Here is a 57671-nt window from a genome sequence, read left to right as displayed (position 1 = left end):
ACGCACGGCCACCCGGACCACGTGGTCCCCGAGCAGCTGGCCAGGGCCGTGGCCGGCACGGAGGCGCACGTGTGGGCGCCACGGGATCTGACGGGGCCGCTGGCGGAGGCGGGACTCGACGCCGGACACGTGCACACGGCCGTGCCCGGGGAGACGTTCGAGGCCGCCGGCTTCCGGGTGGAGGTGCTCGGCGGGGAGCACGCGGTGATCCACGCCGAGGTCCCGCGCCCGGTCAACGTGTCCTACCTCGTGGACGGGGCCGTGCTGCACCCCGGCGACTCGTTCACGGTGCCGGACGCCGACGTCGAGGTGCTCCTCCTGCCCGCCGCGGCGCCGTGGTTGCGCATCGCGGACGTGGTGGACCAGATGCGGGCCATCGCGGCGACGCACACCCGCCCCATCCACGACGGCATCCTCAGCGAGGACGGCAAGGGCGTGGTGGACGGGGTGCTCTCGGGGCTCGCCGAGGGCGTGACCGACTACCGGCGTCTGGCCCCCGGGGAAGCCTGGACGTTCTGAGGCGCGGGGAGGCGGCCCCGGGCGGCCGACCCGGGGCCGGTCACCAGCTGAGGGTGATCTCCAGCTCGGCGTCGCCGTCGTCCTCGACCTCGAGCTCCACCTCGAGGCCCACGCGGTCCGGGACGGTGACGACGACGTCGCGGCCGCCGTGCTCGATCCGCACCTTGTTCTGCCGGGAGAGCTGGTCGGCGAGGTCGCGCAGGCGTGCGGCGGCCTGCTCGCGGCTGAGGGTCTGCTGCTGCTCGTGCTCGAAGAGGTCCTTGCCCATGGCACCGACGGTAGTCGGTGGTCGGGGTGCGCGCGACGGACGGGCCCCGGCGCGGCCGACGCCGGGGCCCGTGCGGGTCAGCGGGACGCGGCCGGGGCGAGGGCGGGATCGTCGTCGCGGTGGATCTCGAAGCCGGGTGCCCGGTAGGTGGGCTCCCGGCGCTTGAGGGCGCGGATGACGAGCAGGGTCACCGGCACGATGAGGATCTCCACGAGAGTCTTGTACGCGAAGCCGGTCACCGTGTAGTTCGCCAGTTCCAGCAGCGAGATGGTGCCGGCGTAGGCGATGGTGCAGAAGATCAGGGTGTCGAAGAACTGGCCGACCACGGTCGAGAGGATGAGCCGGAACGCCACGTGCCGTTCCCTCATGCGCTCCTTGAGGCGGACCACGATGGACGCGTTGAGCAGGGAGCCCACGAGGAACGCGACGAAGCCGGCCACGGTGATCCGCAGCATGGGCGCGAGGGCCTGGTCCCACACCTCGAAGCCCTCGACGGGCGTGGTCCAGGAGACCACTGTGTAGGTGAGGGCGGCGAGCACGAGCATCGCGAAGCCGAGGACGATGGCGCGGCGGGCCCGGCGCCAGCCGTACACCTCGGCGAGGATGTCGCCGACGATGTACGCGAACGGGAACAGGAAGGCGCCGCCGTCGAAGATGAGGGGGCCGCCGTCGTAGAAGAGGTCCGAGATGACCGGGACGGTGGGGCCGTAGAAGAGCTTGGCCGCGGTGACGCCGGAGAGGATCAGGAGGGCGATGAAGACGCCCACGAAGATGTCGTAGTAGCTCGCGGGCACCCGGGCGTAGGCCGGAGTGCCCTGCCCAGAGGCGGGTCGGTCGGGGGACGGGGTGTCGATGGTGGTGTTCACCGGACCATCCAACACCACGCACGACGACGGTGGGCGCGGTGGGCGGGTCCGGCGGCGGGGGTTCGGGGCAGGCCATCCCCGTCCCTCCGTGGGCAGAAACGCCCTCTCTTCTGCCCACGGGGCCCGAAGTCCTGCGGTTTGTGCCCCAGGAGCCCCCGGGTCGCCGGTTTCTGCCCACGGTGCCGGCGCCGGCGGCCACCCTGGGCAGACGAAAGGGCCCGGGAGTCTCACGACTCCCGGGCCCTTCTTCGGTGGAGGCAAGGGGACTCGAACCCCTAACCCCCTGCTTGCAAAGCAGGTGCGCTACCAATTGCGCCATGCCCCCGTGAGGACCGGTCAGTCCTCCGGTGCCGGCTCGACGCCGTCGGCGTCCTCCGGCAGGTCGTCCGTGGCCGTGGCCCAGACGTCCTTCCCCGCACTGTTCTCCCGCCAGAGACGCGCCCCATAGGCGGCTGCCGCGGCGCTGACCACGAGGGCCACGCGTGCCAGTCGACCCATGGGAAGACCTCCGGAGACGAACGGAGCCCCAGCGGACCGGGGCTCTGTGTGGTGGGAGTGGGCGTACCAAGACTTGAACTTGGGACCTCTTCGTTATCAGCGAAGCGCTCTAACCGCCTGAGCTATACGCCCTCACCGTCGCTCACGGCTGACGCCGTTCACAACAGGAGATGACTGTACAGGAACGCCGACGCCCCGCGCAAATCCGCGCGGGGCGTCGTCGAGGGTCTGCTCAGTCGTCCGTCAGCGTGACGCCGAGGCCGCCCACGAGGCTCGCGCAGAGGTTGTAGAGCAGCGCGGCCACGGTGGCCAGGGCGGTCAGCAGGATGACGTTGACCACGGCCAGCACGGTGGCCAGCGAGGTCACGGTGCTCAGCGGGGCCAGGGACGCCACGGTGTAGCGCCCGGCCTCGGAGCCGAGCACGGTGCCGATCACGTCGTTGACCCTGTCGAAGATCCCGAGGACGTCGGACAGCGAGTACAGCGCCACCGCCGCCACCACCGTGAGGATGCCCAGCGCCACCGAGAGCAGGAACGCCAGCTTCAGCACGGACCACGGGTCCACCCGGGTCAGCACCAGGCGGGCGCGGCGCACCTTGGCCTTCGGGACGGCGCGGACCAGGTCCTCCTGCGAGGACCCGCTGGCCTTGCGCACCGGGCGGCCGGACCGCGGCTCGGCGGCCTTCCCGGTGCTCCGTCCCTGGCCGGGACGCGACGACGCGGACGTGCTCACTGCTCTCCTCCGTCTGCACCCTCACCGGCGTCCTGCGTCAGGGCGTCCTCCGGTGCGGCTACGGGGTCGGTCGGGTCGATGTCTGCGTCCAAGGGTACATCCGGCCCCGCCTCGGCCTCGGCGTCCGCCTTCGCCTCCATCTCCTGCTCATTGTTCAGGGTGACGGCGACGATCCGGTCCCGCTTGTCCGGCTTGGCGAAGATCACGCCCATCGTGTCGCGGCCCTTGGCCGGCACGCCGGCGACGGCGGAGCGCACCACCTTGCCCGAGGCCATCACCACGAGGACCTCCTGGTCCTCGCGCACCACGAGACCGCCGGCGAGCTCGCCGCGGTCGTCCACGAGCTTGGCGACCTTGATGCCGAGGCCGCCGCGGTTCTGCAGGCGGTACTCGTCCACGTGGGTGCGCTTGGCGAAGCCGCCGTCCGTGACGGTGAAGACGTAGCCGTCCTCCTCCACCACGTCCATCGTCAGCAGGGAGTCGTCGTCGCGGAACTTCATGCCAGTCACGCCCGAGGTCGCACGGCCCATGGGACGCAGCGCCTCGTCCGTGGCGGTGAACCGCAGGGACTGGCCCTTGCGCGAGATCAGGATGAGGTCGTCGTCGGGCGAGACCACGCGGGCCGAGACCAGCTCGTCCCCCTCACGCAGCTTGATGGCGATCAGGCCGGCGGTGCGGTTCGTGTCGTAGTCCAGCAGCGGCGTCTTCTTCACGAGGCCGCCGCGCGTGGCGAGCACGAGGTACGGGGCCCGGCCGTAGTCCACGAGCGGCTGGATCTGGGCGATCCGCTCGTCCGGCTGGAACGCGAGCAGGTTGGCCACGTGCTGGCCCTTCGCGTCGCGGCCGGCCTCGAGCAGCTCGTACGTCTTGATGCGGTACACGCGGCCGAAGTTCGTGAAGAACAGCAGCCAGTGGTGCGTGGACACGGTCAGGAAGTGCTCGACGACGTCGTCGCCGCGCAGCGTCGCCCCGCGCACGCCCTTGCCGCCGCGCGCCTGGGACCGGTACTGGTCGATCCGGGTGCGCTTGACATAGCCGCCGCGGGTGATGGAGACGACCATCTCCTCCTCGGGGATCAGGTCCTCGATGGACATGTCCCCGTCGAAGCCGGCCATGATCTCGGTGCGGCGGTCGTCGCCGTGCTTGGCCACGATCTCGGCGAGCTCCTCGGAGATCACCTCGCGCTGACGCTGCGGGGACTCCAGGATCCGGTTGTACTCGGCGATCTTCGCCATGAGGTCGTCGTACTCGTCCTGGATCTTCTGGGACTCCAGGGCGGCGAGCTGGCGCAGCTGCATCTGCAGGATGGCCTGGGCCTGGACGTCGTCGATGTCCAGGAGCTCCTTGAGGGCCTCGCGGGCCACGTCCGCCGAGGCCGAGCGGCGGATGGTCGCGATGACCTCGTCCAGCATGTCCAGGGCCTTGAGCAGGCCGCGCAGGATGTGCGCGCGCTCCTCGGCCTTGCGCTTGCGGAACGCGGTGCGGCGCACGATCACGTCGATCTGGTGCTTCACCCAGTGGTGCACGAAGCCGTCCAGGGACAGGGTGCGCGGCACGCCGTCCACGAGCGCGAGCATGTTGGCCGAGAAGTTCGACTGCAGCTCGGTGTGCTTGTAGAGGTTGTTCAGCACCACCTTGGCGACGGCGTCTCGCTTGAGCACGATCACCAGGCGCTGGCCGGTGCGGCCGGAGGTCTCGTCGCGCATGTCCGCGATGCCGTTGATCTTGCCGTCCCGCACCATCTCCGCGATCTTCGCGGCGAGGTTGTCGGGGTTGGTCATGTAGGGCAGCTCGGTGACCACGAGGCACGTGCGGCCCTGGATCTCCTCCACGTTGACCACGGCGCGCATGGTGATGGGGCCGCGGCCGGTCCGGTAGACCTCCTCGATGCCCTTGCGGCCCAGGATCTGGGCGCCCGTGGGGAAGTCGGGGCCGTGCACGCGGGCCAGGAGCGCCTCGAGCAGCTCCTCGCGGGTGGCCTCGGGGTGCTCGAGGTACCACTGCACGCCCGCGGCCACCTCGCGCATGTTGTGCGGCGGGATGTTCGTGGCCATGCCGACGGCGATGCCCGAGGAGCCGTTGACCAGCAGGTTCGGGTACCGGGCGGGCAGGACGACGGGCTCCTGCTGCTTGCCGTCGTAGTTGTCCTGCATGTCGACGGTGTCCTCGTCGATGTCCCGGACCATCTCCATGGCCAGCGGGGCCATCTTGGTCTCGGTGTAGCGCTGGGCGGCCGCGCCGTCGTTGCCCGGGGAGCCGAAGTTGCCCTGGCCGAGCGCCAGCGGGTAGCGCTGGACCCAGTCCTGGATGAGGCGCACGAGGGCGTCGTAGATCGCGGTGTCGCCGTGCGGGTGGTAGTTGCCCATCACGTCGCCCACCACGCGGGCGGACTTGTTGAACGCGCGGTCCGGGCGGTAGCCGCCGTCGTACATCGCGTAGAGCACGCGACGGTGCACGGGCTTGAGGCCGTCGCGCACGTCCGGCAGCGCGCGGCCGACGATCACGGCCATCGCGTAGTCCAGGTACGAGCGCTTCATCTCCGACTCGAGGTCGACGGGCTCGACCTTGTCGGCGGCGCCCTCGGGGAGCACGTAGTGCTCCACCTCGATGTCCAGGCCGGTCTGCGGGGTCGGGGCGCCCTCGACGGGCTCGTCCGGGGTCTGGGGGGTGGTCTCGTCGCTCACGCGGGTCCTCTCGTGCTCCCCGCGACGGCGAGGAGGGTGGTCGGCTCAGGCAGGTCTGCGGGTCCGGCTCAGACGTCCAGGAAGCGGATGTCCTTGGCGTTCTGCTGGATGAAGGTGCGGCGGGACTCCACGTCCTCGCCCATGAGCATGGAGAAGACGGCGTCCGCGGCGGCGGCGTCCTCCATGGTCACCTGCAGCAGGGTGCGGTGCTCCGGGTCCATGGTGGTGTCCCACAGCTCCTGGTAGTTCATCTCGCCCAGGCCCTTGTAGCGCTGCACCCCGTTGTCCTTGGGGTAGCGCCAGCCCTTGGCCAGGCCGGCCTCGACGGCGGCGTCGCGCTCCTCGTCCGAGAACACGTAGTCGTGCGGGGCGTTGGACCACTTGATGCGGTACAGCGGCGGCTGCGCGAGGAACACGTGGCCGGCCTCGATGAGCGGGCGCATGTACCGGAACAGGACGGTCAGCAGCAGCGTGGTGATGTGCTGGCCGTCCACGTCCGCATCCGCCATGAGCACGATCTTGTGGTACCGCAGCTTGGAGATGTCGAACTCCTCGCCGATGTTGGTGCCGAACGCCGTGATCATCGACTGGATCTCGGCGTTGCCGAGGGCCTTGTCCAGGCGGGCGCGCTCCACGTTCAGGATCTTGCCGCGCAGCGGCAGGATGGCCTGCGTCTCCGGGTTGCGGCCCTGCTTGGCCGAGCCGCCGGCGGAGTCGCCCTCCACGATGTACACCTCGCAGCGCTCGGGGTCCTTCGAGGAGCAGTCGGCCAGCTTGCCGGGCATGCCGAAGGACTCCAGCGGGGACTTGCGGCGCGCGTTGTCCCGGGCCTTGCGGGCGGCCAGGCGGGCGTGCGAGGCCATGATGGCCTTGCGGATGATCTCCTTGGCCGGGCCCGGATTGCGCTCGAACCAGTCGCCGAGGTGGTCCGTGACCGCCTTGGACACGAACCCGCGGGCCTCGGAGTTGCCGAGCTTGGTCTTGGTCTGGCCCTCGAACTGCGGCTCGGAGAGCTTCACGGAGATCACGGCGGTCAGGCCCTCGCGGATGTCCTCGCCCGTGAGGTTGTCCTCCTTGGGCTTGAGGATCTCCTTCTCCCGCGCGTAGCGGTTGACCAGGGAGGTCAGCGCGGCGCGGAAGCCCTCCTCGTGGGTGCCGCCCTCGTGGGTGTTGATCGTGTTCGCGTAGGTGTGCACGGACTCCGAGTAGGCGGAGGTCCACTGCATGGCCACCTCGACGGCCATGGAGCGGCCGTCCGAGACGTCCTCGGCCTCGAAGGCGATGACGTCGTCGTGGACGTACTCGACCTTCTTGGCGGAGTTGAGGTGCTGGACGTAGTCGAGCAGGCCGTTCTCGTACAGGTAGGTGACGGAGCGGCGCTGGGGCTCCTGCTCCGCCTCCTCCGCCAGGCCGTTCTCCGCGACGTCCTCACCGGCGGCGCCCTCGCCCGCGATCTCGTCGTCGACGACCTCGTTGGACTCCTGGACGCGCTCGTCCGTGAGGGTGATGCGCAGGCCCCTGTTGAGGAAGGCCATCTGCTGGAAGCGGGCACGCAGGGTCTCGTAGTCGAACTCGATCGAGTCGAAGATCTCCGGGTCCGGGTAGAACGTCTGCACGGTGCCCGTGGCGTCCGTGGCCTCCCCCTTCACCAGCTCGCCCTGGGGCACGCCGCCGTCCGCGAAGGACATGCGCCACACGTGCCCCTGACGGCGGACCTCGGTGTCCACGCGGCGGGAGAGCGCGTTGACCACGGAGATGCCCACGCCGTGCAGGCCGCCCGAGACGGCGTAGCCGCCGCCGCCGAACTTGCCGCCGGCGTGCAGGATCGTCATGACGACCTCGACGGTCGGCCTCCCCTCGGTGGGGTGCAGGTCCACGGGGATGCCGCGGCCGTCGTCCGCCACGCGCACGCCGCCGTCGGCCTGCAGCGTGACGTCGATGCCGGTGGCGTAGCCGGCCAGCGCCTCGTCCACGGAGTTGTCCACGACCTCGTACACGAGGTGATGCAGGCCCCGCGGGCCGGTGGAGCCGATGTACATGCCGGGGCGCTTGCGGACGGCCTCGAGACCCTCGAGCACGGTGATGGCGCTGGCGCCGTACTCACCGGGCACCTTCCGGTCCTTCACGGGGGTCTCGGGCTGCCCGACGGCGTCCGGCACGGCCTCCGGGTTCGGCGCGGCCGACGCGGCGGTCGGCTCCTCCGCGGGGTTCTCGGGCATGGCGTCAACCACGGGTGGCTCACTTCCTCGGACGTCGGCGGCTGGGTCGACCCGCGCGCAGGCGCGCGACGCCGCCCGGACAGGACCGGCACGCGACACGCTCCCGCAGATCCACGGGGGCGGGGGACGGACGACGGCCGGCCCCCTCTCACTGGTCCCAGTGTACCGCCTGACACCCCGAGGGCCCGCATCGACGGGGGTCCGCCGCGGGAGAACACCCGCTCAGCGGCCAGGGACACGGCTCAGGACGCGCGCAGGAGACCGCCTATGCCTCCCGGGCCGTCACCGACCCTGTGACCGCGCCAGAGCGGCGCCCATGGCCTCGCCGCGTCCGGGACCTCGTCGGGCGGCGCGGGGTGGCCGCGGACTCAGCCGTAGGTGTCGCGCGGCCCGCGGCCGCCGCGCACGGTGCGCGGCCCCTTGCGCCAGCTCGGGGCCTGGGGCCCCACCACGTCGATGCGGGTCACGACGCCGGGCCCGAGCGCCTCGTCGAAGCGCTGCAGGAGCACGGGGCTCATCAGGCGCAGCTGCGTGGCCCACGCGGTGGAGCTCGTCCGGACCCGCACCACGGAGTCCTCGAAGCTCTCCGGGCGGCAGTGCAGCGCGATCTCCGGCCCCACCAGCTCGGCCCAGCGGGTGAGCACGGACCCGACCGCCACGGGGGTGGACCAGCCGCGGTCGCGGATGAGCCGGCCGAACACGGTGGACACCGTGGCCGGGTCCCGGTCCGCACCCCCGAACGGGCGCCGACGGTCCGGCCGCTCCCGGCCGGCCGACGTCGTGCCCGCCATGGCCCCGGCCAGGCCCGCGCCCGTCCCCCGCGCCCGCAGCGGCGCCTCGCCCCGCTCCCGGGCGGCCTCGCGGACCCGGCGCAGCTGCACGAGCGCCAGGTCCGGCCGGTCCGGCTCGAACGGGGCGGGGGTCTCAGCCATCGGCCCCGCCCTCGCGCCGGGGCTCGCGGATGTCGCCCTCCACGGGGGCCGCGGCGGCCACGGCCTCGGAGCCCTCCGCGTCCTGGCGGATGAGCACGCGGTGGGCCGTGAGCTCCTTGGGGACGTCCTCGAGCGCGGCGGCCGTGACGATCACCTGCTCGGCCCGGTGCACGAGCGCGGCGAGGCGGCGGCGACGGGCGGCGTCGAGCTCCGCGAACACGTCGTCCAGGATCAGGACGGGGCGGGCGTCGGGGTCCGGGTCGTCGGCCACGAGCACGTCGTAGGCCGCCATGCGCAGGGCGAGCGCCAGCGACCACGTCTCCCCGTGGGAGGCGTAGCCGCGCGCGGGCGCCGGGCCCAGGAAGAGGGCGAGCTCGTCTCGGTGCGGACCCACCAGGGTGAGCGCCCGCGCCCGCTCCTCCTCCCGCTGGGACTCGAGCGTCCGGCGCATGTCCACGGCCAGGTCCGCCACGGCCGGGACCTCCGCGTGGGTGCCGCGGGCCAGCGGGACGGTGGACTCGTAGGCGTAGGCCGCCGCCTTGGAGCCGTTGGTCAGCGCCGCGTACATCTCCTGGAGGGGGCGGGCCAGCAGGCGCAGCACGTGCAGGCGGCCGTGCAGCAGGCGGGCGCCGGCGGCGCAGAGGTGCTCGTCCCAGACGGCGAGGGTCGCGTCCTCCTCGGGGCCCCAGCGGCGAGAGCCGCGGCCCGCCTTGAGCAGGGCGTTGCGCTGGCGCAGCACGCGTTCGTAGTCGGCGGCGGCCTCACCGAGCGCCGGACGCAGCTGCACCATGAGCTGGTCGAGGAGACGACGGCGGCCACCGGGCTCCCCCGTCACGAGGCCCAGGTCCTCCGGGGCGAAGACCACGGTGCGCAGGATCCCGAGGCCCTCCTTCGCCCGAACGGGGGCGCCGCGGTTGATGGCCACCCGGTTGGACCGGCCCGGCAGGATCTCCAGCTCGAGGGCGACGGCGCGCGATCCGCGGTGCACGCGCCCGGCGATCCGGGCCCGGTCCCGGCCGAAGCGCACGAGCTGCGCGTCCGAGCTGACCCGATGGGACTGCTGGGCGCCGAGGTAGCCGATCGCCTCCACGAGGTTGGTCTTGCCCACCCCGTTGGCCCCGAGCAGCACCGTGGACCCCGGCGTCAGCTCCAGGTCGGCCCAGCGGTAGGACCGGAAGTCCGCGACGGTGAGGTGGGAGAGGTACACGGGAGCGTCCGGCCCCCTGCGTCAGGCGATGCGCACCGGCATCACGAGGTAGCGGTAGTCGGAGACGACGCCGTCCTCCTGGTTCACGCCGGTGAGCAGGGCGGGCTTGGGCGCGGACGTGAACGCGAAGCGCACCTGCGGCTGGTCCACCACGGCCAGGCCCTCGGAGAGGTAGGACGGGTTGAACGCCACGGTGATGTCCTCGCCCTCGAGCGTGCACGGCACGGACTCGTTGGCGCTCGCGTCGTCGCCGGTGCCGGCGTCCAGGGTGACCTGGCCGTCCGTGAACACCATGCGCAGGGCGGTGTTGCGCTCGGCGACGAGGGCCACGCGGCGGGACGCCTCGACCAGGGCGGCGGTGTCCACCACGGCCTGGATGGGGCTGGACTCGGGGAAGAGCGAGCGGATCTTGGGGTACTCGCCGTCCACGAGCACGGAGGTGGTGCGGCGGCCGCCGGAGGCGAAGCCCACGAGGTCGGCGGTCTGGCCGAGCAGGATCTCCAGGTCGCCACCGGAGCCGAGGGACTTGGCGACCTCGGTGAGCGTGCGCGCCTTGATGAGCAGCGACGTCGAGAGGGACGGGTCCGCCGGGGTCCAGCGGATCTCCTTCATGGCCAGCCGGTAGCGGTCCGTGGCCAGGAAGGTCATGGTGTCGCCCTCGATCTCCACCTTCACGGCGGTGAGGATCGGCAGGGTGTCGTCCTTGGAGGCGGCGACGGTGACCTGGGCGACGGCGTGGGCGAACGCGGCGCCGTCCACGGTGCCCGCGGGGGCCGGCAGCTCGGGCAGGGCCGGGTAGTCGCCCACGGGCATCGTGGCCAGGGCGAAGCGGGAGGAGCGGCAGGTGACGAGCACCTTGCCGCCGTCGAGCTCCACCGTGACCTGGGCCTGCGGCAGGGAGCGGACGATGTCGTTCAGCAGGCGGCCGGAGACGAGCACCTGGCCCGCGGTCTCGACGTCGGCCTCGATCTCCAGGCGCGCGGAGGTCTCGTAGTCGAAGCTCGCGATGGACACGACGCCGGCCTCGGCCGTGATCAGCAGGCCCGAGAGCACCGGCACCGGCGGGCGCGGGGACAGGGAGCGGGCGGCCCAGGAGACGGCGTCGGTGAGGATGTCGCGTTCGACGGTGAACTTCACGAGCTGCACTGCCTCTCTGGGGGTGATGACGGGGGTTGCGGGCCCGGGGGGAACGGCGACACGCGGGCCTCAGCATAGGCGGTCCGCGCGGCGGGTGTCAGGTCGGAAGCGAATGACAAGCGTGTGATTCCAAGGATTCCGACCGCACGGGCGCAGCCCGGGCTCTCGAGGCGCTCAGCTCGGTGTGGGGTGGCGGAGATGATGTTGCTTGGCGGAATCTCTGAAGGGGGATCAGAAGTAGTGGTAGCGGGTGTGGATCCTGTGGAGAACGCCGTTCTGCCGCGCCACCATGCGGATCCGGTTGGGGGAACCGTGTGGACACCCGCTCGTTCGGGGTGTGCATCCGGTGTGGACAAGCCCCGGAGGCCCTCCCCCCGCTCTGCACAGGCTCGTCCGGAGTTGTCCAGACTCATCCCCGGATCCACCCCCCCAGTTGTCCACATTCCTGTCCACAGGGCACGTCCACACCCGTCGAAACCCGCGAGATCATGCGGTTTTCGGCTGTGGAGACCTGTGGATACATGTGGGCAACCGAATGACATCCGTGTGATTCACCAGCCTGTGCGCCGTCGTCGTCCCCAGGGGTGTGGACGCGGCGTGAGCGGCCTGATTCCGCCATCCACAGGGGCGGAGGTTGTCCACAGCACCGGGGGTTCTCCACAGAGTTGTCCACACCGGTGGACAATGTGGAAGAAGACTCGAGTCCCGGTCGAAGGTTCGAACCGGGACTCGAGGGGGCAGTGGGTGGCTCAGGCGCCGCGCTGTTTCCGCTTGATCTCGTTGGTGAGCTCGGTGACCTGGTTGTAGATCGTCCGCCGCTCGGCCATCAGCTCGCGGATCTTGCGGTCCGCGTGGATGACGGTGGTGTGGTCGCGGCCGCCCAGGACCTGACCGATCTTGGGCAGCGACATCTCGGTCAGCTCGCGCAGCAGGTACATGGCGATCTGCCGCGCCGTCACCAGCGTGCGGGTGCGGGACTTGCTGGTCAGCTCCTCGAGGGTGAGATTGAAGTACTCCCCCGTGGCGTGCAGGATCAGCTCCGGCGTGATCTCGTGCGCCGTCTCGTCCGTGATCAGGTCCTTGAGCACATGCTCGGCCAGCTCGATGTCCACGGTCTGCCGGTTGAGCGAGGCGAACGCGGTCACGCGGATCAGCGCGCCCTCGAGCTCGCGGATGTTCGTGGAGATGCGCGAGGCGATGTACTCCAGCGCCTCCGGCGGGGCCACGAGACCCTCAGCCTCCGCCTTCTTCCGGAGGATCGCGATGCGCGTCTCGAGGTCCGGCGGCTGGATGTCCGTGATCAGCCCCCACTCGAAGCGGGAGCGCAGCCGGTCCTCGAACCCGGAGAGCTGCTTGGGCGGCAGGTCCGAGGTGATGACCACCTGCTTGTTGTTGTTGTAGAGCGTGTTGAAGGTGTGGAAGAACTCCTCGACCGTCGCCTCCTTGTCCGCCAGGAACTGGATGTCGTCGATCAGCAGGATGTCCACGTTGCGGTAGACCTGCTTGAACGAGGCGCCCTCGTCGTGGCGGATGGAGTTGATGAAGTCGTTGGTGAACTCCTCCGAGTTCACGTACCGCACCCGCAGGCCCGGGTAGAGGCGACGGGCGTAGTGCCCGATCGCGTGCAGCAGGTGCGTCTTGCCCAGGCCGGACTCGCCGTAGATGAACAGCGGGTTGTACGCCTTCGCCGGCGCCTCGGCCACCGCGTTCGCGGCGGCGTGCGCGAACCGGTTGGACGAGCCGATCACGAACGTCTCGAAGTGGTAGCGGTCGTTGAGGCGGCTGGTCTCCGCGGACGTCGACGGCGGCGCGGGGGTCGGCTTGCCGTTCCCGCTCGGGGCCGCGGTCGCAGCGGGCGCGACGTCGGCCGGCGGCTCGATGCGGAAGCCCGGCAGCTCCTCGGCGACGGCGCGGCGGGAGGTGGCGGCGGTCGCAGCCGGGGGCAGCTCGACGTCCGGCACCGCGGCGGCGGCCGGTCCGCCCGCGAGGGAGGAGCGGCGGGCCTCGGACGAGGGGGTCCGCGGCGGCTGCAGGTTCGCGTCGATCGAGATGGCCAGCAGGATCTCCTCGCGGAACTCCTTGGTCAGGGCGTCCGTAAGGGCGTCGGCCACCTGGGTGCCCTGGAGCGTCTCGCGGGTGGTCTCGTTCGGCACGGCCAGCAGGAGCGTGTTGCCGATGAGGCCCTGCGGCTGGGCCAGGTAGACGAAGCCCATGAGGCGGGCGCTGACCCGCGCGTCGTCCTCGAGGGAGCCCACGACGGAGCGCCACGAGCTGAGCACGGCCTGGTCTGCCACCACGGAGGCTTCCTTTCCTGGGGCAGACGTCCCCGAGGACGGGGGCGGCTGCGCGAGACGGACGACGGTGCTCGGAGTCTAACGGTTGTCCACAGGGTTGTGCACAGACGGTGGACAACCCCTATCATCCTGTGGACGACCGTCCCGGGCGCCCACGGGCGTCCGGGATCCGCGCGCACCCGTTTGACCCCTGCGTACCCCGGCCACTAGAGTTGTCTGGTCCCCCGGGTGTCGGTTGATCGTGCCCGCCGGGGATTTCATGTCAGAGCCTCACCGGTCCTTCCCCCTGGTCCACCTGCTCAGGTCGACGGTCGAAGGCACACAACACGTCGTGGAGAGATCACAGTGACCAAGCGCACGTTCCAGCCCAACAACCGCCGTCGTGCCCGCAAGCACGGCTTCCGTGCCCGCATGCGCACCCGCGCCGGCCGCGCCATCCTGTCCGCTCGCCGCGGCAAGAACCGCGCCGAGCTGTCCGCCTGAGGACCTCGGTCCAGGGACGGCGCGCCCCGTGCTGCCCCGTGACCGTCGCGTCCGCACGCCCGCGGAGTTCCGTCACCTCGGTCGCACCGGCACCCGCGCGGGTCGGCGCACCGTCGTGGTGAGCGTCGCCACGGACCCCGATCAGACCCGGTCCACGTCGCCGAGCGCCCCTCGGCCGCGGGCCGGGTTCGTCGTGTCCAAGGCCGTGGGGAACGCGGTGACCCGCAACCGGGTGAAGCGGCGGCTGCGCGCCGTCGTCGCGGATCAGATGCGTCTGCCCCCGCTGCGCGACCTGCCGGTTCTGGTGCAGGTCCGCGCGCTGCCGGCCGCCGCCGAGGCGGACTACGCGCTGCTGCGCCGCGAGACCGTCGGCGCGCTCGGCAAGGCCCTGAAGCCGCACCTGCCCGCCGCCTCGGAGCACGCGTAGATGACCGTCACGCCCTCGCCCTTCGTCGTGCTCGAGCCCTCCCGTGAGTGGGGGCCGCTGCGCGCGCTGCCGTCCGCCCTGCTGGCGGGCCTGCTCACGGTCTATCGGGCCGTGGTCTCCCCGCTGTACGGACCCGTGTGCCGGTTCTTCCCCAGCTGCTCCGCCTACGGGCTGGAGGCCGTGCACGTGCACGGCGCGGTGAAGGGGTCGTGGCTCGCCGCGCGGCGCATCGGCCGGTGCCATCCCTGGAACGACGGCGGCGTGGACCCGGTCCCGCCCGGGCACCGACGCTGGCCGCCGGGCCGGCAGCCGCGCATCCTCGCCCTGAACCACCCTCCCATCCCACCTGATCTCCCGCAGGAGGATTGACCCCCATGTTCGAAGCCATCCTCTCCCCGTTCCGCTGGCTGATGTCCTGGCTGCTCGGGGCGTTCCACAGCATCCTGGAGTTCGCGGGCCTGCCCGTGGACTCCGGCTGGACGTGGGCCCTGTCCATCCTCCTGCTGGTGGTGCTCATCCGCACCCTGCTGATCCCGCTGTTCGTCAAGCAGATCAAGGCGCAGCGCGCCATGCAGGCCATCCAGCCCGAGCTGCAGAAGCTGCAGGCCAAGTACAAGGGCAAGAAGGACCAGCTCTCCCGCCAGGCCATGGCCATGGAGCAGCAGGCGCTCATGAAGGAGCACAAGGCGAACCCGTTCGCCGCCTGCCTGCCGCTGCTGATCCAGATGCCGTTCTTCTTCGCGCTGTACCAGGTGCTGATCGGCGCCCGCGGCGCGGCCGAGCGCGGCGAGGCCATGGACGCCCTGTCCGCGGACCAGATCCGCTCCTTCGAGGGCTCCACGATCTTCGGCGCCCGCATGTCGGACACCTTCATGAACTCGCTCGGCGCGCCGGGCAGCACGCCCGTGATCGTCACGGCGATCGTGCTGATCCTGCTGATGTCGGGCTCGATGTTCTTCATGCAGAAGATGCTCATGACGAAGAACATGACGCAGCAGGCCCTCTCCGGCCCGATGATGCAGACGCAGCAGATCATGCTCTACGCCATGCCCCTGATCTTCGGCATCGGCGGCATCAACTTCCCCATCGGCGTGCTCCTGTACTGGACCTACTCCAACTTCTGGGCCGTCGGCCAGCAGTGGTGGATCATCCGCAACAACCCGACCCCGGGCTCCCTCGCCGAGAAGGAGCTCAACGAGCGCCGCGCCGCCAAGGGCCTGCCCCCCGTGGGCCAGAAGGTGTCGAACGCCGAGGCCACGCCCTCGTCCGCGCACACCCAGGCGGGCCGCGGCGGTGCCGTGCTGAACGGTGAGGTCGTCCGCCAGTCGGGTCAGCGCGTCCAGCCCCAGCGCAAGAACCGCAGGAGGAAGTGAGCATGTCCGCCGAGAACGTGACCCCGGCCCCCGAGGCCGAGGACGCCGTCGTCGAGACCCCCGCGGGCCAGGGCTCTCGCGTCGCGGAGCAGGACGATGCCGCCGTCTCGGAGGCGGTGCGCCGCCTCGAGCAGGAGGGCGACGTCGCCGCGGACTACGTCGAGGAGCTGCTCGACATCGCGGACCTGGACGGGGACATCGACATCGAGGTCCGCGACGGGCGCACGTACGTGTCCGTCGTCTCCGAGGACCACGACGAGCGCCTGGACGGCCTCGTCGGCCCCGACGGCCGCACCCTGGAGGCCCTGCAGGAGCTCGTCCGGCTGGCCGTGCTCGCCGCCACGGGGCACCGCTCCCGGCTGATCCTGGACGTCTGCGGGCACCGGGAGCGCCGAAACGTCGCCCTGCGCACCGCCGCCCAGGCGGCCGTCGAGCGCGTCCGCGCCGGCGAGGGACCCGTGCACCTCGAGCCCATGGGCGCGTACGAGCGCAAGATCGTCCACGACGTCGTCGCGGACGCCGGCCTGACCTCCGAGTCGGAGGGCGAGGGCGCCCGCCGGCACGTGGTCATCTCCGCCGATGACTGAGCGGGGCTCGGCCTACGAGCGGCGCCCCGGGCTGGATCCGCGGGACCGGGGCGACCGTCCCGCACCCGTGGGACAGCCGGCACCGCCGCTGACCGATGCGCTGCGGCCGGCCGCCGTCGAGCTGTTCGGCGAGGCCCTCCCCCGGGCCGAGGCGTACGTGGCCCACCTGGCGGACACCGGCATCGAGTGGGGCCTGATCGGTCCGCGCGAGGCGCCCCGTCTCTGGGAGCGCCACGTCCTGAACTGCGCCGTGGTCGAGGAGCTCCTCCCGCAGGGTGCGCTCGTGGCCGACGTCGGCTCCGGTGCGGGCCTGCCCGGCCTGTGCCTCGCGCTCGCGCGCCCCGACTGCCAGTTCCTGCTCATCGAGCCGCTCGAGCGGCGCGTGGAGTGGCTGGACATGGTGGTCGCCGACCTCGGCCTGGAGAACGTGGACGTGATCCGCGGCCGCGCCGAGCAGGTCTCCGGGAACCTCGACGTCGACGTCGTGACCGCCCGCGCCGTGTCCGCGCTGAAGACCCTCGTGCCGCTGACCATGCCGATGCTGCAGGGCGCCGGGGAGCTGCTGGCCATCAAGGGCCGCTCCGCGGCCGACGAGATCGCCGCCGCCCGCAAGGTCCTGCGCAAGTATGGTGGTGCCGAGCCCGAGATCCTCACGGTGGGCGAGGGCCTGCTGCCCGAGACCACCACCGTCGTGCGCGTCAGCGCGCGTCCCCGCTGACCCCTCCCCCACCGGGACGGGCCGGGCGGCAGCAGATCCGCACACCCGCGACCCAGGAGGTAGAGCCGCATGGCGCAGGAGCAGGAGAGCCGGGGTGGGGCCTGGAGGGCCCTGCGCCAGAAGTGGACCGGCCGGACCGCCGAGAAGGGCGGCGCCGACGTCGAGGAGCCCGCGCGGCTCCAGCGTCGCCGTCTGACGCGCCCCGACCGCACCCGCGTGTTCACGACGTCCAATCAGAAGGGCGGCGTCGGCAAGACGACGACGACGGTCAACCTGGCCGCGGCCCTCGCCCGCGCGGGCATGCGGGTGATGGTGGTCGACATCGACCCGCAGGGCAATGCGTCCACCGCGCTGAACATCCCCCACACCGGAGACGTGGCCTCCGTGTACGACGTGCTCCTGGGCGAGATGGAGATCCAGGACGTCGTGCAGGACGCCCCGGACGTAGATGGCCTTCAGGTGGTGCCCGCGACCATCGACCTGGCCGGTGCCGAGATCGAGCTGGTCTCCCTGGTGGCCCGCGAACAGCGACTGTCGCGGGCGCTCGAGGCGTACACCGCCTGGCGCGAGGAGGTCGGGCAGGAGCGGCTGGACTACGTGTTCATCGACTGCCCGCCGTCCCTGGGCCTGCTGACGGTCAACGCGTTCGTGGCGGCCGAGGAGGTGCTCATCCCGATCCAGGCCGAGTACTACGCCCTCGAGGGCCTCTCGCAGCTGCTCAAGAACGTGCAGATGATCCAGAAACACCTGAACCCGCGCCTCCAGGTGAGCACCATCCTGCTGACGATGTTCGACGCGCGGACCAACCTCGCCGTGCAGGTGGCGGAGGAGGTCCGGACGCACTTCCCGGAGCAGCTGCTGAACACCGCGATCCCCCGCAACGTCCGCATCTCCGAGGCCCCCAGCTATCAGCAGACGGTGCTGACCTACGACCCGACCTCGGCCGGCGCCGTGGCGTACCGGGAGGCGGCCGCGGAGATCGCCGGCCGCGGTGCGCCGACGGCCCTGAAGGGCTGACGCCCAGGCGGCCGCTGCGGTGGTCGCCGGGTGGCGCTGCTGACGACGACGAAGCCCGCCGGAGGGAGCGATCCCCCGGCGGGCTTCGTCGTGAGTGAGCGTGGCCCGGAAGATGGGGGGGGGAGGGGGAAGACAAGCGGAAGCGCTGGGCATATCGGAAGTTCGTGTTTCACGTGAAACGACCTTCTCTGAGGGTGCGAGCGTGGTGCCGCCGCGGCGGGACGATGGGGAGGGGTGCCCGTGGTAGACCGCTTCCGTCTGACGCGCTCCCCTCTCCTCCCCTGGCCCGGCCCCTCCGCCGCCGGCCAGGCGCACCTGTCGCGAGGCCTGGGTGCAGCCGCGGGCGGCGACGCACGAACTCACGGGGTGAACGGCATGGCGGAGGGGCGGCGACGGCGGCTGTGAGGGCCGGCGGTGCACGCTGCGTTGAAGTGCTCCGCGAGGGCTGCGCGACGTGTGGGGAACGTCCTGGCCGCCGGGCGCGGCCGTGCAGGGTATGGTCCGTCCCTCCTCCTTCACCCGGGTGCGCTGCAGCCCCGAGAATGCAGCCGTCGAGCAGGCCGCGTGCCGTGGCTGGGTGCCCCCTCTCCCCCACGGTCAAACCTCCTCGCGTTCGGGGACGTGCAGGGAATCGGGGGCCAGAGCGGAGCACGAGTCAGAGTGCCGTCGCGAGGGTGCGCGGCCGGTCTGCCAGTCAGCGTGTGCGAGAGGGGACGTAAGCGGCGAGGGGGTCTGCTGTGATTCGCCTGAGTTGGAGGGGCCGATTGGCGGCGCCTGAAGGACAGTTCTGCTGTGCATTCCTGTGTGCGGAGAAAGAGATCCTCGAGTGAGGAAGAGCGGTCGTGTGCCCCCAATGTATACAGAGGCAAGTGGTTGCGCTGGCCAACACGCGTCTTGACGTGGTCACCAGCGAACGTCGATGTTGATATGTGGACAACATCTGTGGACAGGGGACGTCTAGGGTGTGCGGCCGTAGATGCCTCTGCGGTGCTGATGAGCCCTGCTCAGTCTCCTGTGACGTCTGACGGCTGGGTACGGGGACGGTGTGTGAATGGTGACTGCGGTGGAGACCCTCGGGGAGCCCGCGGCGGCTCCGTGCGGGATGGGGCGGGCCGTGTGGTTCTGTCGCTTGCAGCGACGTGGGAACCAGGGCGTCGAGTAATCGGCCGGTCGCCGGGGGTTTCACGTGAAACACGGTGGTTCCGCGCTCACCTAGCGTCGATCCCTGACCGCAGCTGTCCGCGGATGGAGGCATTGAAGACCCAGTTTCCACACGAGGCGGTCCTGCGACTTTGATGGGCGGCCTCAGCTGACAGGACGAATGGATTCGGTAGGTCGGGTGGAGCGCCCGCCTCGTCACTGTACTGCCGCCCGTGACATCGGCGACCACATCGAGCAATACCGTCAATGGCGGAAGTGGGTGCACGCTGCCCCGGCACCGAACCCGCGACCCGGCGTTCCCTCCCAGCACGTTTCACGTGAAACCGAACGACCGGTGATCGGGGCTCACTAGATCGAGCCAGTATCACCAGCGACGTGGCAAGTGTGAACCTCTCAAGATATAGAGGGCCCTGCGCACGCCGGCCTCGGGATGCGACCCGCTGGTGGGCAGGCTTCCATGGCATGAGCGCGCGGTCGAATCTTCGAACGATACGTTTCACGTGAAACGAGCTCCGGGACAAAGGGCCGTGCCGCGAGGTCACCACCTCGGGCGATCCAAGGAGCACACGTTCCGTGCCGGGAGCGAGCTGACCGAGAATGAAGCAGGAATGTGGCACTGACTCGCGGGTGAGCGAGCACGTGGCCCACCCGAACTCATGTCGTACTTGGATGACAGATTCGTCCGTGTTTCACGTGAAACGCGGATGGTGAAGCAGCGTTCAATTCGTCAGCTGCGCGGGTGCGAGGAAGCACTGACGGCGAAGCGACGAGTAGCCGAGCTCATCCGTTCGGTGATTCGAGTGTTCACATCGCACCGCGGGGGAGTGGGACGAGTGCTTCGCTGCTGGTCCGCCATTGCGCACCCGATGAGGCACATCATCATGCGGGTAACCAGCAATCTGAGTAACGTCCGCACGGAGGGCTGATCGGCCGGGGAGCACATGGAAAACAAACCGAACAACCGTGATTCGGGTATCACCCGCTCGTCGACGCGGGCTCGCGTTTCATGTGAAACGAGTGAACCTCGAGAGGGAACACGAGGAGGTCTTGAGGATTGCAGCGGCACCCTTCCGAAGCGCCCCCACTCGGAGTGTTCCACGTGAAACACTCACGCCCGCAGCAGCTGCCGCCGGCGCGCCCACATCCTGCCATCCGGGCCCAATACGGACGTCTCACCCCAGAACCGAGGCCAGAACCTCGCCGCGCCCCTTGCACGTGTCAGGCCCTCGCGCGCCCCCCGGCGGTCAGGGCCAGAGCACCTTGAGAAGTGTCTTCCCGCCGCCCGGGACCATCGAGACCAGGCCGCTCACCTACACTGATCGCAGACCCACTCACTGCAGGAGGACCCGTTGAAGACGAGCCGTCGAGGAGGCCTGGGGCGAGGCCTCGGCGCCCTGATCCAGAGCACTGTAGAAGCCCCGGAAGAGAACGCCGAGGCCTCCTCCCCGAAGGACTCTGCGGTGCCGGTGAAGAGCGGCCCGAAGACTGCTGCGGCAGCGGAGGCCACCACGACATCGACGCGGAGCACCGCGACGACCGAGACGCCAGGGGAGTCCAACGAGCCCGCCCCGTCGGCCTCGCAGCGGAAGACCGCGGGCCGAACGACACAGGCCGGGAAATCAACGGCTGCGACTGGCCGGAACACCACGTCCGCCACGAAGGCAGGGCCCACCTCGTCGAAGCGTGCCTCGCGACCCGCGCAGCGTCCCGTCGACGTGTTCTTCTCCGCAGACTCCGAGGAGGCACCTGCGGCGCGGCCGACCAAGGGGCGCCCGGCCATGCCGACGGTGAAGGCGCCCAGCAAGCGTGCCGCCTCCGCGACGTCGTCGAGGAAGGAACCGGTGGACACAACCACTGACTCCGCCACGACTGAGGGGACCGTGTCCGCGGACATCGCGGTCCTGCGGGAGATCCCGGTGGGGGACATCCATCCCAACCCCCGGCAGCCGCGTGAGGTGTTCGACGAGGACCACATGGCGGAACTGGTCACCTCGATCCGCGAAGTCGGCATCCTGCAGCCGATCGTCGTGCGCGAGGTGGACGGTCCCACCCCCTACGAGCTGATCATGGGCGAGCGCCGGTGGCGCGCCACCCAGAAGGCGGGTCTGGACACCATCCCGGCGATCGTCCGCCAGACCCCGGACCAGGACCTCCTGCGGGACGCCCTGCTGGAGAACCTGCACCGCTCCCAGCTGAACCCGCTCGAAGAGGCCGCCGCCTACCAGCAGCTCATGGAGGACTTCGCCTGCACGCAGGAGGAGCTCTCCCAGCGCATCGGCCGCTCCCGTCCGCAGATCTCCAACACGCTGCGGCTGCTCAAGCTGCCGCCCCTCGTGCAGCGTCGCGTGGCCGCCGGCACGCTCTCGGCCGGCCATGCGCGTGCGCTGCTCGGTCTCACGGACCCGTCGGACATGGAGCGTCTGGCGCAGCGGATCCAGTCGGAGGGCTTGTCCGTCCGGGCCACGGAGGAGGCGGTCGCGCAGCTGCAGGGCGGGCTCCGGCCGGGCCGCACGCCGCGGCGCAGCACGGACGACGCCCGCCACGAGCGCCTGGACCACTACGCCACCGCGCTCACCAGCCGCCTGGACACCGCCGTAAAGATCACCCTCGGCGCGCGCAAGGGCCGCATTGCCATCGACTTCACCACCGTGGAGGACCTGAACCGCATCATGGACCTCATTCAGGACGGCGAGGACGGCAAGGGGAAGGGCAAGAAGTCCTGATCCGGACCTCCCGCGGACGGCGTCCACGGGCACCCGCCGCTTGTCCTGAAGATCGACGCGCGACGGCCCCGCCACCCTCTCGGGTGGCGGGGCCGTCGTGGTGAGTGGGGGAGGGGCTCAGCCGAGCAGGGCCGAGAACTCCTTCTCCAGCGCGGCCTTGGGCTTGGCGCCCACGGACTCGACGACCTTCTCGCCGTTCTGGAAGCCCACGACGAGCGGGATGGAGGTGACGCCGTAGCGCGCGGCGATGGCCGGGTTCTCGTCCACGTTGAGCTTGGCGATCACGGCCTTGCCCTCGTGCTCCACGGCCATGTCCTCCAGGACGGGCCCGAGCATGCGGCACGGGCCGCACCACTCGGCCCAGAAGTCCACGAGGACGGGCAGCTCGGACTGGAGGACCTTCTGGTCGAAGTCGGCGTCGGTGACGGTGATGGTGCTCATGGCAGCCTCCTGGGGGTTGTTCTGTGTCTGACGGGGGTGGACAGGGGTGTTATCGACATGACTCATGACGCTCGGTCAGGGGTGATGAGTCAGTGGCTCATGCCGGAACCGCGTCCGACTCCGGGCCGGCCGGCGCGGCCTCCTCCACGTCGGCCACGGTCGCGAGGTAGTGCTCCACGTCCTGGGCGGCCACGCAGCCCGAGCCGGCGGCGGTGATGGCCTGGCGGTAGGTGTGGTCCGTGACGTCGCCGGCGGCGAAGACGCCCGGCTGGGAGGTCCGCGAGGACGGATGGTCGATGCGGATCGTGCCGTGCTCCGTGAGCTCCACCTGGCCCTGCACCAGGTCCGTGCGCGGGTCCTGGCCGATGGCCACGAACAGGCCGGTCACGTCCAGCGTGGACGCCTCGCCGGTGCGGGTGTCCCGCAGGCGGAGGGTGTTGACCTTGTCGTCACCCGTCACCTCCGTGACCTCGGTGTTCCAGCGGAACTCGATCTTCTCGTTCTCCATGGCCCGGTGGGCCATCACCTTGGAGGCGCGCAGCTCGTCCTTGCGGACCAGCACGGTCACCTTGGACGCGAACTTCGTGAGGAACAGGGCCTCCTCCATGGCGGAGTCGCCGCCGCCCACGACCGCGATCTCCTGCTCGCGGAAGAAGAAGCCGTCGCACGTGGCGCACCAGCTGACGCCGTGGCCGGAGAGGCGCTCCTCGCCGGGAACGCCGAGCTTCCGGTAGGCGGAGCCGGTCGTGAGGATGACCGCGTGGGTGCGCAGCTGGGTGCCGTCGCCGAGCGTGAGCACCTTGGGGTTCGACGTCAGGTCGGCCTGCACGACGTCGTCGTAGACCACCTCCGTGTTGAACCGGCGGGCCTGGGCCTCGAGGTTCGCCATCAGCTCGGGCCCCTGCACACCCTCCGGGAAGCCCGGGAAGTTCTCCACCTCGGTGGTGTTCATCAGCTCGCCGCCCGCGGTCACCGCCCCGGCCACGAGGACGGGGGAGAGGTCGGCGCGGGCGGTGTAGATCGCCGCGGTGTATCCGGCGGGGCCGGATCCGACGATCACGACGTTGTGGACGCTCTGGTCCTGGGCGGTGGGGGCCACGGGTTCCTCCAGTGGATCGGGGTGGTGGGCGCTCCTCCAGGACAACGGCGGAGCCACGGGCGGGTATTCCGCGGTGTCGGGCCGCGGTGCGACGACGTCCGGCGACGGCGGCCGGAAGGTCCGGCGCGCCGTCGCCCGGGCGCGGGGTCAGCGGACGGCGATCTCGCCGAGGCGCAGGCCGAACGGGAGGTCCGACGTCGTGCCCTCCAGCTGGGGCAGCGAGGTGAGGCTGACGATCACGTACTCGGCCTCGGCCTCGGCGCCCTCGAAGGGCACGGGGATGGAGACGGTGTCCTGGTCGAAGGTGCCGTTGCCGATCTCCTTGGCGTTCGCGCCCTCGGGGGAGTCGGCGATGTAGGCGAACCAGGCGCCACCGGTGGCCCCCGTGCTCTGCAGGGTCACCTCGTTCACCTCGGTGCGCTCCTCGAGCTGGACCACGAGGTTCATGCTCTCCACATAGCCGCCGAAGTTCGGCCGTGCGTAGGCGAAGGTGCGCCACACGGTGGTGGGGTCGCCGTCGATGAGGTTGCTCAGGTCCGCGTCGTGCTCGGCCTCGTGCTCCGGCAGGTCCGGCACCGAGCGCAGAGCCTGGACGGGCTGCGGGGCGGCCGCGGCGCTCTCGCTGGTCGGGGTGGGGGAGGGGCTGGTGCTCTCCGACGGCGACGGGGTGTCCGATGCGGACTCGGACGACGCAGACTCAGACTCGGACGACGCGGCCGCGGCCTGCGGGGCCGGCCCGCCGCGCAGGTTCTGGGCCAGCAGCACCCCGCCCACGACGAGTGCGGCCAGCAGGCCGAGCACGAGGAGCAGGGCCAGCGGACCGCCGCCGCGCGTGCGGCCGTTGCCGTCGCCCGGGTCGGCCACCGTGGCGCCGTCGTCGCCCCCGGTGGTGGCCGGGGCAGCTTCAGCATTCGGAGCCGCGGCGGCGGCCGTCGCACCGGCGGCCGTCGTTGCGGCCCCGGCCCCGGCAGCCACCGGCGCGGCCGTGCCGCGGGACTCCTCGTGGACGGGCGGCGCGGACTCGGCCACGATCGCTCGGCGGGGGACGGGGCGCTGGCGCCGCACGGGGATCGCCTCGGTGTCCGGGGCGACCGGCTCCGGCGCGTCGGTCTTCTCGGCCGCCACGGGCTCGACGGGCTCGACGGGCGGCGTGGCCCCGTCGGCATCGGCGTCGGTGGTCTGCGCGGCGGCGGCCCCCGCCGCGACAACCGGGAGTGCGGCGGTGCCCGCCTGGGCCTCGCGCTTCTCAGCTTCGCGCTCCGCGGCCTCGCGTTCCTGGGCCGCGCGCTTCTCAGCCTCGCGCCGCTCGGCCTCCCGGGCCCGCTCCTCCTCGGCACGACGGCGGGCCTCGGCCCGGCGCTCGAGCTCGCGGCGCTCGGCCTCCTCCCGCTCCGCGGCCAGCCGGGCCTGCTCGGCCTCTCGCTCGCGCGCGGCCCGATCCTCAGCCTCCTGCTCCGCCTGGCGACGGGCGCGCTCGGCCTCGGCGCGGCGCTCCTCCTCGGCACGCTCCTCCGCCTCCCGGCGCTCGCGTTCTGCGCGCTCGGCGGCCTCCTTGCGCTCCCGCTCGGCCCGCTCCGCGGCCTCCCGTTCGGCGCGGGCCCTCTCCTCGGCCTCCTTGCGCTCCCGCTCGGCCCGCTCGGCGGCCTCCCGCTCGGCCCGCTCGCGCTCCTCCTGCTGCTTCCGGGTGGCGGCGTCCGCCGCGGCCAGGGCCGACGCCCCGGCGGCCGCCTTCGCCGCGGTGCCGTCGGAGGGACGGACCCGCTCGGCGAGGCGCTCGGAGAGGCGGTTCAGGAACCCGGGACGACGCTGGGCCTCGTCCTCGTCCGCGCGGAGCCGGCGGTCGAGGTCGGTGTAGTACGCCTCGTCGTCGTCGTAGGCGTGGGGGTCTCCGGTCCGCGACTCGCCGAACAGCTCGGAGCCGAGGCTGTCCGTCTGGAACGGCTCCACGTACAGCTCCTGCGGGTACGCCAGACCCAGCAGGACGTCCGGGTCGGGGTCCCCGCCGGCGATCAGGTACGTGCGGCCCTCGGACAGCCCCAGGTCGAGCACCTGCACGTCGTCGGTGCGCTCGCCCGTGGCCAGCTCCCGCGCGGACGAGGCCACCTGCGTGGCGTTCTCACGTGAGGCCACGAGCACGGTGACGCGGCGGTTGAGCACCTGGTCCGTGCCCAGGAACACCATGTCCTGGTCCGCGGACGTCACCACGTGCTGGGTGATGCGATAGCGGCCGCCCAGGACGGCGCCGACGGCGATGGGCTGGGGCACGGGCTCTTCTCCTGACGACGGGGTCGGAATCCGATGATACGTGGCGTGGCCGTCGCGGCCAGAGATCAGCCGACGCGCAGCAGACGACCCAGCGCCGGCACGCGGGCGACGAGCGGCCGGAGGGCGTCGTCCAGCTCGGGGAACCGCATGGCCCGCAGCACCATCAGGTACACCGGACCCATCGCCACGGCGGCCACCGCGCACGTGAGCAGCGCCGTCCCGATGGAGTTCCACGCGAACCCGCCGGTGTACCCGCCCAGCAGCCACACGACGACGACGCCCGCGGCCGCCGCGGCCAGCGCGGCCAGGCCGGTCTGGACGTGGGCACGCAGCACGGATGCGAGGCCGTAGTCCCCGAACCGGCGCACGGTGAGCACATGGGTCAGGACGAACTGGTACACGTACGAGACGGACGAGGCGACCGCGACCCACAGGGCCATGGACCACAGCGGCAGCAGCATCGCGCCCGCCCACGAGAGCAGCAGCATCAGGAGCGAGCCGCTGACCTGGACCACCATCGGCACCTTGGCGTCCTCGGCGGCGTAGAACACGCGCAGCAGGTAGAAGGAGCCCGAGCGGAACGGGATGGACAGCGCCAGCGCGAGCAGGACCGAGCCCACCGCGACGCCGGCCACCATCGCCGTCTCGGCCGTCGAGCCGAAGACGCGGCCCAGGGGGCCCGCCAGGACCACCACGCCGGCGAGGCAGAACATCAGCGGCACGGTGAACGCGCGCAGACCCTGCGCCGTCGTGCGCCGCACCGCGGACATGTCCTGGCGGCCCATGGCGCGGGCCAGCCGGTTGAAGAGCACGGTGGCCAGGGAGAGCACGAACACCGAATGGGGCAGCACGGCCATCAGCATCGCCATGTTGTACGCGGCCACACCGGGGATGGCCGCCTGCGCCATCTCGGCGCTCCAGGTCTCCGTGCCGGGGATGCGCAGCTCGCCGCGGTCGCGGGCCTCCGTGGCGGAGGTGACGTACCGCTGGCACAGCAGGAGCACCACGTTCGTGGCGACCATCGTGACCAGGGTGTACCCGGCGATCCGGCCGGTGTCCCGCAGGCCGATGCCCTTCCAGCCGAACCTCGGGCGCAGGCCCAGGCCGAGCCCGCGCAGCGGCAGGAAGAGGATCACGGCCTGCAGCACGACGCCCAGGGTGTGGCCGCCGGCCAGCACGACCGTCTGTGCGCTCGTCCACCCGGCGAGGTCGTCCCCGGCCCGGTACGCCCCGAACATGCCCAGGTACAGCACGATCGCGCCGATCGCGACGACGTTGTTCAGCACCGGCGCCCACATGTAGGCGCCGAAGCGCCCGTTGGCGTTGAGCACCTGCCCCACCAACGCGTACATGCCGTAGAAGAACACCTGGGGCAGACACCACAGGGCGAACACGGTGGCCATCTCGAGCTTCTCCGGCGACCAGCCGCGGGTCAGGGCCGTCATGAGCGGGGCCGCCGCCAGCATGACCACCACCGTGCCGGCGAGCATCACGAGCGTGCCGAGCGTCATCAGGCGGGAGGTGTAGTCCGCGCCCCGGTCGGCGTCGCGGGCGTGCTTGATTAGCTGCGGCACGAGCACGACGTTGAACACGCCGCCCACCAGGAGCAGGTAGATCACGTTCGGCAGGGAGTTGGCGATCTCGAAGATGTCGGCCATGTCCGTGGACAGGCCGATCGCCACCGTCACCAGCGTCGCACGGACAAGGCCCAGCACGCGGGAGAGGAGCGTGCCGGAGGCCATGATCGCGGTGGACCGGCCGGCGCGGCGCTCGCCCTCGGGGGTCTCGTCCGCGGGGTCCACGGCGGCCGGATCCGTGGCGGGGGCGGGGTCCGTCGTCGTCGGCTCCTCGTCGGCGACGCCGGCGTGGGCGGGGTCCTGCGCTCGGCGCGGGGCGGGTCTGCTGCTCAAGGGTCACCCAATCGTGGTCGGAAGGCCCCGTGCCGGGGGCGGTGGATCAGGGGCGGGGGCCCCGGGCACCGCCCGGGGGGAAGTGCTGGTCGACCACCTGGCGGGCCAGGTCGACGATCCGGCGCTCGTTGGCGAAGGAGAGGCGGCGCGCGACGTCCTCGAGGCGCACCCACGCGACGTCCACGGCCTCGTGGTCCGGGTCGTTCTCCGTGGTCAGCTCGCCGCCCGTGGCGCGCAGCAGGAAGTGGTGCACGGTCTTGTGGACGCGGTGCCGGGCGACTGTGAACCAGTAGTCGATCGCGCCGAGCGGCTCGAGGATGTGGCCGGCGATCCCGGTCTCCTCCTCCACCTCGCGCACGGCCGCCTGCCGGTGGTCCTCCTCGCCCTCGGGATGGCCCTTGGGCAGGCACCACTCGAGCCGGCCACCGCGGTTGTAGCGGGCGATCACGGCCACCTCGAGGCCGCCGTCATGCTCGCGGACGATGACGCCGCCGGCGGAGACCTCCTCCACCGTGGGCAGGGAGGCGGCTGCGGCGGAACGGGGTCCCGCGGGGGCCGGGGTGACGGGGCGCAGAGGCGGCTGCGGCCGGCGACGCCACGCCCCCAGCGCGGAGGGCAGGGGGGCGCCCCGGTGCGCGGAGGGATCGGGGCGGGTCATGCCGTCAACTCTAGCCCGGCCCGCGCGGGCCCGTGCCGGGACCGTCTGGCACCCTTGTAGGCATCATGGATCTGACCACCGCCACCCACGCGCTGCCCCCCGGCTTCCCCGCGGACGCCACCCTGCCCGCCGTCGTCGTGGAGCTGGGGCGGAGGTTCGAGGCCGCCGGCCACGAGCTCTCCCTGGTGGGCGGCCCGGTCCGCGACCTCTTCCTGGGGCGGACATCGCCGGACCTGGACTTCACCACGGACGCCGACCCGGACGCGTCCGAGGCCGTGGGCGCCGGCTGGGCGGACGCCACGTGGGACGTGGGGCGGCGGTTCGGGACCATCGGCTTCCGCAAGGCCGGCTGGCAGCTCGAGGTGACCACCTACCGGGCCGAGCAGTACGACCCGGCCAGCCGCAAGCCGCAGGTGGCCTTCGGCGACAGCCTCGAGGACGACCTGCTGCGCCGCGACTTCACCGTCAACGCCATGGCCCTGCGCCTGCCCGCCCTCGAGCTCGTGGACCCCTTCGGCGGCATGCGGGACCTGCACGCCGGCGTGCTGCGCACCCCCGGCACCCCCGAGGACTCCTTCTCCGACGATCCGCTGCGCATGATGCGCGCCGCCCGGTTCGCCTCCCAGCTCGGCTTCGCCGTGGCCCCCGAGGTGGAGCAGGCCATGACCGCGATGGCCGAGCGGATCACGATCATCTCCGCCGAACGCGTCCGCGAGGAGCTCGTCAAGCTCGTGTGCGGGGCGCACCCGCGCGCCGGCCTCGACCTGCTCGTGCGCACCGGCCTGGCCGACCACGTCCTGCCCGAGCTGCCCGCCCTGCAGCTCGAGTCGGACGAGCACCACCGCCACAAGGACGTCTACGCCCACTCCCTGACCGTGCTGGAGCAGGCCATGGAGCTGGAGGGTGAGTACGCGCCGTCGACCCCCGACCCCGTGCTGCGTCTGGCGGCGCTGCTCCACGACGTCGGCAAGCCGGCCACGCGCCGCTTCGAGAAGGGCGGGGCCGTCACCTTCCGGCACCACGAGACCGTGGGGGCCAAGCTCGTCCGCAAGCGGCTGCGTGCCCTGAAGTTCGACAACGACACGATCAAGGCGGTGGCTCGCCTGGTGGAGCTGCACATGCGGTTCTACGGCTACGGCGACGCCGGCTGGACCGACTCCGCCGTCCGCCGGTACGCCCACGACGCCGGCGATCTGCTGCCCCGCCTGCACGCGCTGACCCGCTCGGACGTGACCACCCGCAACCGGCGCAAGGCCGAGCGGCTGGCCCACGCGTACGACGACCTCGAGCGGCGCATCGCCGAGATCGCCGAGGCCGAGGAGCTCGCCGCCGTGCGGCCGGATCTGGACGGGCAGCAGATCATGGCGCTGCTGGGGATCCGCCCGGGCCCGGTGGTGGGGCGGGCGTACAACCACCTGCTCGAGTGGCGCCTCGACGAGGGCCCGCACGAGCAGGCCGAGGCCGAGGCGGAGCTGCGGCGCTGGTGGGCCGAGCAGCCGGAGGCCCAGCAGGACTGAGGCGGCGCGGCGGACCTTCCACCCGTCGTCGGGCCGGGACCACACTGGCCGCATGGCTGAGAAGAAGACCGAGAAGAACGGCGCCCCCATGGGCCCCGGCACCTCCAGCATCAAGGACCCCGAGGTCTACGAGGCGCTGCGCCGCGAGGGCGCGAGCGAGGAGAAGGCCGCGCGGATCGCCAACGCGTCCGCCCGGGACGGCCGGGACGAGGTCGCCGAGCGCGGCGGCGAGGCCGGCTCCTACGAGGACTGGACCAAGGACGAGCTCGCGAAGCGGGCCCGCGAGCTCGACATCGAGGGCCGCTCCACCATGACCAAGGACGAGCTCATCGAGGCGCTGCGGAACCACTGACCGGCGCCCGCCCCCCGCTTCCGGGGCGGAAACCGGTGCTTTGGGAGCGGAATACCGCCGGAAACCGCCCCCAACCCGGTGGGGTGGGTGGGGATAGCCGGAGGCTTTGGCCCATCCAGGTCCGGATGGGATGATCGACCGCTGTGAGTTCCGACCAGCGCACCGCGTCCGCGCCCCGCCATGCCCTGCCGCCCCAGGACGGCGTGCCCGCCGTCAAGGTCGGCACGCGGGTCAGTCGCGGCCCCGGACGGGTCACCGCCCTCGACGGGCTGCGGGGGATCGCGGTGCTCGCCGTGCTCGTCTTCCACGCCTGGCCCACCTTCCTGCGCGGCGGGTTCGTGGGCGTGGACATGTTCTTCGTGCTCTCCGGCTTCCTCATCACCACCGGCCTGGTCCGTGGTGTGGACGCAGGCCGGGGCGTGGCGCTGGGCACCTTCTGGATGAAGCGCGTCCGGCGACTCATCCCGGCCATGCTGATGGCGCTCGTGGGCACCACCGCGCTCGCGTGGCTGGCGGTGGACGAGTTCCCCGCGGGCCTGGGCCGCCAATGGTTCGGCGCCCTGACCTACACCAGCAACTGGGTGATGATCCTCGAGGGCGGGGACTACTTCAACCGCGCCTCGCCGCCCCTGTTCGAGCACCTGTGGTCCCTGGCGATCGAGGAGCAGTTCTACATCCTCTGGCCCCTGCTCCTCTGGGGGCTGCTCCTGCTCACCTGGCCGCCGCGCAGCACGGTGAACTCGGGGCGGGTGGCGGACCGACGCCGCATCCTCGCGGTCGCGGTCGCGGCCGTGGCCTCCGCGGCGTGGATGGCCTGGGGCTCGTGGCACGGGTTCGAGCAGGCCCGCCTCTACTTCGGCACGGACACCCACGCCTTCGGCCTGCTGTTCGGCGCGTGCGTGGCGATCGGTCTGGCCCACGTGCCCCGGCCCGAGCACGGCGGCCCCGAGCCGCGGACCTCGGCCACGCGGGTGGCCGTCGCGTGGGGCGCCGTCGCGGTGCTCGCGGCGGGCTTCGCCCTGGTCGACGGCGGCCACGCGAGCACGTACCGCGGGGTGCTGGCGGGCCTGTCCGCCGTCGTCGCGTTCATCGTCTGGCACGTCGTGCAGGGCGACCGGCGCGACTCGCTCTCTCGCGCGCTGGGCAACAGGTTCCTGCGCTGGTGGGGGCGCCGCTCCTACGCCGCGTACCTGTGGCACTGGCCGCTGCTCGTGATCATGCGCGTGATGGTGCCCGTGGACGCCCCCGGGTGGGTCGAGCCCGTGGCCGCCGGCGCGATCCTGCTGCTGACCGCCCTGATCGCCGACCTGAGCACCCGGCTGATCGAGGAGCCCATCCTCCACGAGGGGTTCACGGGCGCCTTCGGCCGCTGGGGCGCGTCCATGCGGCGGGCGCTCGCGGGCGGGGCCGGGTCGATCGGCCGGCTCGCGGCCGCCGCCACGGCGCTGGGGCTCGTGGCCGTCCCCACGGCGGCCGTGGCCGCCGTGGTGCACTCGCCCGCGCAGACCCAGCTCGAGCAGGACATCGCCCAGGCGGAGGAGTCCCTCAAGGCCGCCGAGGCGGCGCAGCAGGCGGCCCGCGAGTCCCGCGCGGCGGAGCAGTCGAAGCGGGCCGAGGCGTCGGCCTCGGCCTCGCCCGGCTCGGCCGCCCCCGGGGACGCGGAGGGCTCCGCCGGCGCGACGTCCTCGCCCGGATCGTCCGCCGAGCCGTCCGGGCTCGGGCTCGGCGACCCGGCCGTCACGCGCCCCACGTACTCCAAGGAGCAGCTCACCGCGGCCCTGCCGCCGTCCGAGCTCGGCACGGACGTCACCCTGATCGGCGACTCCGTCTCGCTCTCGGCCGCGCCCACGCTCCTGGAGCAGCTGCCGGGGATGCTGCTGGAGGCGGAGGTGGGCTACCAGATCTGGGACGCCGCGGACGAGATCGAGAAGCTCAAGGCGGACGGCCAGCTGAGCGACGTCGTCGTGGTGGCCCTGGGCGCCAACGGCACCACCCACCGGGGCGACTGGGAGAAGATCCTGGCGGCCGTCGGCGAGGACCGGCTGCTCGTGCTCGTGGTGCCGCACGGCCCGATGGACTGGATCGCGGACGTGCAGGTGCAGATGGAGGCGCAGGCCAAGGCCCACCCGGACCGGATCGTCCTGGCGGACTGGGACACCGCGGCGAAGCAGCACGTCACGGACTTCTCCGCCGACGGCGTGCACCCCCGCGCCGACGGCCAGGCCATGTACGCCCAGCTCGTCCGGCTCACCATCGAGGACCGGCTCGGCGCGCGGCGCTGAGCGCGGTGGCCGGGGCGGCACGCGCCCCCACGACGACGCCGGCCCGTCACCTCCACGGGGAAGGTGACGGGCCGGCGTCGTGCGCGGTCCGCGGGGACCGGGCAGGTCAGCGCTCGATGTCGCCGCGGATGAAGGCCTCCACGAGCTCGTGCGCCGCGTCGTCGTTGTGCTGCACGGGCGGGGACTTCATGAAGTAGGACGAGGCCGAGAGGATCGGGCCGCCGATGCCGCGGTCCAGGGCGATCTTCGCGGCGCGCACGGCGTCGATGATCACGCCGGCCGAGTTGGGGGAGTCCCACACCTCGAGCTTGTACTCGAGCGAGACGGGGGCGTCGCCGAAGTTGCGGCCCTCGAGACGCACGAACGCCCACTTGCGGTCGTCGAGCCAGGCCACGTAGTCGGACGGGCCGATGTGCACGTCCTTCTCGCCCAGCTGCGCGGAGGTGTTGGAGGTGACGGCCTGCGTCTTGGAGATCTTCTTGGACTCCAGGCGCTCGCGCTCGAGCATGTTCTTGAAGTCCATGTTGCCGCCCACGTTGAGCTGGTAGGTGCGGTCCAGGGTGACGCCGCGATCCTGGAACAGCTTGGCCATCACGCGGTGGGTGATGGTGGCGCCGATCTGGGACTTGATGTCGTCGCCCACGATCGGCACACCCGCGGCGGTGAACTTCTCGGCCCACTCCGGGGTGCCGGCGATGAACACGGGCAGGGCGTTCACGAACGCGACGCCGGCGTCGATCGCGGCCTGGGCGTAGTGCTCGGTGGCCCGCTGCGAGCCGACGGGCAGGTAGCAGACCAGCACGTCCACCTCCGCGTCGCGGAGGGCCTGGGCCACGTCCACGGGCTCGGCCTCCGACTCCTCGATGGTCTCGGCGTAGTACTTGCCGAGGCCGTCCAGGGTGGGGCCGCGCTGGACGGTGACGTCCGCGTGGGGCACGTCCGCGATCTTGATGGTGTTGTTCTCGGAGGCGGTGATGGCCTCGGACAGGTCCAGGCCGACCTTCTTCGCGTCCACGTCGAACGCGGCCACGAACTCGAGGTCGGACACGTGGTAGTCGCCGAACTGCACGTGCATCAGGCCCGGGACCGTGTCCGTGGCCTTCGCCTCGCGGTAGTACTCCACACCCTGGATGAGGGATGTTGCGCAGTTGCCCACGCCGGCGATGGCGACGCGGATGGGGTTGGTGGCCACGGTCTGGTTCTCTCCTCGACTGTCCGGAACGGGTGCGGGCACGCGGAGCGCGCGCAGGGGGCCCACACCGTTCGGCGGGGCGCTCACCCGGGGATCAACCCCGCCAGTCTACGACCGACGACGGCGGCCCCGCCCGTCCGGTGTCCGGGCGGCTTCCTAGGATGGGGGCATGAGACCGGCCCCCGCGCATGCCGCGACCCCCAGCGAGCCGCCTACTCACGCCGCGGACGGCGCCCCGTGCGACGCCGTGGCCGACCCGGGTGCCCCCGCCGGGCGTTCCGCTGACAGCGCACCGTCCGGGACCCTGCCCGCCCCCGGCGAGCGCGGCGGCCGCTTCCAGCTCGCCGGCGGCCTCGCGGCGAACGGCCCCGGACGGGGGACCGGCTCCTGGGCCGGGCCCGCGGCGCTGACGGGGCTGCTGGTGGCTCTGGCCGCCGTCGTGACCGTGCTGCAGAAGTCGCCGTGCCTGCTGCACGGCTGGGGCGCCCCGGACGTCTACTACGCGGGCTGCTACTCGGACTGGGCCGCGCTCTACGGCGGGCGCGGGTTCGCGGCGGACCCCTGGGCGCCGTTCCGGGCGGGCTCCACGTTCGAGTACCCCGTGCTGATGTCCGTCGTGGGCTCGGTGGCGGCCTGGATCACGCAGGCGCTGCCGTTCTCGCCGGAGCAGGGCACGGTGGTGTTCTGGCTCGTGAACCTCGGATTCGTGGTGGTGCTGTGGGCCGTTGTCGCGGTGCTGACCGTCCGGATGGCGGGGCGCCGGTGGACGGACGGGCTCATGGTGGCCGTGGCCCCGGGGATCGTGCTGGCCGGCACCATCAACTGGGACCTGTGGGCCGTGGCCCTGCTGGCGTGCGGCATGTACGCGTGGTCGCGCGGCCGGTCCCTGACGGCGGGGGTGCTGTTCGGCCTCGGCGCGGCCATGAAGCTGTATCCGCTGCTGATCCTGGGGCCGCTGCTGATCCTGGCGGTGCGCTCGCGGCGGTGGCGGCCGTTCCTGCTCGCGGCCGGGGGCACGGTGGCGGCGTGGGCGGCGGTCAACGTGCCGCTCATGGCGGTGAACTTCCAGGCGTGGTCCGTGTTCTTCACCTTCTCCGGCGAGCGCGGGCCGGGCCTGTCCAGCGTGTGGCACGCGTGGGACGTGACCGCCGCGCAGGCCGGGTGGGCGTTCGTGCCGGAGGACTCCCTGACCCTGCTGGCCTACGGCACCTTCGCGGTGTGCTGCCTCGGGATCTTCGTGCTCGGCGTGCGGGTGCGGCACACCCCACGGCTGGCCCAGCTGACGTTCCTGGTGGTGGCGGCGTTCGTGCTCACCAACAAGGTGTACTCACCGCAGTTCGTGGTCTGGCTGATCCCGCTCCTGGCGCTCGCCCTGCCGCGCTGGCGGGACTTCTGGGTGTGGCAGACGGTGGAGGCGCTGCACTTCTTCGCCGTGTGGATGTACCTGGCCAAGGGGGTGGCCGAGACCCCGCCGCAGCACTCCATGGACGACTCCGTCTACGTGGCCGCGATCCTCGCCCACATGCTCGCGGTGCTGTGGCTGTGCGGGCGCGTCGTGTGGGAGATGCTGCACCCGGCAGAAGACCTCGTGAAGCGCGACCACGGCGGCCACCCGGACACCGACCCGCTCGCCGGCGCGTACGCCGGCCCGGCCCGGGGGCGCTCAGACCGGCCGGCCGCGGTTCAGGCGTAGTCCCAGCGGTGGATCGGGCAGTCCGGGGACGACGGCGCCGCGGTCGTCCCCGCCTCGGCGGCGCCGTCCTCGCGGGGCGGCGGCGGACAGACGCACTGCGCCCCGGAGGCGGCCGTGGCCGCCTTCATCTGCTCGCGCCAGATCACGTGGGGGTCGGTGGCCGGGTCCGCGGCCGCGCCGGGGTGCGCCGGACGCGCGGCGCCGTCGTCGTGTGCGTCGTGGGCGGGGGCGCGGGCCGCGTCCCCGTCCCGGGTGAAGCCCAGCCGCACGATGGTCCAGCCGCCCACGGTCCACGCCACCAGGAGGAAGACCCCCACGGCGACGGCGATCATGATGTCCACGGCGGGCTCCTCCTGCGCTGACGGGGCGGGCGATGCGGCGGGCCCGCTTGCGGGCCAGGGTAGTCGGACGGGGCGGTGGGGCGCGGTACGGTCGGGGCATGACCCCCGTGACCCGTGACACCGCCGCCGAGCTGCCCGCCCACCTGCGGGACCTGGCCGAGTTCGTGACCGCCTCGCCCTCCAGCTACCACGCCGCGGAGGAGGTCGCACGCCGCCTGGAGGCCGTCGGCTTCACCCGTCTGGATGAGACGGCCGACTTCCCGGCGGCCCCGGGCGGCTACGTGGTGGTGCGCGACGGCGCGGCGGTGGCCTGGATCGTGCCGACGGGTGTGGACGCGCTGGGCCGGGACGAGGGCGCTGAGGCGCGCTCGGCCGGGCCGGACGAGGCGGGGCCGAGCGCCGGCGTCGTGCCGGTGTTCCGCGTCCTCGGCGTGCACACGGACTCGCCGGGGTTCAAGCTCAAGCCGAACCCGGCCACCGTGACGGCCGACGGCTGGGTGCAGGCCGGCGTCGAGGTGTACGGCGGCCCGCTGCTGAACTCGTGGCTGGACCGCGAGCTGCGCTTCGCCGGGCGTCTCGCCCTCGACGACGGCACGCAGGTGCTCGCCGCGACCGGGCCCGTGGGGCGCATCCCGCAGCTGGCCATCCACCTGGACCGCGAGGTCAACGAGGGGCTGACGCTGAAGCGGCAGCGGCACACGAACCCCGTCGTGGGGGCGCTCGCCCCGCGCGGCGAGGGCGCCGGCGAGGCGGAGGCCGACGGTCTGGCCGCCCGCGTGCCCGGTGACGTGCTGACCGCGCTCGCGGCCGCCGCCGGCGTGGACCCGGCCGCGGTGCGCGGGCACGACGTCGTGGTGGCCGACGCCCAGGCGCCCGGACTCTTCGGGCTGGCGGGCGAGTTCTTCGCGTCGGGTCGGCTGGACAACCTGAGCTCGGTGCACGCGGGCCTCGTGGCGCTCGAGGAGCTGGCGCGCGAGCACGGCGGCGCCGAGGGGGCGATCGCGTACGAGGGGACCGTCGCGGGCGGGGTGGCCGGTGAGGCGGCCGGCGCCCCGGTGATCCCGCTGCTCGCCGCGTTCGACCACGAGGAGCTGGGGTCGGCGTCGCGGTCCGGGGCGGCCGGGCCGCTGCTCGAGGAGGTCATGGGGCGCGTGCTCGAGGCGCTCGGCGTGGCCGGGCAGGGCCGGGCGCGGGCGATCGCGGGGTCCTGGCTGCTGTCCGCGGACGCCGGCCACCTGGTGCACCCGAACTACGCCGAGCGGCATGACCCCGTGAACCACCCGCGCGTGAACCACGGCCCGCTGCTGAAGATCAACGCCAACCAGCGCTACGCCACCGACGCCGGGGGTGAGGCCGCGTTCGCCCGCTGGTGCGGCGTGGCGGGGGTGCCGTTCCAGGAGTTCGTCTCCCACAACGACGTCCCCTGCGGCTCCACCATCGGCCCGATCTCGGCGACCCGCCTGGGCATCCGGACCGTGGACGTGGGCCTGGGCCTGCTGTCCATGCACTCGGCGCGCGAGATGTGCGGCGTGCGGGACGTGGAGCACCTGACGGCGGCCGTGCGGGAGTTCTTCCGCGGGGTGTGAGGCTGCGCGTGGGGGCGCGAGCCAGAGATTTCTGCTCCTGGATGGCCGCGAGCCAGAGATTTCGGTCGTAGAAGCGGCCGGAAAACGACTGAATTATCTGGCTCGCGGGCTCGACGCGCGGGAGGCGCCCGCGCGGGTGGACGCGACGCCAGGGCCGCGCCAGTGCCCCTCCCTCGAACTGCTAGGATGGATCAGGTTGTCTGCGTGCCGCCGAAGAGCGCGGAGCATCACACGGACGACGAGCACAGAACCTCCTGCCGCGGAGAGACCGCGGCCGCAAGCCCAGAGGAGGTGGGTTCGCATGCGTGCTTATGAGCTGATGGTGCTGATCGACCCTGAGGTCGACGAGCGCACCGTGGAGCCGACCCTGAAGAAGTACCTCGAGGTCGTCACGAACGCCGGCGGCACCGTCGACAACATCGACGTGTGGGGTCGCCGCAAGACCGCCTACGAGATCCAGAAGAAGTCCGAGGCCATCTACGTGGTCGTCAACTTCCAGTCGGAGCCGGCCGCCACCCAGGAGCTGGACCGTCTGCTGAACCTCAACGAGACGATCCTGCGCACCAAGATCATCCGTCCGGAGGAGCAGAAGATCACCGCTGAGTGATCCTCGTACCGTGTCCGGAGGGTCTGAGAGCATCGGATCAGTCCCCGACGCCCCCACCGGAACCCCGCTGAGCAGTCCCGGATCCCCGGATCCGGTCACTGACCGGCAGAACCCCCGAAGACAGGAGTGACCATGGCAGGCGAGACCGTCATCACCGTGGTCGGCAACCTCACCGCCGACCCGGAGCTGCGCTTCACCCCGAACGGCGCGGCCGTCGCGAACTTCACCGTCGCGTCCACGCCCCGCACGTTCGACCGCCAGACCAACGAGTGGAAGGACGGCGAAGCGCTGTTCCTGCGCTGCTCGGTCTGGCGCGAGGCCGCGGAGAACGTGGCGGAGTCGCTGACCAAGGGCATGCGCGTGATCGTGCAGGGCCGCCTCAGGGCGCGCTCCTACGACGACCGGGACGGCAACCGTCGCACCAGCTGGGAGCTGGACGTGGACGAGGTCGGCCCGGCGCTGCGGTTCGCCACGGCCAAGGTCACCCGCGCCCAGCGCGGCGGTGGCGGCGGCGGTGGCTTCGGCGGCGGTCAGCAGGGGGGCGGCTTCGGCGGCGCCCCGGCCGGCGGCGGCTTCGGGGGGAACAGCGACGGCGGCTTCGGCGGCGCCCAGCAGGGCGGCGGCTGGGGCGGCCAGCAGCAGGGCGGCGGCCAGGCCGCACCGCAGGACCCCTGGTCCGGCGGCGGTGGCGGCGGATGGGACACCCCGTCCTCCAACGAGCCCCCGTTCTGATCCTGCATTGACCGGGCGCGGCCCCCACGGCCGCGACGGACACGGACCACCACGGACCTCTCCGTCCGGGCGCGCGTCGCCCGGAGGGCCGCCCCCGGGCGGCCCATCCCACCCGCGACCCGGCACCGCCAGGCCGCACTGCACACGGCCCCGTGCCCCGCACGGGACGCCGCGTGATCCCATCCCGCAGAACCGTTCTGCGGGCTCCAGAGAACTCTGAAGGAGCACCACGATGGCGAAGGCTGAACTCCGCAAGCCCAAACCGAAGTCCAACCCGCTCAAGGCCGCCAAGATCACCGAGATCGACTACAAGGACGTGGCCCTGCTGCGCAAGTTCATCTCCGACCGCGGGAAGATCCGTGCCCGTCGCGTGACCGGCGTGACCGTCCAGGAGCAGCGCAAGATCGCCCAGGCCGTCAAGAACGCCCGCGAGGTGGCCCTGCTGCCCTACGCCGGCGCCGGCCGCGGCTGATCGAGCGAGCGAAGGAAGGAACACCCAGATGGCAAAGCTCATCCTGACCCAGGAAGTGGCCGGTCTCGGCACCTCCGGTGACGTGGTCGAGGTCAAGAACGGGTACGCCCGCAACTACCTGCTCCCGCGCGGTTTCGCCACCGTGTGGACCAAGGGCGGGGAGAAGCAGGTCGAGTCCCTGCAGAAGGCCCGCGCGGCCCGCGCCGTGGCGAACCTGGAGGACGCGCAGGCCCAGGCCGCGCAGCTCCAGTCCGCCACCGTGAAGCTCGAGCGCACCGCCGGTGCGGAGGGTCGCCTGTTCGGCGCCGTCCAGACCGCCGACGTCGCCGAGGCGATCGAGGCCGCCGGCCTCGGCTCCGTGGACAAGCGCTCGATCACCCTGCCGGCGCACATCAAGTCCGTGGGCAACCACGAGGCCCAGGTCCGCCTGCACGAGGACGTCATCGCGACCGTCCAGCTCCAGGTCGTGGCCGCCAAGGCCAAGAAGTGATCATCCGCTTCTGAGCCCGTCGCGCCCGCGACGCTCACCCGAGGCCCCGGTCCGCTCTTCACGAGCGGGCCGGGGCCTCGTGCCGTGGGGGAACATGGAGATCATGCCCTCCGCCCCACCGCCCTCCGACCCCGCCGGCTCGACGGCGGCCCCGCGCCCGCCCCTGTGGACGCGCCCGTTCATCCTCGTCAGCGCCACCTACCTGTTCGTGGCGATGATCTTCTACACGCTCATGACCGCGATGGCGCTCTACGCCGTCACGTCCTTCGGCGCGTCGGACGCGGAGGCCGGCGTCGTGGTGGGGGCGTTCGTGCTGGGCGCGGTCCTCACCCGCATGACGACGACGCCCGCCACCTTCGCGTGGGGGCGGCGGCGGGTCCTGCTCGTCGCCTTGGCCTGCTACGTCCTCACGACGGCGGCGTACCTCTGGGCGGACTCCCTGGCCACGCTGACCGCGGTCCGGCTGCTCAACGGCATGTGCTTCGGCGCGGCCGGCACCGTGCTGGCCACGGCCGTGCAGCGGATCGTCCCGCCCGTGCGCCGCTCCGAGGGCACCGGCTGGTTCTCCACGTCCATGACGCTCGCGGGCGCCGTCGGGCCGATGGTGGCCCTGCAGCTGAGCACCACCCTCGGCTACGACGCCCTGTTCTGGGCGTGCATCGGCTTCACGGGCATGGCCCTGCTGATCGCCCTGTTCCTGCGCGTGCCCGAGCCGCCGCTGACGGGCCGGTTCCGGCTGCACCGGGCGGACGTGTTCTCCGCGGAGGTGGCGCCGGCGGCGGGCGTGGCCCTGGCCTCCGGGTTCATGTACGGCGGCATCCTCGCGTTCATGGCCACGTTCGCGCAGCAGCAGGGCTACCCGGCGATGGTGCCGAGCCTGTTCTTCCTGCTCTTCGCCGCGGGCACCATCGTGGGCCGCGCCGTCCTGGGCGTGCTGCACGACCGGCACGGGGACAACGCCGTCGTCTACCCGATCCTCGCGGGGATGGCGGTCTCCTACGCGGTGCTGGCGCTGTGGCGGGAGCCGGCGGGCATGCTCGTGGCCGGCGCCCTGCTGGGGCTGACCTACGGGCCCGTGGTGAGCGTGTTCCAGACCATCGCGATCAAGGTGGTCCGGCCCACCGAGATCGGCGTCGCCACGGGCACGTTCTTCCTGCTCCTGGACCTCGGCACCGGCCTCGGCCCCATGGTGCTCGGCGCGGTGGTGGCCGCCGTCGGGATCCCGGTGATGTACCTGCTCTCCGGCGGGGTCGGGGTGGCGCTGCTGCTCTACTACCGGCTCGTGCACGGCGGCCGGGCCATCGCCCGCCGCCCGTCCCCGGCCTGAGCCGGGCGGCTCCGACGCGCGGACGGCGCCCCGCCGCTGCTCATGCGTCCCATCCCCCGATGTGCACGAGGGCGTCGCCGCGGTGCACCAGGGGTGCCTCGGTGCGGCCGATGACCACGCCGGTCAGCTCGGCCTTCACGTGCGCGAGGCGGCGGCCGAACGAGTTGTAGAGCGCGCCGATCCGGTCCCCGGCGCTCACGCGTTCGCCGAGGGAGACGTCCAGGTGCACGAGGCCGTCCGCGCGGGCGCGCACCCACGTGGACTGCCACACCAGGTACGGGGAGTCCTGCTCGCCGTCGACGACGTCGGGGTGCACGGCGGCGGTGTCCTCGCCGGTGGCGTCGGTCGCCTCGGGCACGTCCGTGGTCCGCTCCTCGGGGACCTCGCCGGGCAGCGGACCGGGGGCGTCGACGACGGCGTCCGGCCCGGGCTCGGTGAGCCCGACGTCCGCGGGATCCACCATGTCCAGCGCCGCGAGCACGCGCAGGACCCCGTCCACGCCGGGGGCGATCGCGTACTCGTCGAACCGCCAGGCCTCACCGGCCTCGTAGAGCAGCACACGCGCGCCGGTCTCGCGGGCCGCGGCGCGCAGGGAGCCGTCCCGCAGGCGGGCGTGGAAGAGCACGGGCGCGCCGAACGCCTCGGCGAGCGCGCGGGTCTGGGGGTCCTCCAGGTCGCAGCGGATCTGCGGCAGGTTGGAGCGGCGGTCCGCACCGGTGTGCAGGTCGATGCCCACGGTGCAGCGGCCGATCACCTCGGTCATCATCAGGTGCGCGATGCGCGAGGCCAGCGAGCCCCGGGCAGAGCCGGGGAAGGAGCGGTTCAGGTCGCGGCGGTCCGGCAGGTAGCGGTCCCCGGCCATCACGCCGAGCACGTTGACGATGGGCACGGCCAGCAGGGTGCCGCGCAGGTTTTTGGGCTGCAGCCGCTCCAGGACGCGGCGGACGATCTCGATGCCGGCCACCTCGTCCCCGTGGATCGCGGCGGAGACCCACACGGTGGGCCCGTCCTCGCGGCCGTGCAGCACATGCACGGGCAGGGTGACGTCCGCGCCGGTGACGAGCTGGGAGATCGGCAGGGACAGCTCGTGGCGGCGGCCTGCCGGGATCTCGACCCCGCCGAACGCGAAGGGGGCGCGGGCGGGGCGACGGCTCACGCGCGTCCCCGGTTCCGGCGGCGCACGCCGCGCGGCGGCTGCCCGCCCACGTACGAGGCGGCGGGGTCCACGAGGAGGCCGCCGGCGGCCAGCGCGGTGCGGCCCACGAGCATGCGGAAGCCCATCTCGTCCCGATGGGTCAGGGTCACCTCCGCCTCGATCGTGCGGCCGGCCAGGGTCAGCGGCATCACGACGACGACGCGCTCCTGCGCCTCGCCGTTCGAGGAGCGGACCGTGCGCAGATCGGCCACCGGCAGCTCGGCCGTCCGCGCGTCCGCGGCCGAGGTCTGCCACGGGTGCACCTCGAACCGGACCCAGGCGGCGCCGTCGCGGGTGAACCGCTCGATGCCGAAGGCGTGGAGCGCCGAGGTGCGGGCGCCGGTGTCGATCTTGGCCTTGATCCAGGGGGTGTGGGCGGCGGGCAGGCCGACCCATTCGCGCCAGCCGACCAGCCCCGGGCGAGCGGCGCCGTCGTCGGTGGGGGGCGCGCCGTGGGGGGCCGGGGCCGTGTGCTTAGATTCAGACACGCCCCTCATCCTCCCAGGAAAGCGGTCATGAAGCTCGCCATCCTCTCCCGTTCCCTGCGCGCCTACTCGACGCAGCGCCTCAAGACCGCGGCGCTCGAGCGCGGCCACCAGGTGAAGGTCCTGGACACCCTGCGCTTCGGCATCGACCTCAGCTCGGACGAGCCCGATCTGATGTTCCGCGGCCGCCCCCTCTCCGGCTATGACGCCGTGCTGCCGCGCATCGGCAACTCGGTGACCTACTTCGGCACCGCCGTGGTGCGCCAGTTCGAGCAGATGGACGTCTACACGCCCAACACGGCCGCCGGGATCATGAACTCGCGGGACAAGCTGCGGGCCACCCAGATCCTCTCCCGCCACGAGATCGATATGCCCGCCACCGTGTTCGTGCGCAACCGCGGCGAGGTCTCCACGGCGATCGACATGGTGGGCGGGGCGCCCGTGGTGATCAAGCTGCTCGAGGGCACCCAGGGCATCGGCGTGATCCTGGCGCCGACCAAGAAGGTGGCCGAGGCGATCATCGAGACGCTGCACGGCACCAACCAGCAGGTGCTCATCCAGCGGTTCGTGGAGGAGTCCAAGGGCACGGACATCCGCGCCCTCGTGGTGGGGGACCGCGTGGTGGCCGCGATGCGCCGCCGGGCCCAGGGGGACGAGTTCCGCTCCAACGTGCACCGCGGCGGCACCGTGGAGCGCGTCGAGCTCTCGCCCGAGTACGCGGAGACCGCCGTGCGGGCGGCGCACATCATGGGCCTGCGGGTGGCCGGCGTGGACATGCTCGAGGGCGAGCACGGCCCGCTGGTCATGGAGGTGAACTCCTCCCCGGGGCTGCAGGGCATCGAGGCCGCCACGGACCTGGACGTGGCCGGCGCGATCATCGACTACGTGGCGGACCAGGCCGGCTTCCCGGACATCGATGTGCGCCAGCGCCTGGCCGTGTCCACCGGGTACGGGGTCGGTGAGATCACCGTGCACGCCGGCTCCGGCTGGGTGGGCCAGTCCATCGAGGACTCCGGGCTCCTCGCGAAGGACCTGCAGGTGCTCACCCTGCACCGCGGCACCTCCGTGTTCCCCAACCCCGCGGACACCAAGGTACTCGAGGAGGGCGACCGGCTGCTCTGCTTCGGCAAGACCGAGAACATGCGCGCCCTCATCCCCGCCCGCGCCCGCCGCCCCAAGCGCGTGCGGAAGCTGCCCGCCACCCCGATCCTCGCCTCCGTCGCCGAGGAGGCCCCGGCGCCCGAGGCGCCCGCCGACGACGCCTGAGCCCGGGCGCGAGGCTCAGCGGGCCGGGGCGAACGCGCCGATGCCCGTGAGGTGCCGGCCGAGCGTGAGCTGGTGGACCTCGTCCGTGCCCTCGTAGGTGCGCACGGACTCGAGGTTGTTCGCGTGCCGCAGCGGCGAGTGCTCCAGGGTGATGCCGTTGCCGCCGAGCATCTCGCGGGCCTCCCGCGCGATGCCGATGGCCACGCGGCAGTTGTCCAGCTTGCCCGCCGAGATCATGGCGGGGGTGAGCGGGCCGGCGTCCTTGGCGCGGCCGATCTGGTGCGCCAGCAGGTAGCCCTTGCCGATGGCCACGGCCATGTCCGCGAGCTTGGCCTGCGTCAGCTGGTGGGAGGCCAGCGGCACCCCGAACTGCTGCCGCTCCATCGCATAGTCGAGGACGGCGTCGAAGGAGTCGCGGGCCGCACCCATCGCGCCCCAGATGATCCCGTAGCGGGCCTCGTTGAGGCACTGGAAGGGGCCCTTGAGCCCGACGGCGGAGTCGGCCGGCAGCATCGCGGAGACGGGCAGGCGCACGCCGTCGAGGTGGATCTCGCACTGCACCGACGCCCGCATGGACAGCTTCTGGGTGATCGCCTCCGCGCGGAATCCGGGGGTGTCCGTGGGGACCACGAAGCCGCGCACCCCGCGCCCGTCGCCGGGCTCGCCGGTCTGCGCCCAGATGATCGCGACGTCGGCCAGGGTGGCCAGCCCGATCCACCGCTTGACCCCGTCGAGCACCCAGTCGCCGCCGGGCTCCTGGCGGGCCGTCGTCGTCATGGAGGCCGGGTCCGAGCCGGCGCCCGGCTCGGTGAGGCCGAAGCAGCCGACGGCCTCGCCGGTGGTCATGCGCGGCAGCCATTGCGCCTTCTGCTCCTCGGAGCCGTGCTTGTGGATCGCGCCCATCGCGAGCGAGCCCTGCACGGAGACGAAGGTGCGCAGACCGGAGTCGCCGGCCTCGAGCTCCTGGGCGGCGAGACCGTACTCCACCGCCGAGCGGCCGGGCATGCCGTGGCCCTCGTAGGGCATGCCGAGCACGCCGAGGCGGCCCAGCTCGGGGACGATCTCGCGCGGGAACACGGCGTCGTCGTACCAGCGGGCGATGTGCGGGCGGATGTGCTCGTCCACGAAACCGCGCACCTTCAGTGCGACGGCCTTCTCCTCGGCGGAGAACAGGGAGTCCAGGCCGACGACGTCGGCACGGCCGAGGAACGAGTCGGCTTCGGCGTGGAACGGGGTGGTCATGGCGGGGGTCCTCTCTGCGGGGTGGTCAGCGGGCGTCGAGCCAGGTGTTGACGGCCGCCGTGTCCGCGCCGAGCGCGGGCGGCGCGTGGCGCGGGTGCGCGACGGGCGGGTCCCACTGCACCGGGTGGCGGAACTGCCGGCCGGCGGGGGCGCCGGAGCGGTCCTGGACCTCGACGGTCGGCTCGAGGCCGAGGGACTCGGCCAGCTCGACGCCCTCGGCGACGGTGGACACGAGGCCGACCGGGAGCCGTTCGGTCTGCAGCACGTCCCGCCAGTGGGCGGCCGTCTCGGCCGAGAGCGCGTCCTCCAGGGCGGTGCGCAGCTCCTCGCGGTGCTCGACCCGGTCCGTGTTCGTGGTGAAGCGCGGATCTTCGGCGAGCTCGGGGACGCCGAGGGCCGCGGCGAAGGTGCGGAACTGCGCGTCGTTGCCGATGGCGACGGCGAGCGGCGCGTCCCGGCACGCCAGCAGCTGATAGGGGGTGATCGAGGGGTGGTCGTTGCCCATCCGCCGCGGGACGACGTCGGCGCCGAGCCAGGCCTGGCCCTGGTTGGCGAGCGCCCCCTGCAGCGAGGAGAGCAGGTTCAGCCGCAGGTGGGCGCCCTCTCCGGTGCGCTCGCGGCGCAGCAGGGCGGCGAGCACGCCGGCGGTGAGGTCCTTGGCCGTGAGCACGTCCACGAGGGCGACGCCCGCCTTCATCGGGGCGTCCGGTTCGCCGGTGATGCTCATGAGCCCGCCCGCGGCCTGGACGATGAAGTCGTAGCCGGGCAGGTCCCGGCCCTCGCGGTCGCCGAAGCCGGAGACGGCGGCGTAGACCACGGACGGGTTCTGCCGCGCGACGTCGTCGTAGCCCAGGCCGAGGCGCTCCATGGTGCCGGGCTTGAGGTTGTGGACCACGACGTCGGCCCGGGCGGCCAGGGCGGCGGCCCGCCGCTGATCCTCGGGGTCCTTCAGATCCCAGCCGACCGACTCCTTGTTGCGGTTCACGGACTCGAAGTAGGTGGCGCCCGTCGCCGAGCGGGGCGGAGCCCAGCCGCGGGTGTCGTCGCCGCGCACGGGGTGCTCCACCTTGATGACGCGCGCCCCGAGGTCCGCCAGCGTCATGGTGGCGAGCGGGCCGGCGAGGACGCGGGAGAAGTCGGCGACGAGGACGCCGTCGAGGGGGAGCGAGGCCGGGGAGGGGGCGGTGGTGGCCGGGGGCACGGCGGGCTCCTCACTGTGGCGGACGACACGATGATGCATCCCACCCAAGCACCGTGCTTTCATTCCGTCCAATGACTCTTGGGCGGCCCACTGATGCGCGGGAGTCATCGGTGCGGGGCGGCCCGGGGCGGCCGGGAGAGGTGGGCACGGGGAGGACCCGGGGCCGCGGGCAGAGGCTGTCAACTCCGCCGTCCCCAGATCCGGGCATCTTGTCCACAGGAGTTGTCCACAGATGTGGAGGGTGTGGACGACGGTGTGGATAGGCGTGTACCAGGCGGTGTGATGAGGGCGCAAACGGGGGTGCTGTCAAGTCCGGCGGGCGGGTCGAAAGGGGAGTGGAGAATCTTCCTCCACAGCTCTGGGGATCGCATCGTCGCAGGTCAGAGCCGGATTCTGGGACTGGCCGAGCGGTTGTCCCCAGCGCGGTCCCCAGGCGATCCACACGACACGCCGCCGAATCCACACGTTGCCCACAAGGCCTGTGGGAAACGCGGTTGCCCAGCCTCCACGGCGCGCGTAGTGTCGCGTGGTATCCCCAACGCGAGGGCGGGTATTGGCCGCAGGTGACCACTGACAGGCGCGCATCCGCTCGGACCGTCGCCCCGGGGACCGTCGCACCGTCCGCCTGCAGGAGGGTGCGGCGGCACGGGCGGTGACAACAGAGGAATCAGGGCCGGGAAGACCGGCGAGGGCCGCCGTCGTGCGGGCTGTGGGAAGGGAGTCTCCGGACGTTGACTGAGAACTACGGAGACTCGGGCTCCTACGACGGCGGCCGTTCCTCTGAACGCTTCCTGCCGCCCCAGGACCTGGAGGCGGAGCGCTCGGTGCTGGGCGGCATGATGCTCTCCAAGGACGCGATCGCGGACGTGGTGGAGCTGCTGCGCGGCCACGACTTCTACCGGCCCAGCCACGAGATGATCTACGAGGCGATCATCGACCTCTACGGCCGCGGTGAGCCCGCGGACGCCGTCACCGTGGCGGACCTGCTGAACAAGCGCCAGGAGCTCAGCCGCGTGGGCGGCCCCGCCGTGCTGCACGAGCTGATCCAGTCCGTGCCCACCGCCGCCAACGCGAGCTTCTACGCGGAGATCGTGGCGGAGAAAGCCGTCCTGCGGCGTCTCGTGACCGCCGGCACCAAGATCACCCAGCTGGGGTATCAGGGCGACGGCGAGGTCGAGGAGATCGTCAACGAGGCGCAGTCCGAGATCTACAAGGTGGCGGAGAACCGTCAGTCCGAGGACTACGTGCGCCTCGCGGAGATCATGGAGCACGCCGTCGACGAGATCGAGGCGGCCGGCAACCAGGGGGAGGGCCTGACGGGCGTCCCCACCGACTTCTACGACTTCGACGAGCTGACGCAGGGCCTGCACGGCGGGCAGATGATCGTGATCGCGGCGCGCCCCGCCGTCGGCAAGTCCACGCTCGCGCTCGACTTCGCGCGAGCCGCGGCCATCCACCACAACATGGCCACCGTGTTCTTCAGCCTCGAGATGGGCAAGAACGAGATCGCCATGAGGCTCTTGAGCGCCGAGGCGACGATCGCGCTGCAGGACCTGCGCAAGGGCACCATCCGGGACGACCAGTGGTCCAAGATCGCGGCAACCGTGGGGCGACTGAACGAGGCGCCGTTCTTCATCGACGACTCCCCGAACATGACCATGATGGAGATCCGCGCCAAGTGCCGGCGGCTCAAGCAGAAGAACAACCTCAAGATGGTGGTGCTCGACTACCTGCAGCTCATGAGCTCGGGCAAGAAGGTCGAGTCCCGTCAGCAGGAGGTAGCCGAGTTCTCCCGTGCCCTCAAGCTGCTGGCCAAGGAGCTCGACGTGCCGGTGATCGCGTTGAGCCAGTTGAACCGTGGGTCCGAGCAGCGCACGGACAAGCGGCCGCAGGTGTCCGACCTGCGCGAGTCGGGCTCGATCGAGCAGGACGCGGACATGGTGATCCTGCTGCACCGCGAGGACGTGTACGACAAGGAGTCCCCCCGCGCCGGCGAGGCGGACCTGATCGTGGCCAAGCACAGGAACGGGCCCACGAAGACCATTGTGGTGGGGTTCCAGGGGCACTATTCGCGGTTCTCGAACCTGGCGAGTGATGCGGGTGGTGGCCCGGGTGGGTTCTGACGGCCGTCACTGACGCCAAACCGCCCCGTCAGTGAGTGCAGAGAGCCTGTCACTCACTCGAGTGAGGCACTCACTGTGTCGACTGACGGCATCAGTGACGTGCATCGTTCTTCAGGGCACGAGGTCGAGCGTCAACCGGGGTCTGGTCTGGCGCATGCATTCCCACAGGTCGACGCAGCGGGTCTCCAGAGCGGCACAGGCGTCAGGGATTTTCACGCGCTTGCGCGCCTGAGGGGCGGGCACCTCGAAGGTGACCACGGTGGCGTCCATGCATGCAGCCTGCGCCACCAACAGCAGATCGGCGCTGTCATCCAGAAACTCGTCCTGCGCGGCCTGTTGATACGCGGGCTGACGGGTCAGGGTCCACTGGGCCAACTCGCCGATGCGCTGGGGCACCTCTGACGTGGGTGGGAGGAAGAGCTGCGGATGGTTTGACGCCCAGGTGGCGAGTTCATCCCCGCCCCGGCATAGCTCCTGCCGCACGGCCTCCACGCTGGCGACCCAGCCTGCCGCATGAGCGCGCTCCAGCCACGTCCAGAACCCCGGGGCGAGATCGAACCCGTAGTAACTGTTCTTCGGCGTGATGAAGGTGTTGGCGTCGAGCAGGAACATCATGCGGCGGCCATCTTCTGAGCCAGGGTGTCCATAACCTCACGCTTGTGGGTTCCGAGCAGGCGGAACGCGTCCCGGTAGCTGGTTCCGCCTTCCCGGGCGCTGGCCACCACGGCAGTGGTGAACGGGACGCCGAGGCGGTAGCGGGCGGTGCGGTAATAATCGCCCCCTCCGCCCTTCGGCGCCGGGGTCTGGGGGTGAGGGATGCGGGCCAGCGCTGCGAGCTGCGCGTCGGCGGCCGCAGGGGTGATCAGTCCGCAGGTCTTCATCCGGAGAACCACGACGGCGCGGCTCACCTGGCAGCGTTTGGCCACATCGGCGACCACCTCGTCGAACTCCGTGCTGAGTCGCTCCTGCTGCTGCTCCAGCACGACGCGGGGCACCAGGGCTGCGGCGGCCACCCGGTTGCACCAGGCCTCCTCGTAGGGTGCGTGGCGTCCGGGGCGGGCATCAGACAGCGCACTGTGTCCGAGGAGCAGGTGAGCGGTCTCGTGGAGGAGGGTGAAGTGCTGGGCGGTCTTGGCCTCGGTTCCGTTGACGAAGATCAGTGGAGCGAGGTCGTCGGCCAGGGCGAAGCCCCTGAACTCGTCCGGGTTCAGGGGCCTTCGGGTCTCATTGCCGACGTAGCCGCTGATCATCACCAGCACCCCCGCCTCTTCCAAGGCGCCCACGAGCGCGCTGCGGAAGGCGTCACCGGCGCCGGACAGGGCGTCCAAGTGGAGGATCTCCCGGAGGCGTGTTCCGGCATCCTCTGTATCGTTCTGGAGCGTGGCGCTGCCCACGAGGGGCACGGGGCTGGCGCCAATGGCGAGCATGTGGTCCCGGTACCAGTCCTGGCGGAGCTGGCACTCCCGCAGGACGTCCACCAGCTCGGCGGAGGGGTGATCCACGCCCTGGCTGCCCGGCGTGCGCATGTCAGGGATGGGGATGGGTGCCGGCGCCGGGGGAGCGCTGAGGAACAGCATGCCGAAGGGCACATGGACCTTCTGCCCGAACCGTTCCAGCTGCTTCATGGTGGGCTTCTTCGTCCGGCTGAGCCAGGCCTCGAGGTCGGGGTGTGCGGTAGTAGCGCTGGCCAGGTCGATGCCCCCACGTTCGAGGGCCCAGCGCAGGACGGCCGGCTCGACGTCGACGCGCACCGTGGGCATGGACCGCCTCCTCCCTGGGCCGGGGCGACTTTGTGTCGCCCTGTGCTCAGCCTAGTCATCGCCTCGGACGCTGTAAGCCCCACCCCGTACACTCGCGTCGTGATCACCGGAACTCTCAAAAACCAGGTTGACCGCGTCTGGGACGCCTTCGCCACGGGTGGCATCAGCAACCCTCTTGAGGTGATCGAGCAGATCACCTACCTGCTGTTCCTGCGTCGCCTGGATGAGGCACAGACGCAAGCCGAGGCCAAGGCGCGCCGCACGAACCAACCGGTGGAGACGACGATCTTCGACGCCGACCACCAGCACCTCCGCTGGCACCAGCTGAAGAACGTCGCCTCGGACGAACTCTTCGCCCGCATGGACCGCGAGGTCTTCCCGTTCCTGCGCCGTCTCGGCCAGCAGATTGGAGGGGAGGACTCCACTTACGCGCACCACATGCGAGACGCCCGCTTCACCATCCCCAACGCGCGCATGCTCGCCACCGCCGTGGATCTGATCGACAAGCTTCCCCTCACAAACCGGGACACCACCGGTGACCTGTACGAATACCTCCTCTCCAAGCTCTCCACCGCGGGACGGAACGGCCAGTTCCGCACGCCGCGGCACATCATCGACCTCATGGTGCGGATGACGGCGCCCACCCCGGAGGACGTGATCGTGGACCCGGCATGTGGCACGGCAGGGTTCCTCGTCGGCGCGTCGGAGTATCTGCGGGAGGAACACCCGGAACTTTTCTTTGACATGAACCAGCGGCTGCACTTCAACCGGCGCATGTTCCACGGATATGACTTCGACAGCACCATGCTGCGCATCGCCAGCATGAACATGCTCATGCACGGGGTGGAGTCCCCGGACATCGCGTACCGGGACTCCCTGGCCCAGGGTGCTAGCGACGGCGACGCTGGCAAATACAGCTTGATCCTCGCCAATCCGCCGTTCGCCGGGTCCCTCGACGCCGAGGGCGTCAGCTCTGACCTGCAGCGCGTGGTGAAGACGAAGAAGACGGAGTTGCTCTTCCTGGCCCTGTTCCTGCGGCTGTTGCAGCCGGGCGGTCGTGCGGCGGTGATCGTCCCGGAGGGGGTGCTGTTCGGCTCGTCTAAGGCCCACAAGGACTTGCGCCGGATGCTGGTGGAGGACCATCACCTGCAGGCGGTGGTGAAGTTGCCTGCGGGTGTGTTCAAGCCCTACGCAGGGGTCTCGACGGCGATCCTCTTCTTCCGCAACGACGGTCCCGGCAGCACGGACGACGTCTGGTTCTACGACGTCCGCGCCGATGGGTTCTCGCTGGACGACAAGCGCACGCCGGTGGAGGCCAACGACCTGCCGGACCTCGTTCAGCGGTGGCAGAACCCGGCAGGAGAGAAGGACCGGCCGCGGACCGCGCAGTCCTTCCTGGTGCCCAAGGCGGACATCGTGGAGCAGGGGTACGACCTCTCCCTGAACCGGTACAAGGAGTTGGAGATCGAGGAGGTCGAGCACCGGGACCCGCTGGAGATCCTCGTCGACCTCGAACAGCTCGACGCCGAGATTGCCGCTGGGACTGCGGAGCTCAAGGGGATGCTGCGGTGAAGACGGTGAAGCTGGGTGACATTGTTTCCCTTAAGTACGGGAAAGCGCTGAAACAGGGTGATCGCCGAGGGGGGCCTGTTGCCGTCGTGGGCTCCAGTGGCGTCGTGGGGTTCCATGATCAAGCCCTCAGTTCGGGCCCCGCGATTGTCGTAGGAAGGAAGGGGTCAATCGGGTCGGTCACCTGGGTGCCCGGTGATGTTTGGCCTATAGATACTGCCTACGAGGCGGTGCCTCTCGGGGAGGGCGTCGATCTTCGGTGGCTGTATTGGATCCTTAGCGCTCTCGGTCTCAAGGGAATGAATAAATCAGCGGCAGTGCCAGGATTGAATCGGGATGATGTGTATCGTCTCTCGATTAGGCTTCCTGATCTCAAGGAGCAAAGGCGCATTTCGGCGATTCTGGACCAGGCTGACGAGCAGCGGTCGCGCCGGCGGGCGCAACTCGAGCGACTGGCTGCTCTTGTCCAGGTGGCGTTCGCTGATCGCGTCCGGGAGGCCGGTCCCGGGCAGCCCCTATCGGAGCTTGCGTCTTTCGTACGAGGCGTCACCTTCAAGCCCGAAGATGTGGCTGAGTCAGGTGTCCCCGTGATGCGTACGAAGAATGTGCAGAAGCGCCTGGACAGTTCGGATCTTATTCGCATCCCGGCAGAGCTCATCAAGAACGAGGCAAAGTATCTGCAAGAGGGGGACACCTTAGTGTCCAGTGCGAACAGCTACAACCTCGTAGGAAAATGCTGTTTCGTTGACTCCCTGCCGGAGCCGTCGGCTATCGGCGGATTCGTTTCAGCGCTTCGTCCCGGCCCCGACGTCGACCCGACTTTCCTCTACGCCTGGTTCAACAGTGACAGAGTCCAAGCGACCGTGCGAAGCTTTGGCAATAAGACGACGAATATCAGCAACCTCAACATCAAACGGACGTTGCAGTTGCGTATCCCGGACGTGTCTCTCGATATGCAGAGAGAATTCGCCGCCGTCGTCGAGAAGATCGACGTGCAGCGAGCGCGTGTCGAGCGGGCACTGGCGTTGGAGGACGAGCTGTTCGCGTCGCTCCAACACAGGGCATTCCGCGGGGAGCTGTGAATCCGGCAGGATGACAGTGGGCGGCTCGGTGGTGAGCTGCCGGAGAGGGTGTTGATGGCAGGCAACATGGACTGGGTGGAGCGGGCGCTCCCCGTTGCTCACGAGGACGCTGCGCAGGCCGAGGGCTACATGAGCACCGACCCGCGCGCGGCCGCGTTCTATGCCCGGCGCTGCGTCGAACGGGTCGTCGAGTTCGTCTACGCCACCCATCGCCTCGAGGACCCGTACAAGACCGACCTCTCCGGCCTCATCAACGGGGTAGCCTTCACCGGCCTGGCCGGACGCCCGGTGGTGGACAAGCTCAACTTCCTCCGTAAGGCCGGCAACAACGCCGTTCACAAGGATTCCGTGCTGGATGCCCGCGCCGCCCTCACCATCCTGCGCGAGCTGTTCCACGTGCTCGTCTGGGCCGCGTTCCACCACGGCCCGCACCCGGAGGCCGTGCCCACCGGTGCGCAGTTCGACCACGCACTTGCCCCGCAGAAGGCCGCCATGAGCGTGGAGCAGCTCGACGCCGTGATTGCCCGGCTCAAGAAGCAGGACGAGGACAACGCCCGTCTCCGCGAGCAGAACGAGCAGCAGGCCGCCGCGTACGAGGCCGAGATCCAGGCCCTGCGGGAGCAGATCGCCGCCGCCCAGGCCGCCGCCACCACCAGCGAACTCCCCGACCTTCACGACTACGACTACGCAGAGGCGGAGACCCGCTCTCTCTTCATCGACCTCCTCCTCGCCGAGTCCGGGTGGCCCCTCGACCAGGCTCGCGACCGCGAGTACCCCGTCACCGGGTTGCCCACCCCCGGCGGCACCGGGCGTGTGGACTACGTTCTCTGGGGAGCCGATGGTCTGCCCCTGGCCGTGGTGGAGGCCAAGCGCACCACCAAGAGCGCGCTCGAAGGCCAGGAACAGGCCCGCCGATACGCTGACGCCCTTGAAGCGCAGTTCGCTCGCCGCCCGCTGATCTTCTACACCAACGGCTATGACCACTGGTTCTGGGACGATGCGGCCTTCGGCGAGGCCGGCGGCTACCCGCCCCGTGAGATTGAAGGGTTCTTCACCGCCGACGAGCTCGAGCGCCTCATCCAGCGGCGTACCGTCCGCCAGGACCTTACGGACGTGCCGGTCAACGTGGACATCGCGGGACGGCCATACCAGCTGGAGGCGATCTCCGCCGTCGGGCAGGCCCTCGCCGCCCGCCAGCGCGATGCCCTGCTGGTCATGGCCACCGGCACCGGCAAGACCCGGACCGCCATCGCCCTCGTGGACCAGCTGATTCGGGGGAACTGGGTCAAGCGGGTCCTGTTCCTCGCGGACCGGACGGCCCTGGTACGGCAGGCCAAACGGGCGTTTGCCGCGAACCTGCCGGACACCGCCGTCGTGAACCTGCAGGACGAGAAGCGCGGGGAGGGGCGGGTCTACACCGCGACCTACCCGACCATGCTCAATCTGCTGGAGCACGACGGGCAGGACGGTGGGACGCGGAGGTTCGGCGCCGGGTACTTCGACCTCGTGATCATCGACGAGGCCCACCGCTCCGTCTATCAGAAGTACGGCGCGATCTTCGACTGGTTCGACTCCCTGCTGGTGGGCCTCACCGCTACACCCAAGGACGAGGTGGACCACAACACCTACCGGCTGTTCCACCTCGAGGACGGGGTGCCCACCTTCGCCTTCGACCTTGAGGAGGCCGTGGAGCAGGGGTACCTGGTGCCGCCGCTGGGGGTGTCCGCGGGGACGGAGTTCCTGCGCCAGGGGATCCGTTACGCCGACCTCTCCGACGAGGAGAAGGCCGAGTGGGACGCGCTGGATTGGGGCGAGGACGGCCCCCCGGACAGCGTGGACTCCGAGCAGGTCAACAGGTTCCTCTTCAACGAAGACACCGTGGACAAGGTCCTGGAGCTGCTCATGGAGCGCGGTCAGAAGGTGGCCGGCGGTGACCGGCTCGGCAAGACCATCGTGTTCGCGAAGAACCAGAATCATGCCGACTTCATCGAGCGTCGATTCAACGCGCGGTTCCCCGAGCTGGGCGGGACGTTCGCACGGGTGATCACCAGCAAGACCGCGTTCAACGACGCACTGCTGGATGACTTCTCCGACTCGGACAAGGCCCCACATATCGCCATCAGCGTGGATATGCTGGACACCGGGGTGGACATCCCTGAGGTGGTGAACCTGGTGCTGTTCAAGGTGGTCCACTCCAAGACCAAGTTCTGGCAGATGATCGGCCGCGGCACCCGCCTGTGTCCCGATCTGTTCGGGCCCGGGCAGGACAAGAAGAACTTCACCGTCTTCGACTTCGGAGAGAACCTGCCTTACTTCAACCAGGATCTCCCCGAGCCGGGGTCCTCCGTGCAGAAGTCCCTTACCCAGCGGTTGTTCGAGGCACGGGCCGGGATTGTGGCGGCCCTGGATGCGCGCGAGGGCGATGGGGAGGCGGGCTCGGCCAGCGTCGTACGCCAGGCCCACGCCACCTGGCTGCACTCCTACGTGGAGGGCATGCCGATGCAGAACCTGCTGGTGCGCAAGCACCGGCGCCACGTGGAGCGCTGGTCCGAGCCCGATGCGTGGGCCGCGGTGACCGCCGAGGATGTCGACGAACTCGCCGACCATGTGGCCGGACTGCCCTCCACGCTGCGTGACCCGGACGAAGCAGCGAAGCGCTTCGACCTCGTGACCCTGCGCTGGCAGTTGGCCACCCTGGACGGTGATGCCGCCCTGGCGGAGCGTTGCCGCAGATCCGTCCAGGAGGTCGCGGGTGCGTTGCTGAGTCAGCTGGCTATCCCAGCCGTCAAGGTGGAAGAGTCCCTGCTGCGCTCCGTTGCGGAAGACCTGTGGTGGGAAGGCGCTGGCGTCGTTGACGTGGAGGCGCTGCGGGAGAGCCTGCGCGGACTGGTGGTGTTCCTGCCGAGGCTGAGCTCCTCACCGGTGTACACGGACTTCGTGGACACCCTGGGGGAGATCGACGAGGTGGTCGTGGTGCCGGCACGGCCGGGCATGAATTGGGAGCGCTACCGCGAGAAGGCCATGGCCTTCCTGCGCGCCGAGGAGGACACCCTGGCGTTGCGGAAGCTCCGCGGCAACCAGCCGCTGACGGCCACGGATCTCGAGGAGCTCGGTCGCATGCTGGTGGCGGCGGGCGGATCTGACCGGCCGGAGCTGGATTGGGTGCGTGAGCACGCCGGCGCCGAGCTGGGCGTCTTCGTGCGCAGTCTTGTGGGGTTGGAGCGGCGGGCCGCGGAAGAGGCGCTGGCCGCGTTCCTGGACGAGGGCAGGTGGACCACGCGCCAGATCCGCTTCACCCGCATGCTCGTGGACGACCTGGTGCGCAACGGCGTGGTGGACCCGGGTCGGCTCTACGAGGACCCGTATCTCGCACTGGGTGGCGTCGATGCCGTGTATCCGCAGGATGCTGCGGACGCCGTGGTGGCCGTACTGGCCGAGGTGCGGGCGCGGGCCGAGGTGGAAGCGGGGAAGGTGGCCTGAGGACGGACTACTTGCGGACGGCGCGCTGAGCGACCTGGGGCAACATCTGACCAATCTGTCTGAGCCCATCCGGACCAGTGATGGCGGCGACTGCGATGATGCCTGCTGTGCCAATGGGCTAGGCCCGTGGTGCTCAGGACCGCACGCATTTGCTCGTGGGCCAGACCGGCGAGGAAACGTTGGTTCTCGAGGTCTTTTTTTCGTTGGCCCGGTCAATGAGTTCATCCACCATCCTGGCCATCCGCCACACCTACAAGGAGTCGGGGCTGCCATCGCGGGCGGCGGCCACGCCGGAGCGGGTGCTCGCCTACACACGGGAGCAGCACCACGTGGGGAAGTTCCCGAAGGAGCCCGCCCGCCACTGGCTGATCTTCATGGGGGAGGGAGGACGTCGTTCTCGCCTCACCGCCGTGTACGAGAACCGCGGGGAGGTCGTGGCTGAGCGCACGGAGCGGTACCGGTACTACGACGTTGCGCCGGTGCCGCTGCTGGCCTCCCTCGAGGAGCGCCTGGTGGTGGAGTGGTCCGCAGACCCCGTGAACTGGGCCAAGCGCGGCCCCCTGGCGGCGCGCTTCCCCGTCCTCGAGATCGCCGACCCCACCACCGAGGCGTTCCCCGGCTTCGACCATGTGCTGCTCAGCTACGGGGACCTGCAGTCAATGGTGACCGAGACTCGCTACGCAGGCTGGCGCACCGCCCTGGAGGCCGTACGCGGGATCTACCTGATCGCCGACGAGACCGCGGGCCGGTGCCACGTCGGCAAGGCCGACGGTGAGCGTGGTGTGCTCGGACGGTGGGAGGCCTACGCCCGTGACGGGCATGGTGGGAACGTCGCCCTCCGGGATGCCCTGGAGCTCGACCCCGACCAGCCGGAGCCGTACACGTTCAGCCTGTTGCGCGTGTTCGGCTCCAATACCCCGCAGGCCCAGATCGACGCCGCGGAGAAGCACTACAAGGACGCTCTGATGACGCGCCGGTTCGGGCTGAACCGGAACTGAACGGACGTCGTTGTCCGGGGGGAGAGAGCGAAGGGCAGACGGGAGGGGGGATGGATTGCCCCCGCCGAGCCTCGGGGAGGAGGGCAAGTGCGCCATCCAGGCACAGCAGTCACCGCTGAATTCCTCGAATATGACTGCCCGCGAGCACACGGGGCATCTGCAAGCCGCCCGCATTGATGTCATCGCGCGGGCCGAGGTCGTCGAGGCGGGCGGGCCAGGTCTGATGGGTGTGAACGGCCCACCCGGGACCGGCGGGCGTGTCAACTTGTCTGTGTAAGCGGGGTGGTCACAGGTAGGGGTTGATCCGGTCGGGGTAGGCCGCGGCGAGCTGGGCGAGGGCCTGCTTCCAGTTCGTGACGGCCTGACCTTCGACGAGCCGGCCCTGGGCTTTGCGCTGGCCGGCGGGTTTGCCCCGGTCCCGAGCGCGTTCGGCGGCGCGTTTGTCTTCGATGTTGCAGAT

Annotated in this window: 48 protein-coding genes, 2 tRNA genes and 1 pseudogene (1 of these 51 running past the window's edge); 25 read left to right on the top strand and 26 right to left on the bottom strand. The window is 71.2% G+C overall.

Going from position 1 to position 57671, the window contains the following annotated elements; all coding sequences use genetic code 11:
• Nucleotides 1-519 carry the 3' portion of an MBL fold metallo-hydrolase gene (locus tag ACUW6W_RS05680; protein ID WP_069941254.1) on the top strand. 129 nt of this gene lie to the left of the window's left edge, so 519 of the gene's 648 nt are visible here — the last part of the coding sequence; the start codon falls outside the window, past its left edge; its stop codon occupies nt 517-519.
• Nucleotides 520-559: 40 nt separating this feature from the next.
• On the opposite strand, the gene ACUW6W_RS05675 is transcribed toward ACUW6W_RS05680, so the two are convergent.
• The 12 genes from ACUW6W_RS05675 to dnaA form a co-directional block, all read right to left on the bottom strand.
• The gene (locus tag ACUW6W_RS05675; RefSeq protein WP_060973760.1) at nt 560-787 is read right to left on the bottom strand and encodes an amphi-Trp domain-containing protein; all 228 of its coding nucleotides are present in this window, start codon (nt 785-787) and stop codon (nt 560-562) included.
• A 77-nt stretch (nt 788-864) separates the two neighbouring features.
• Complete coding sequence (locus ACUW6W_RS05670) at nt 865-1653, bottom strand: queuosine precursor transporter (RefSeq protein ID WP_049145006.1); 789 nt, start codon at nt 1651-1653, stop codon at nt 865-867.
• Nucleotides 1654-1905: 252 nt separating this feature from the next.
• Nucleotides 1906-1978, bottom strand: a tRNA-Ala gene (locus ACUW6W_RS05665).
• A gap of 11 nt (nt 1979-1989) precedes the next feature.
• Complete coding sequence (locus tag ACUW6W_RS05660; RefSeq protein ID WP_020624432.1) at nt 1990-2151, bottom strand: hypothetical protein; 162 nt, start codon at nt 2149-2151, stop codon at nt 1990-1992.
• 58 nt (nt 2152-2209) lie between these two features.
• Nucleotides 2210-2283, bottom strand: a tRNA-Ile gene (locus ACUW6W_RS05655).
• Between the two features lie 100 nt (nt 2284-2383).
• The gene (locus ACUW6W_RS05650; protein WP_010079768.1) at nt 2384-2884 is read right to left on the bottom strand and encodes a DUF3566 domain-containing protein; all 501 of its coding nucleotides are present in this window, start codon (nt 2882-2884) and stop codon (nt 2384-2386) included.
• Entirely contained in the window at nt 2881-5568 is a 2688-nt protein-coding gene (gene gyrA, locus ACUW6W_RS05645) for a DNA gyrase subunit A (protein ID WP_036314434.1), read from the bottom strand. The genes ACUW6W_RS05650 and gyrA overlap by 4 nt, the downstream gene beginning before the upstream one ends.
• A gap of 68 nt (nt 5569-5636) precedes the next feature.
• Nucleotides 5637-7787, bottom strand: coding sequence for a DNA topoisomerase (ATP-hydrolyzing) subunit B (gene gyrB / locus ACUW6W_RS05640; RefSeq protein ID WP_036314432.1), 2151 nt, complete (start codon nt 7785-7787; stop codon nt 5637-5639).
• A gap of 368 nt (nt 7788-8155) precedes the next feature.
• Nucleotides 8156-8719 (bottom strand): DUF721 domain-containing protein, encoded by a 564-nt coding sequence (locus tag ACUW6W_RS05635; RefSeq protein WP_036314430.1) that lies wholly within the window; start codon nt 8717-8719, stop codon nt 8156-8158.
• Nucleotides 8712-9926, bottom strand: a complete 1215-nt coding sequence (gene recF, locus ACUW6W_RS05630; RefSeq protein WP_454179915.1) for a DNA replication/repair protein RecF — start codon at nt 9924-9926, stop codon at nt 8712-8714. The genes ACUW6W_RS05635 and recF overlap by 8 nt, the downstream gene beginning before the upstream one ends.
• Before the next feature lie 21 nt (nt 9927-9947).
• Nucleotides 9948-11063, bottom strand: coding sequence for a DNA polymerase III subunit beta (dnaN, locus tag ACUW6W_RS05625; RefSeq protein WP_002856446.1), 1116 nt, complete (start codon nt 11061-11063; stop codon nt 9948-9950).
• A gap of 749 nt (nt 11064-11812) precedes the next feature.
• Nucleotides 11813-13360 (bottom strand): chromosomal replication initiator protein DnaA, encoded by a 1548-nt coding sequence (gene dnaA, locus ACUW6W_RS05620; RefSeq protein WP_044659943.1) that lies wholly within the window; start codon nt 13358-13360, stop codon nt 11813-11815.
• A gap of 342 nt (nt 13361-13702) precedes the next feature.
• On the opposite strand from dnaA, the gene rpmH reads away from it, so the two are divergent.
• The 8 genes from rpmH to ACUW6W_RS05580 all read left to right on the top strand — a co-directional run bounded on the left by rpmH (nt 13703) and on the right by ACUW6W_RS05580 (nt 21846).
• A complete protein-coding gene (gene rpmH / locus ACUW6W_RS05615; protein ID WP_002856443.1) occupies nt 13703-13840 on the top strand; it encodes a 50S ribosomal protein L34 in 138 nt (45 codons plus the stop codon).
• A 28-nt stretch (nt 13841-13868) separates the two neighbouring features.
• Entirely contained in the window at nt 13869-14267 is a 399-nt protein-coding gene (gene rnpA / locus ACUW6W_RS05610) for a ribonuclease P protein component (protein ID WP_002856442.1), read from the top strand.
• The gene (yidD, locus tag ACUW6W_RS05605) at nt 14268-14636 is read left to right on the top strand and encodes a membrane protein insertion efficiency factor YidD (protein ID WP_002856440.1); all 369 of its coding nucleotides are present in this window, start codon (nt 14268-14270) and stop codon (nt 14634-14636) included. It abuts the gene before it with no gap.
• A gap of 5 nt (nt 14637-14641) precedes the next feature.
• Nucleotides 14642-15640 (top strand): membrane protein insertase YidC, encoded by a 999-nt coding sequence (yidC, locus tag ACUW6W_RS05600; RefSeq protein WP_119217656.1) that lies wholly within the window; start codon nt 14642-14644, stop codon nt 15638-15640.
• 2 nt (nt 15641-15642) lie between these two features.
• Nucleotides 15643-16227 (top strand): Jag family protein, encoded by a 585-nt coding sequence (locus tag ACUW6W_RS05595; RefSeq protein ID WP_145950740.1) that lies wholly within the window; start codon nt 15643-15645, stop codon nt 16225-16227.
• On the top strand, nt 16220-16945 hold the full coding sequence (gene rsmG, locus ACUW6W_RS05590; protein WP_095353493.1) for a 16S rRNA (guanine(527)-N(7))-methyltransferase RsmG: 726 nt from the start codon (nt 16220-16222) through the stop codon (nt 16943-16945). The genes ACUW6W_RS05595 and rsmG overlap by 8 nt, the downstream gene beginning before the upstream one ends.
• Before the next feature lie 69 nt (nt 16946-17014).
• Nucleotides 17015-17962 carry a ParA family protein gene (locus tag ACUW6W_RS05585; RefSeq protein WP_240967012.1) on the top strand — a complete coding sequence of 316 codons (948 nt, stop codon included), beginning with the start codon at nt 17015-17017 and terminating at the stop codon, nt 17960-17962.
• A gap of 2510 nt (nt 17963-20472) precedes the next feature.
• Nucleotides 20473-21846, top strand: a complete 1374-nt coding sequence (locus ACUW6W_RS05580) for a ParB/RepB/Spo0J family partition protein (protein ID WP_336574666.1) — start codon at nt 20473-20475, stop codon at nt 21844-21846.
• Nucleotides 21847-21963: 117 nt separating this feature from the next.
• On the opposite strand, the gene trxA is transcribed toward ACUW6W_RS05580, so the two are convergent.
• The 5 genes from trxA to ACUW6W_RS05555 all read right to left on the bottom strand — a co-directional run bounded on the left by trxA (nt 21964) and on the right by ACUW6W_RS05555 (nt 28219).
• Nucleotides 21964-22353: a thioredoxin gene (trxA, locus tag ACUW6W_RS05575; RefSeq protein ID WP_002857810.1), complete on the bottom strand. Its 390-nt coding sequence runs from the start codon at nt 22351-22353 to the stop codon at nt 21964-21966.
• Between the two features lie 31 nt (nt 22354-22384).
• Complete coding sequence (gene trxB, locus ACUW6W_RS05570) at nt 22385-23386, bottom strand: thioredoxin-disulfide reductase (RefSeq protein WP_036337321.1); 1002 nt, start codon at nt 23384-23386, stop codon at nt 22385-22387.
• A 147-nt stretch (nt 23387-23533) separates the two neighbouring features.
• Complete coding sequence (locus tag ACUW6W_RS05565) at nt 23534-25651, bottom strand: hypothetical protein (protein ID WP_454179913.1); 2118 nt, start codon at nt 25649-25651, stop codon at nt 23534-23536.
• A gap of 65 nt (nt 25652-25716) precedes the next feature.
• On the bottom strand, nt 25717-27561 hold the full coding sequence (murJ, locus tag ACUW6W_RS05560; RefSeq protein ID WP_144825580.1) for a murein biosynthesis integral membrane protein MurJ: 1845 nt from the start codon (nt 27559-27561) through the stop codon (nt 25717-25719).
• 46 nt (nt 27562-27607) lie between these two features.
• A complete protein-coding gene (locus ACUW6W_RS05555; protein ID WP_041102508.1) occupies nt 27608-28219 on the bottom strand; it encodes an NUDIX hydrolase in 612 nt (203 codons plus the stop codon).
• Between the two features lie 65 nt (nt 28220-28284).
• Between ACUW6W_RS05555 and ACUW6W_RS05550 the strand changes: the two genes are divergently transcribed.
• The 3 genes from ACUW6W_RS05550 (at nt 28285) to ACUW6W_RS05540 (ending at nt 32370) form a co-directional block, all read left to right on the top strand.
• Nucleotides 28285-29736 carry a CCA tRNA nucleotidyltransferase gene (locus tag ACUW6W_RS05550; protein WP_166437754.1) on the top strand — a complete coding sequence of 484 codons (1452 nt, stop codon included), beginning with the start codon at nt 28285-28287 and terminating at the stop codon, nt 29734-29736.
• 52 nt (nt 29737-29788) lie between these two features.
• On the top strand, nt 29789-30088 hold the full coding sequence (locus ACUW6W_RS05545) for a DUF7218 family protein (protein ID WP_144819836.1): 300 nt from the start codon (nt 29789-29791) through the stop codon (nt 30086-30088).
• Nucleotides 30089-30231: 143 nt separating this feature from the next.
• Nucleotides 30232-32370 (top strand): acyltransferase family protein, encoded by a 2139-nt coding sequence (locus tag ACUW6W_RS05540; RefSeq protein ID WP_454179912.1) that lies wholly within the window; start codon nt 30232-30234, stop codon nt 32368-32370.
• 106 nt (nt 32371-32476) lie between these two features.
• On the opposite strand, the gene ACUW6W_RS05535 is transcribed toward ACUW6W_RS05540, so the two are convergent.
• Nucleotides 32477-33562, bottom strand: a complete 1086-nt coding sequence (locus ACUW6W_RS05535) for an inositol-3-phosphate synthase (RefSeq protein ID WP_369997339.1) — start codon at nt 33560-33562, stop codon at nt 32477-32479.
• Nucleotides 33563-33731: 169 nt separating this feature from the next.
• Between ACUW6W_RS05535 and ACUW6W_RS05530 the strand changes: the two genes are divergently transcribed.
• Complete coding sequence (locus ACUW6W_RS05530) at nt 33732-35255, top strand: glycosyltransferase family 87 protein (protein WP_454179910.1); 1524 nt, start codon at nt 33732-33734, stop codon at nt 35253-35255.
• On the opposite strand, the gene ACUW6W_RS05525 is transcribed toward ACUW6W_RS05530, so the two are convergent.
• On the bottom strand, nt 35246-35587 hold the full coding sequence (locus ACUW6W_RS05525; RefSeq protein ID WP_454180006.1) for a hypothetical protein: 342 nt from the start codon (nt 35585-35587) through the stop codon (nt 35246-35248). The genes ACUW6W_RS05530 and ACUW6W_RS05525 overlap by 10 nt on opposite strands.
• Nucleotides 35588-35694: 107 nt before the next feature.
• Between ACUW6W_RS05525 and ACUW6W_RS05520 the strand changes: the two genes are divergently transcribed.
• The 6 genes from ACUW6W_RS05520 (at nt 35695) to ACUW6W_RS05495 (ending at nt 40810) form a co-directional block, all read left to right on the top strand.
• On the top strand, nt 35695-37182 hold the full coding sequence (locus ACUW6W_RS05520) for a M18 family aminopeptidase (protein WP_454179908.1): 1488 nt from the start codon (nt 35695-35697) through the stop codon (nt 37180-37182).
• Between the two features lie 301 nt (nt 37183-37483).
• On the top strand, nt 37484-37789 hold the full coding sequence (gene rpsF / locus ACUW6W_RS05515) for a 30S ribosomal protein S6 (protein WP_002857790.1): 306 nt from the start codon (nt 37484-37486) through the stop codon (nt 37787-37789).
• 132 nt (nt 37790-37921) lie between these two features.
• Nucleotides 37922-38521, top strand: a complete 600-nt coding sequence (locus ACUW6W_RS05510) for a single-stranded DNA-binding protein (protein WP_049145057.1) — start codon at nt 37922-37924, stop codon at nt 38519-38521.
• A gap of 232 nt (nt 38522-38753) precedes the next feature.
• Entirely contained in the window at nt 38754-38993 is a 240-nt protein-coding gene (gene rpsR, locus ACUW6W_RS05505) for a 30S ribosomal protein S18 (RefSeq protein ID WP_002857788.1), read from the top strand.
• Between the two features lie 28 nt (nt 38994-39021).
• Nucleotides 39022-39483: a 50S ribosomal protein L9 gene (gene rplI, locus ACUW6W_RS05500; protein ID WP_002857787.1), complete on the top strand. Its 462-nt coding sequence runs from the start codon at nt 39022-39024 to the stop codon at nt 39481-39483.
• Between the two features lie 103 nt (nt 39484-39586).
• Nucleotides 39587-40810: an MFS transporter gene (locus ACUW6W_RS05495; protein ID WP_240756367.1), complete on the top strand. Its 1224-nt coding sequence runs from the start codon at nt 39587-39589 to the stop codon at nt 40808-40810.
• Between the two features lie 40 nt (nt 40811-40850).
• Here the strand turns inward: ACUW6W_RS05495 and ACUW6W_RS05490 are convergent, their stop codons facing one another.
• Nucleotides 40851-41966 carry a succinylglutamate desuccinylase/aspartoacylase family protein gene (locus ACUW6W_RS05490; RefSeq protein ID WP_454179907.1) on the bottom strand — a complete coding sequence of 372 codons (1116 nt, stop codon included), beginning with the start codon at nt 41964-41966 and terminating at the stop codon, nt 40851-40853.
• Nucleotides 41963-42493: an ATP-dependent zinc protease gene (locus ACUW6W_RS05485; protein ID WP_406890815.1), complete on the bottom strand. Its 531-nt coding sequence runs from the start codon at nt 42491-42493 to the stop codon at nt 41963-41965. Before ACUW6W_RS05485 ends, ACUW6W_RS05490 begins: the two co-directional genes overlap by 4 nt.
• 27 nt (nt 42494-42520) lie before the next feature.
• On the opposite strand from ACUW6W_RS05485, the gene rimK reads away from it, so the two are divergent.
• Nucleotides 42521-43756: a 30S ribosomal protein S6--L-glutamate ligase gene (gene rimK / locus ACUW6W_RS05480; protein WP_036314384.1), complete on the top strand. Its 1236-nt coding sequence runs from the start codon at nt 42521-42523 to the stop codon at nt 43754-43756.
• Between the two features lie 15 nt (nt 43757-43771).
• Here rimK and ACUW6W_RS05475 read toward each other — a convergent pair whose 3' ends face one another.
• Nucleotides 43772-44998 carry an acyl-CoA dehydrogenase family protein gene (locus tag ACUW6W_RS05475; protein ID WP_454179905.1) on the bottom strand — a complete coding sequence of 409 codons (1227 nt, stop codon included), beginning with the start codon at nt 44996-44998 and terminating at the stop codon, nt 43772-43774.
• 25 nt (nt 44999-45023) lie between these two features.
• Nucleotides 45024-46199, bottom strand: a complete 1176-nt coding sequence (locus ACUW6W_RS05470; protein WP_049145075.1) for a CaiB/BaiF CoA transferase family protein — start codon at nt 46197-46199, stop codon at nt 45024-45026.
• A gap of 731 nt (nt 46200-46930) precedes the next feature.
• Here ACUW6W_RS05470 and dnaB point away from each other — a divergent pair.
• Nucleotides 46931-48322, top strand: a complete 1392-nt coding sequence (gene dnaB / locus ACUW6W_RS05465; protein ID WP_044659833.1) for a replicative DNA helicase — start codon at nt 46931-46933, stop codon at nt 48320-48322.
• 111 nt (nt 48323-48433) lie between these two features.
• Here the strand turns inward: dnaB and ACUW6W_RS05460 are convergent, their stop codons facing one another.
• Nucleotides 48434-48937: a DUF4411 family protein gene (locus ACUW6W_RS05460; protein ID WP_044659832.1), complete on the bottom strand. Its 504-nt coding sequence runs from the start codon at nt 48935-48937 to the stop codon at nt 48434-48436.
• Nucleotides 48934-50082, bottom strand: a complete 1149-nt coding sequence (locus ACUW6W_RS05455; protein WP_044659831.1) for an ImmA/IrrE family metallo-endopeptidase — start codon at nt 50080-50082, stop codon at nt 48934-48936. Before ACUW6W_RS05455 ends, ACUW6W_RS05460 begins: the two co-directional genes overlap by 4 nt.
• A gap of 99 nt (nt 50083-50181) precedes the next feature.
• On the opposite strand from ACUW6W_RS05455, the gene ACUW6W_RS05450 reads away from it, so the two are divergent.
• The 4 genes from ACUW6W_RS05450 to ACUW6W_RS05435 all read left to right on the top strand — a co-directional run bounded on the left by ACUW6W_RS05450 (nt 50182) and on the right by ACUW6W_RS05435 (nt 57211).
• Complete coding sequence (locus ACUW6W_RS05450) at nt 50182-51654, top strand: type I restriction-modification system subunit M (protein WP_002857768.1); 1473 nt, start codon at nt 50182-50184, stop codon at nt 51652-51654.
• Nucleotides 51651-52733 carry a restriction endonuclease subunit S gene (locus ACUW6W_RS05445; RefSeq protein ID WP_080981675.1) on the top strand — a complete coding sequence of 361 codons (1083 nt, stop codon included), beginning with the start codon at nt 51651-51653 and terminating at the stop codon, nt 52731-52733. Before ACUW6W_RS05450 ends, ACUW6W_RS05445 begins: the two co-directional genes overlap by 4 nt.
• Nucleotides 52734-52787: 54 nt before the next feature.
• Nucleotides 52788-56213 carry a DEAD/DEAH box helicase family protein gene (locus tag ACUW6W_RS05440; protein ID WP_228070676.1) on the top strand — a complete coding sequence of 1142 codons (3426 nt, stop codon included), beginning with the start codon at nt 52788-52790 and terminating at the stop codon, nt 56211-56213.
• Nucleotides 56214-56428: 215 nt separating this feature from the next.
• Nucleotides 56429-57211, top strand: coding sequence for a GIY-YIG nuclease family protein (locus ACUW6W_RS05435; RefSeq protein ID WP_049145083.1), 783 nt, complete (start codon nt 56429-56431; stop codon nt 57209-57211).
• Between the two features lie 286 nt (nt 57212-57497).
• On the opposite strand, the pseudogene ACUW6W_RS05430 reads toward ACUW6W_RS05435, so the two are convergent.
• Nucleotides 57498-57671 (bottom strand): annotated as a pseudogene (locus tag ACUW6W_RS05430) (IS256 family transposase); the annotation flags it as partial.

This window comes from Micrococcus sp. 093350064-1 (assembly GCF_053627955.1).
This window is presented reverse-complemented; position numbering and strand designations above follow the sequence as displayed.

What these genes read in the sequence shown, in the direction of transcription:
- ACUW6W_RS05525 (WP_454180006.1), bottom strand. Translation starts at nt 35,587, where the DNA reads ATGATCGCCGTCGCCGTGGGGGTCTTCCTCCTGGTGGCGTGGACCGTG.
- trxA (WP_002857810.1), bottom strand. Translation starts at nt 22,353, where the DNA reads ATGAGTCATGTCGATAACACCCCTGTCCACCCCCGTCAGACACAGAAC.
- ACUW6W_RS05455 (WP_044659831.1), bottom strand. Translation starts at nt 50,082, where the DNA reads ATGCCCACGGTGCGCGTCGACGTCGAGCCGGCCGTCCTGCGCTGGGCC.
- ACUW6W_RS05660 (WP_020624432.1), bottom strand. Translation starts at nt 2,151, where the DNA reads ATGGGTCGACTGGCACGCGTGGCCCTCGTGGTCAGCGCCGCGGCAGCC.
- ACUW6W_RS05495 (WP_240756367.1), top strand. Translation starts at nt 39,587, where the DNA reads ATGCCCTCCGCCCCACCGCCCTCCGACCCCGCCGGCTCGACGGCGGCC.
- ACUW6W_RS05555 (WP_041102508.1), bottom strand. Translation starts at nt 28,219, where the DNA reads ATGACCCGCCCCGATCCCTCCGCGCACCGGGGCGCCCCCCTGCCCTCC.
- rimK (WP_036314384.1), top strand. Translation starts at nt 42,521, where the DNA reads ATGAAGCTCGCCATCCTCTCCCGTTCCCTGCGCGCCTACTCGACGCAG.
- ACUW6W_RS05550 (WP_166437754.1), top strand. Translation starts at nt 28,285, where the DNA reads ATGGATCTGACCACCGCCACCCACGCGCTGCCCCCCGGCTTCCCCGCG.
- rpsF (WP_002857790.1), top strand. Translation starts at nt 37,484, where the DNA reads ATGCGTGCTTATGAGCTGATGGTGCTGATCGACCCTGAGGTCGACGAG.
- ACUW6W_RS05440 (WP_228070676.1), top strand. Translation starts at nt 52,788, where the DNA reads ATGGCAGGCAACATGGACTGGGTGGAGCGGGCGCTCCCCGTTGCTCAC.
- rsmG (WP_095353493.1), top strand. Translation starts at nt 16,220, where the DNA reads ATGACTGAGCGGGGCTCGGCCTACGAGCGGCGCCCCGGGCTGGATCCG.
- rplI (WP_002857787.1), top strand. Translation starts at nt 39,022, where the DNA reads ATGGCAAAGCTCATCCTGACCCAGGAAGTGGCCGGTCTCGGCACCTCC.
- ACUW6W_RS05545 (WP_144819836.1), top strand. Translation starts at nt 29,789, where the DNA reads ATGGCTGAGAAGAAGACCGAGAAGAACGGCGCCCCCATGGGCCCCGGC.
- gyrB (WP_036314432.1), bottom strand. Translation starts at nt 7,787, where the DNA reads ATGCCCGAGAACCCCGCGGAGGAGCCGACCGCCGCGTCGGCCGCGCCG.
- ACUW6W_RS05530 (WP_454179910.1), top strand. Translation starts at nt 33,732, where the DNA reads ATGAGACCGGCCCCCGCGCATGCCGCGACCCCCAGCGAGCCGCCTACT.
- ACUW6W_RS05510 (WP_049145057.1), top strand. Translation starts at nt 37,922, where the DNA reads ATGGCAGGCGAGACCGTCATCACCGTGGTCGGCAACCTCACCGCCGAC.
- yidC (WP_119217656.1), top strand. Translation starts at nt 14,642, where the DNA reads ATGTTCGAAGCCATCCTCTCCCCGTTCCGCTGGCTGATGTCCTGGCTG.
- ACUW6W_RS05595 (WP_145950740.1), top strand. Translation starts at nt 15,643, where the DNA reads ATGTCCGCCGAGAACGTGACCCCGGCCCCCGAGGCCGAGGACGCCGTC.
- yidD (WP_002856440.1), top strand. Translation starts at nt 14,268, where the DNA reads ATGACCGTCACGCCCTCGCCCTTCGTCGTGCTCGAGCCCTCCCGTGAG.
- ACUW6W_RS05435 (WP_049145083.1), top strand. Translation starts at nt 56,429, where the DNA reads ATGAGTTCATCCACCATCCTGGCCATCCGCCACACCTACAAGGAGTCG.
- ACUW6W_RS05675 (WP_060973760.1), bottom strand. Translation starts at nt 787, where the DNA reads ATGGGCAAGGACCTCTTCGAGCACGAGCAGCAGCAGACCCTCAGCCGC.
- ACUW6W_RS05475 (WP_454179905.1), bottom strand. Translation starts at nt 44,998, where the DNA reads ATGACCACCCCGTTCCACGCCGAAGCCGACTCGTTCCTCGGCCGTGCC.
- ACUW6W_RS05460 (WP_044659832.1), bottom strand. Translation starts at nt 48,937, where the DNA reads ATGATGTTCCTGCTCGACGCCAACACCTTCATCACGCCGAAGAACAGT.
- ACUW6W_RS05635 (WP_036314430.1), bottom strand. Translation starts at nt 8,719, where the DNA reads ATGGCTGAGACCCCCGCCCCGTTCGAGCCGGACCGGCCGGACCTGGCG.
- ACUW6W_RS05585 (WP_240967012.1), top strand. Translation starts at nt 17,015, where the DNA reads ATGGCGCAGGAGCAGGAGAGCCGGGGTGGGGCCTGGAGGGCCCTGCGC.
- ACUW6W_RS05520 (WP_454179908.1), top strand. Translation starts at nt 35,695, where the DNA reads ATGACCCCCGTGACCCGTGACACCGCCGCCGAGCTGCCCGCCCACCTG.
- rpsR (WP_002857788.1), top strand. Translation starts at nt 38,754, where the DNA reads ATGGCGAAGGCTGAACTCCGCAAGCCCAAACCGAAGTCCAACCCGCTC.